The 53351-nt window shown below is 41.1% G+C and carries 34 protein-coding genes, 4 tRNA genes and 4 pseudogenes; 12 read left to right on the top strand and 30 right to left on the bottom strand.

Going from position 1 to position 53351, the window contains the following annotated elements; genetic code table 11:
- From GCWU000325_RS12095 to GCWU000325_RS10555, 12 genes and pseudogenes are all read right to left on the bottom strand, one after another.
- A pseudogene (locus GCWU000325_RS12095) lies at positions 1 to 116 on the bottom strand (IS5/IS1182 family transposase); the annotation flags it as partial.
- The gene (locus GCWU000325_RS10605) at positions 80 to 1039 is read right to left on the bottom strand and encodes an IS982 family transposase (RefSeq protein WP_244832922.1); all 960 of its coding nucleotides are present in this window, start codon (positions 1037 to 1039) and stop codon (positions 80 to 82) included. The pseudogene GCWU000325_RS12095 and the gene GCWU000325_RS10605, both read right to left, overlap by 37 nt.
- Positions 1040 to 1235: 196 nt before the next feature.
- Entirely contained in the window at positions 1236 to 2963 is a 1728-nt protein-coding gene (locus GCWU000325_RS10600) for an ABC transporter ATP-binding protein (protein WP_006256642.1), read from the bottom strand.
- A 25-nt stretch (positions 2964 to 2988) separates the two neighbouring features.
- Positions 2989 to 4743: an ABC transporter ATP-binding protein gene (locus tag GCWU000325_RS10595; RefSeq protein WP_006256641.1), complete on the bottom strand. Its 1755-nt coding sequence runs from the start codon at positions 4741 to 4743 to the stop codon at positions 2989 to 2991.
- 32 nt (positions 4744 to 4775) lie between these two features.
- Entirely contained in the window at positions 4776 to 5390 is a 615-nt protein-coding gene (locus tag GCWU000325_RS10590) for a TetR/AcrR family transcriptional regulator (RefSeq protein WP_006256640.1), read from the bottom strand.
- A gap of 312 nt (positions 5391 to 5702) precedes the next feature.
- Positions 5703 to 5994, bottom strand: a pseudogene (locus GCWU000325_RS10585) (helix-turn-helix domain-containing protein).
- Positions 5995 to 6026: 32 nt separating this feature from the next.
- Positions 6027 to 6932: an IS982 family transposase gene (locus GCWU000325_RS10580; RefSeq protein ID WP_083788018.1), complete on the bottom strand. Its 906-nt coding sequence runs from the start codon at positions 6930 to 6932 to the stop codon at positions 6027 to 6029.
- Positions 6933 to 7144: 212 nt separating this feature from the next.
- Positions 7145 to 8807: pseudogene (locus tag GCWU000325_RS10575) on the bottom strand (MFS transporter).
- 40 nt (positions 8808 to 8847) lie between these two features.
- Entirely contained in the window at positions 8848 to 10992 is a 2145-nt protein-coding gene (locus GCWU000325_RS10570; protein WP_006256635.1) for a S9 family peptidase, read from the bottom strand.
- Positions 10993 to 11019: 27 nt separating this feature from the next.
- Positions 11020 to 12900, bottom strand: a complete 1881-nt coding sequence (yidC, locus tag GCWU000325_RS10565) for a membrane protein insertase YidC (RefSeq protein ID WP_006256634.1) — start codon at positions 12898 to 12900, stop codon at positions 11020 to 11022.
- 21 nt (positions 12901 to 12921) lie between these two features.
- Complete coding sequence (locus tag GCWU000325_RS10560; protein WP_006256632.1) at positions 12922 to 14532, bottom strand: CTP synthase; 1611 nt, start codon at positions 14530 to 14532, stop codon at positions 12922 to 12924.
- A gap of 66 nt (positions 14533 to 14598) precedes the next feature.
- On the bottom strand, positions 14599 to 15792 hold the full coding sequence (locus GCWU000325_RS10555; protein ID WP_169303837.1) for a DUF3078 domain-containing protein: 1194 nt from the start codon (positions 15790 to 15792) through the stop codon (positions 14599 to 14601).
- A gap of 627 nt (positions 15793 to 16419) precedes the next feature.
- On the opposite strand from GCWU000325_RS10555, the gene GCWU000325_RS10550 reads away from it, so the two are divergent.
- The 3 genes from GCWU000325_RS10550 to GCWU000325_RS10540 are packed head-to-tail and all read left to right on the top strand — an operon-like array spanning position 16420 to position 18439.
- Positions 16420 to 17232: a glycoside hydrolase family 25 protein gene (locus GCWU000325_RS10550; protein ID WP_006256630.1), complete on the top strand. Its 813-nt coding sequence runs from the start codon at positions 16420 to 16422 to the stop codon at positions 17230 to 17232.
- A 56-nt stretch (positions 17233 to 17288) separates the two neighbouring features.
- A complete protein-coding gene (locus tag GCWU000325_RS10545) occupies positions 17289 to 17765 on the top strand; it encodes a DUF4494 domain-containing protein (RefSeq protein WP_040599857.1) in 477 nt (158 codons plus the stop codon).
- A 2-nt stretch (positions 17766 to 17767) separates the two neighbouring features.
- Positions 17768 to 18439 (top strand): YggS family pyridoxal phosphate-dependent enzyme, encoded by a 672-nt coding sequence (locus GCWU000325_RS10540; RefSeq protein ID WP_006256628.1) that lies wholly within the window; start codon positions 17768 to 17770, stop codon positions 18437 to 18439.
- Positions 18440 to 18747: 308 nt separating this feature from the next.
- On the opposite strand, the gene GCWU000325_RS10535 is transcribed toward GCWU000325_RS10540, so the two are convergent.
- From GCWU000325_RS10535 to GCWU000325_RS10505, 7 genes are all read right to left on the bottom strand, one after another.
- Positions 18748 to 19917 carry an OmpA family protein gene (locus tag GCWU000325_RS10535; protein WP_006256627.1) on the bottom strand — a complete coding sequence of 390 codons (1170 nt, stop codon included), beginning with the start codon at positions 19915 to 19917 and terminating at the stop codon, positions 18748 to 18750.
- Positions 19918 to 20103: 186 nt separating this feature from the next.
- On the bottom strand, positions 20104 to 21942 hold the full coding sequence (mutL, locus tag GCWU000325_RS10530) for a DNA mismatch repair endonuclease MutL (RefSeq protein ID WP_006256626.1): 1839 nt from the start codon (positions 21940 to 21942) through the stop codon (positions 20104 to 20106).
- 7 nt (positions 21943 to 21949) lie between these two features.
- Positions 21950 to 23575 (bottom strand): OstA-like protein, encoded by a 1626-nt coding sequence (locus GCWU000325_RS10525; protein ID WP_154646669.1) that lies wholly within the window; start codon positions 23573 to 23575, stop codon positions 21950 to 21952.
- Between the two features lies 1 nt (position 23576).
- Positions 23577 to 24935 carry a peptidylprolyl isomerase gene (locus tag GCWU000325_RS10520; protein ID WP_006256623.1) on the bottom strand — a complete coding sequence of 453 codons (1359 nt, stop codon included), beginning with the start codon at positions 24933 to 24935 and terminating at the stop codon, positions 23577 to 23579.
- Positions 24936 to 24955: 20 nt separating this feature from the next.
- On the bottom strand, positions 24956 to 26401 hold the full coding sequence (locus GCWU000325_RS10515) for a peptidylprolyl isomerase (RefSeq protein ID WP_169303836.1): 1446 nt from the start codon (positions 26399 to 26401) through the stop codon (positions 24956 to 24958).
- 73 nt (positions 26402 to 26474) lie between these two features.
- Positions 26475 to 27956, bottom strand: coding sequence for an IMP dehydrogenase (guaB, locus tag GCWU000325_RS10510; protein WP_006256621.1), 1482 nt, complete (start codon positions 27954 to 27956; stop codon positions 26475 to 26477).
- Between the two features lie 699 nt (positions 27957 to 28655).
- Positions 28656 to 29822, bottom strand: coding sequence for an iron-containing alcohol dehydrogenase (locus GCWU000325_RS10505; protein ID WP_006256619.1), 1167 nt, complete (start codon positions 29820 to 29822; stop codon positions 28656 to 28658).
- Positions 29823 to 30139: 317 nt separating this feature from the next.
- On the opposite strand from GCWU000325_RS10505, the gene GCWU000325_RS10500 reads away from it, so the two are divergent.
- Entirely contained in the window at positions 30140 to 30610 is a 471-nt protein-coding gene (locus GCWU000325_RS10500) for an outer membrane beta-barrel protein (protein ID WP_006256618.1), read from the top strand.
- A gap of 9 nt (positions 30611 to 30619) precedes the next feature.
- Entirely contained in the window at positions 30620 to 31657 is a 1038-nt protein-coding gene (gene thiL / locus GCWU000325_RS10495) for a thiamine-phosphate kinase (protein WP_006256617.1), read from the top strand.
- A 133-nt stretch (positions 31658 to 31790) separates the two neighbouring features.
- Here thiL and GCWU000325_RS12675 read toward each other — a convergent pair.
- From GCWU000325_RS12675 to GCWU000325_RS10480, 3 genes and pseudogenes are all read right to left on the bottom strand, one after another.
- Positions 31791 to 32068: pseudogene (locus GCWU000325_RS12675) on the bottom strand (IS982 family transposase); the annotation flags it as partial.
- Between the two features lie 283 nt (positions 32069 to 32351).
- Positions 32352 to 35912: a pyruvate:ferredoxin (flavodoxin) oxidoreductase gene (gene nifJ, locus GCWU000325_RS10485; RefSeq protein ID WP_006256615.1), complete on the bottom strand. Its 3561-nt coding sequence runs from the start codon at positions 35910 to 35912 to the stop codon at positions 32352 to 32354.
- A 43-nt stretch (positions 35913 to 35955) separates the two neighbouring features.
- Positions 35956 to 37143, bottom strand: a complete 1188-nt coding sequence (locus tag GCWU000325_RS10480) for an AAA family ATPase (protein WP_006256614.1) — start codon at positions 37141 to 37143, stop codon at positions 35956 to 35958.
- 489 nt (positions 37144 to 37632) lie between these two features.
- Between GCWU000325_RS10480 and GCWU000325_RS10475 the strand changes: the two genes are divergently transcribed.
- Positions 37633 to 37854 (top strand): hypothetical protein, encoded by a 222-nt coding sequence (locus GCWU000325_RS10475; RefSeq protein WP_006256612.1) that lies wholly within the window; start codon positions 37633 to 37635, stop codon positions 37852 to 37854.
- A 92-nt stretch (positions 37855 to 37946) separates the two neighbouring features.
- Here the strand turns inward: GCWU000325_RS10475 and GCWU000325_RS10470 are convergent, their stop codons facing one another.
- From GCWU000325_RS10470 to GCWU000325_RS10460, 3 genes are read right to left on the bottom strand one after another with little or no spacing between them, the layout of a single operon-like run.
- On the bottom strand, positions 37947 to 38984 hold the full coding sequence (locus GCWU000325_RS10470) for a FecCD family ABC transporter permease (RefSeq protein ID WP_006256611.1): 1038 nt from the start codon (positions 38982 to 38984) through the stop codon (positions 37947 to 37949).
- Between the two features lie 22 nt (positions 38985 to 39006).
- Complete coding sequence (locus GCWU000325_RS10465) at positions 39007 to 40131, bottom strand: ABC transporter substrate-binding protein (protein ID WP_006256610.1); 1125 nt, start codon at positions 40129 to 40131, stop codon at positions 39007 to 39009.
- Between the two features lie 45 nt (positions 40132 to 40176).
- On the bottom strand, positions 40177 to 41220 hold the full coding sequence (locus tag GCWU000325_RS10460; protein ID WP_006256609.1) for an asparaginase: 1044 nt from the start codon (positions 41218 to 41220) through the stop codon (positions 40177 to 40179).
- Positions 41221 to 41379: 159 nt separating this feature from the next.
- Between GCWU000325_RS10460 and GCWU000325_RS10455 the strand changes: the two genes are divergently transcribed.
- From GCWU000325_RS10455 to GCWU000325_RS10430, 6 genes are all read left to right on the top strand, one after another.
- Entirely contained in the window at positions 41380 to 43827 is a 2448-nt protein-coding gene (locus tag GCWU000325_RS10455; protein ID WP_006256608.1) for a polysaccharide biosynthesis tyrosine autokinase, read from the top strand.
- Positions 43828 to 44702: 875 nt separating this feature from the next.
- A complete protein-coding gene (locus GCWU000325_RS10450; protein ID WP_040599870.1) occupies positions 44703 to 47231 on the top strand; it encodes an ATP-dependent Clp protease ATP-binding subunit in 2529 nt (842 codons plus the stop codon).
- A gap of 54 nt (positions 47232 to 47285) precedes the next feature.
- Positions 47286 to 47843 carry a dTDP-4-dehydrorhamnose 3,5-epimerase gene (gene rfbC, locus GCWU000325_RS10445; protein ID WP_006256606.1) on the top strand — a complete coding sequence of 186 codons (558 nt, stop codon included), beginning with the start codon at positions 47286 to 47288 and terminating at the stop codon, positions 47841 to 47843.
- 22 nt (positions 47844 to 47865) lie between these two features.
- Entirely contained in the window at positions 47866 to 49647 is a 1782-nt protein-coding gene (lepA, locus tag GCWU000325_RS10440) for a translation elongation factor 4 (protein WP_006256605.1), read from the top strand.
- 63 nt (positions 49648 to 49710) lie between these two features.
- The gene (locus GCWU000325_RS10435; RefSeq protein WP_006256604.1) at positions 49711 to 50460 is read left to right on the top strand and encodes a cell division ATP-binding protein FtsE; all 750 of its coding nucleotides are present in this window, start codon (positions 49711 to 49713) and stop codon (positions 50458 to 50460) included.
- Between the two features lie 19 nt (positions 50461 to 50479).
- A complete protein-coding gene (locus GCWU000325_RS10430) occupies positions 50480 to 51865 on the top strand; it encodes an aspartate kinase (protein WP_006256603.1) in 1386 nt (461 codons plus the stop codon).
- 78 nt (positions 51866 to 51943) lie between these two features.
- Here the strand turns inward: GCWU000325_RS10430 and GCWU000325_RS10425 are convergent, their stop codons facing one another.
- From GCWU000325_RS10425 to GCWU000325_RS10405, 5 genes are all read right to left on the bottom strand, one after another.
- Positions 51944 to 52510, bottom strand: coding sequence for a hypothetical protein (locus GCWU000325_RS10425; protein ID WP_006256602.1), 567 nt, complete (start codon positions 52508 to 52510; stop codon positions 51944 to 51946).
- Positions 52511 to 52625: 115 nt separating this feature from the next.
- Positions 52626 to 52698 (bottom strand) — tRNA-Gly (locus tag GCWU000325_RS10420).
- A 10-nt stretch (positions 52699 to 52708) separates the two neighbouring features.
- Positions 52709 to 52792: transfer RNA gene (locus GCWU000325_RS10415), tRNA-Leu, on the bottom strand.
- A gap of 25 nt (positions 52793 to 52817) precedes the next feature.
- Positions 52818 to 52900, bottom strand: a tRNA-Leu gene (locus tag GCWU000325_RS10410).
- A 27-nt stretch (positions 52901 to 52927) separates the two neighbouring features.
- Positions 52928 to 53000, bottom strand: a tRNA-Gly gene (locus tag GCWU000325_RS10405).
- Between the last annotated feature and the right edge of the window lie 351 nt (positions 53001 to 53351).

The following is a 53351-nucleotide window of genomic DNA, read 5'->3' as shown; positions in this document are numbered from 1 at the left end:
TCGATAAGCGTGTCAACCTGATTGAGGAAGTCGTTTTGTGCTTTGCGATAACGCTTTGAAAGGAGTGCGTCTGCAAATGTTACATGCTCATCGGTATTCTTGGATTGGTATGCCATGGGAGGAGTATTATGCTGTTTTTAATGCTCAAATATACGAAATAACTTCCTATTATACAATGAATTAACAAACAAAATACACACCAATCGCTGTGCAAAGGTCTCAATAAGTTGACGATGAAATTGTCAAAGCATCTATGCCTGGAGTGCTCTACCTGTGCGATGTTTTTAAGTTCATCATTCACAGTCTCTATAATGGCTCTTTTTCTGAGTAAAAGTCTGTCTGAAACACTCATTAATGCTCCTTTCATGTTACTTTTCAATTTGGTAATAAGTTGTATTCCATCAACGAAAAGCCTTTGAAAGAGGTTCTTGCCGATGTACCCCTTGTCACCGAACAGCCTACCTTGTATGAACTCTATAAAAGCTTTGTACTCCAAAGGCTTACAGTCATCTACATCTCCCGGAGTTATCATAAAGTTGAGAAGTTCTCCTTTCTCATTGCAAATCAAATGCAATTTGAAACCGAAGAACCAACCCATAGAGCATTTTCCTCTTTGGGCTATGCCTTTGAAAACTTTGTGAATATGTATTCTCTGGTTTTTGCAGACACGCAATGGTGTACTGTCAACAAAGCTTATGCCCGTGCATTTGCCCAAGAGGACCTTCTTGATAAATAAGGTTAAGGGTACGGCTACCTCCTTTTCCAATTCTACTAAACGGTTATAAGAAACAACCTTGGGAAACAGATGGCGAAGATGCCTGCATACTTTTTCAAGATAGAAATGTTTAAAGCAGCGATAACCGGAGTCGTGGAAAAGAATCATTATCAGCATGACTTCTGCCTTTGACATCGTGGAACTTCGATGATATTTTCTTTTTCCGGTAGGTTTTAGCGCATATTTTGCCGTCATAGCATCAAAAAACTTGCAGAAGTCGTCTGCCATACAAAATATTTCAGAAACTTTGGCTTCGGTGATCATAGCGATTTTTGTTTGTAATTCTATGTATATCAACACTTTAAAATTACAACAAATTTCGCTAATCACCAAATCTATAGACACTTATAATTCATCGAACTCACGTTAACTTATACTGATTTTATATTAATCTAAATCTGACTTTTAACAAAACACTGCTGTTTGCCATAATCCTTTGCGAGCGATTGGTGTAGAGGTATTATTGCCGTTTTTCCTGTTGCAGACGAACCATTCGGGCGAACTCGCCGTTGCGGGTCAGCAGTTCGTCGGGCGTTCCCTGTTCGCTCACCGTACCGCCACTAAGCACCACGATGTGTTCGGCATTGCGGACGGTGCGCATACGGTGTGCGATGATGATAACGGTCTTGTTGCGCACCAGTTCGGAAATACCCGCTTGTATTTTCGTCTCGTTCTCAGCGTCAAGGCTTGCGGTGGCTTCGTCGAGAAGTATGATTGGGGCATTCTTCAGCAGGGCACGGGCAATGGAGATGCGCTGCCGCTCGCCACCCGAAAGGGTTTCGCCGTTTTCGCCGATAACGGTATCGTAACCTTGCGGCATTCGGCTGATGAAGTCGTCGCACTGCGCCAGTCGGGCGACGTGGCGCACTTCCTCGTCGGTAGCGTCGCGCTTGCCGATGCGGATATTGTCGGCAATAGAGGCATTGAACAGCAATACGTCCTGAAAGACGATGGAATAGTGTTTCAGCAGCGTTTCGGGGTCAATCTTCGAGATGTCGTTTCCACCCACAAGAATTTGTCCGTCGGCGATGTCCCAAAAGCGTGCGGCGAGCTTGGCAGTAGTGCTTTTGCCCCCACCCGACGGCCCCACGAGGGCGGTAACGGTGCCTTGGCGTGCCGTGAACGAAACATTGTGCAGCACTTGCTTCTCGGTTTCGTAGGCAAAACTTACGTTGCGGAACTCGATGTCGTAGTCTTCGAGTTGTACGACTGCACTTCCCTCCTGCGTAGGCATGTTTTCTATTTCCTTCATACGGTTGATGCGCACGTCGAGGAAGGAGAGAAGGGCAAGGTAGTTGCACACTTCGATAATGGGATTGTAGACCATTGCCGATGCCAAGAGGTAAGCCAAGTAGGTAAATACCGACACTTCGCCCTGCTGCAACAGCCACGCTCCCACCAATATAACGGTGGGCATGCCGAGTTTGAGCAACATTCCGGCGAGGTTGAGGAAGGCACCTGCCACGAGTTCGCCGCGCACAAGCTCGCGTTCGTAGCTCTTCAGCCGCTTGTCGAAGCTGCGGCAGTATGCCTGTTCGCCACTGTACGACCTTATTTCCTGCATACATTCAAGCCCTTCCTGTATCTGTTCGGTTACGCCACGCTTCACTTTATAGTGTTGGACGAAGGCTTTGTGGAGCTGACGGCGCGACAGCAACAGTACGGTTACGGCGAGCGGAACGACCCAAAAGAGGGCTAAAGCCAAGTGCCAATTGTAGGAGAACATACCCACGGCGATGATGACGACGCTCAGAGCCGACGCAAACAGCTGGGGAACAGCGTGCGAGAAGGTTTGCTCGAGCATCGTGCAGTCTTCCATCACGGTAGAGGTGAGGTCGGAAAGGTTGCGCTCGCCGAAGAAAGCGAGGGGCAGTCGGCGCAGCTTTTCTGCCACTCCGATGCGGCGTTGCGCACTCTCGTTGTAGACGGTGGTATAGGTGCTGTCGTACTGTCGGAGGGCTATGAAGAACATAAGCACTGCCAAGAGCAAAGCCACAAGCACATAGAACCACAGCGTGTGCGGCTCGGTGGGCGTCTCGGAGTCGATGTACTCCATGAGGAAGAAGAACAAATAGGTGGGCGGCAGCATCAATGCGAGGTTCATCAATGTAGAGAAGACGATGCCTTTCCGCAAGTCTTTCGCTCCTTTTTCGGTGAGGGCGAACCGTTGTTGAAGATATTTTATCATTGTCTTGTGTCCTTTCTGTTTAGGTTTATAGTTTCCATGCCACCGACTTTTGGTATTCGTTCCACATCTTATAATATAATGTGGCTTGCTCCATGAGCTGTTGGTGGGTGCCCTGTTCGGCTATTCTGCCCTTGTCCACCACGACAATGTTGTCGGCATCTTGCACGGTGGTCAGTCGGTGGGCTATCATGAGCACGGTTTTTCCGCGAGTCAGATGGGCAAATGCCTGCCTGATAAGGTGCTCGTTTTCGGGGTCGGCAAAGGCAGTAGCTTCGTCGAGCACCACGATGGGCGCATCTTTCAGAATGGCACGGGCAAGCACTATGCGCTGCTGTTCGCCACCAGAGAGGTATGTTCCCTCCGCTCCTATCACGGTATTCAGCCCCTGTGGCAGCCGCTCGATGATTTCCCGACTCTGCGAAAGGTCTACGGCGCGGTTCACCTGCTCGATGGTTGCATCGGGATTGCCGTAGCGTATGTTCTCCAAAATGGAGGTCTTGAACAGTCGGGTGTTCTGAAACACGAACGACACGTTGCGCATCAGCGTTGCCTTATCCAGGTGCCGAACGTCCACACCGCCTATTTTCAAACTGCCTTCGCGCACGTCCCAGAAGCGTGGAATGAGCCTTGCGATGGTTGTCTTGCCGCTTCCGGACGCTCCCACAAGCGCGACGGTCTTGCCTTGCGGTATGTCGAGGTCGATGTGGCTTACGGCATCGCGCTCCGCCGCTTCGTATCGGAACGACACATTGCGCAGGCTGACGTCGAAGGCTGCCGCTTTCTCGGGTTCGGAACTTTCAGGAAGCGGCGGCGTGGCGGTGAGTTTCTCCAATCGGTCTACCGCTTCGTTTGCCAGAAAGAGGTTCTGACTGAGGTGCATGGCTTTCATTACGTTTGCTGCAATGATGGGTGCGATGAGCACATACAGCACCATATCGGAAACGATGATGGCAGTTTCGCCGCCGTGCCCTATCAGTATGATGCCCGTAGGCACAAGCAGAAAGGCGAAAGCATTGATGGCTATGGTGTAAGCAGACATGGGCGTGCGCCACAGAAGGGTGTATCTGATGACGAGGTCGCGGTAGTTGATGATGCTGTCATGAAAGCGTTTGAACGAGAATACCGTCTGTTGGAAAACCTTCACGACGGGTATTCCGCGCACGTATTCCACGGCTTCGGCACTCATTTTCTCCTGTGCATCGAGGTACATACGCTGGAAATCGTTGTTCTTAGGGTTCATCATGTAGCCCATGATGCCGAAGGCGCACACTATCGGTACCATTGCAGCAATGCCCAACTGCCAGTCTACGGCAAGCAGAAGTACTATAATGCCTATCGGAGCCACCACGCTGCCTGCCACATCGGGCAGTATGTGTGCCACGAAAGTGTGGGTCTGGCTCGAATCTTCGTCTATTATCTTGCGCATGCGCCCCGTGTTCTGCGTGTCGAAAAATCCCAACGGAACACACATCAGCCGTTCCATGGCAGTGCGCCGCATATTGGTTTCGATGCGGAAAGCGGAAAGATGCGAGAGCATGAGGGCGGCAAAATAGAGCAAAACATTTGCCACCGACACCACGAAAGCCGCAATGGCATAGTCCCATACGGGCGTATCGGCAAGGTTTCCGTCGGAAGTGAGCAGCGTGCGCACCACCAACCACAGGAAAATAAAGGGTACGAGCGACAGCAGTCCGTTCACTGCCGACAGCACAACCGAGCAGGGCAGCAACGTCTTGCGCCCTCCCATGTAATGTCCTAAGCGTTTCAGTATTCTTATCATCTTCTTCTATATATGTTAAAAGGTTATTGTTTCTACGGTTTCATCAGTTCTCTCCACCCTGCCATACTGTAAACGGCATACTGCTCGAGCGCACGGTTCACCTCGCTTTCGTCGTAGTCTTCGTGCTCCACAAGCTCGCAGAAGATGTTCACCCACATAGAACTCGCAATGTGCAGGAAGAAAGGCGATATGTCGATGTTGATGTGCGGATAGCGCGCTTTCATCAGTCGTAAGTATTCCTTGCCTGCTTTCAGCTGGTGCTCAACTATTCTCTCCTTGTACCCCGCAAGCGATGTGCCTTCGGCATTGAACAGCAACAGCCGAAGCTCGGGGCGGTAAAGCCTCACCATTCGCTTCATTGCGCCGATGTATTCGTTCTGAAAATCGAGTGCGTCGAACACCTCTATGCTGAGGTGCCGCTCCTCGTTGTGCGACAGAATGTAGCGGTTCAGTTCGTTGAGCAGCGGCCGCAATACCTCGCAAAACAGCTCGTCCTTGCTACGGAAGTAGTTGTACACGTTACCCGCAGCAATGCCTGCACGCCGCGCCACCGTGCGGATAGACGTGCTGCGTGCGCCGTGAGCGATGAATTCCTCGCGCGCTACGGCAACGATACGCTGCCGAATATCGTCCTTCAGTTTCTGCATACGCCCATGAAAACTTTAAATAATGAACTAAGTTCTATTTTGTTCATAAAAAAATCGCACCGTTCGATTATAAAACGGTGCGATAGATTGAACGAGCCTATTTGCGCTTTTACTATATAAATAGTGTGTATTCGCATAGTTGCAATGTTTATTTTGCAAAAGTAGTAAAGATATAAAAACACCGCAATACCCAAAAATAAGTATTTTGCAATAAACACTTATGTGTGTTGAATGTCTAAATTTATTTTATAAGTCAAACAGCATATTGTGAAATAGAATATGAAGATTTTCAGTTATATAAAATCAATCCCCTCACTTATAATTCTCCTCCAACATCTTCTCCAAATCCGAAGCCTTGTAGGGTATCTTCCATGCAAAACTGCGTGTAGGGGATAATCTTCCTGTCGCGGTAGTCCTGTAAAGTACGAGGACCGATATGCAGTCGTTCGCACACTTCCTTACTCGTGAGGAAAAGTTCTCCTGCAAAGAGTGGCTTGTGCGTCTGTGCCACTTCCACTATTCGTTTCTCCACACCTCTCAATGCCGAGACGACCAGCTGCATCTCGTCTGTCCCCATGTTCAAATCTCTTGCTGTTTCCATCATATCTATCTGTTTTTAACGTGAGTTCGACGAATTCAGAACAAAGCAAGCTGTGTGTCAAAGGTTCTTTGTACATTGATGCACGGCTTCTTTGGAAACAGGCAATAGGCAGCAATTGCCCCTAATAAGTTGACGATGAAATTATCAAAGCATCTATGCCTGGAGTGCTCCACTTGTGCAATGTTCTTAAGTTCATCATTCACCGTTTCTATAATGGCTCTTTTTCTGAGTAAAAGTCTGTCTGAAACACTCATTAAGGCTCCTTTCATGTTACTTTTCAATTTGGTAATAAGTTGTATTCCGTCAACGAAAAGCCTTTGGAAGAGGTTCTTGCTGATGTAGCCCCTGTCACCGAACAGCTTACCTTGTATGAACTCTATAAAAGCTTTGTACTCCAAAGGCTTACGGTCATCAATATCTCCCGGCGTTATCATAAAGTTGAGAAGTTCTCCTTTCTCATTGCAGATTAGATGCAGCTTGAAACCGAAGAACCAACCCATAGAGCATTTTCCTCTTTGGGCTATGCCTTTGAAAACTTTGTGAATATGTATTCTCTGGTTTTTGCAGACACGCAATGGTGTGCTGTCAACAAAGCTTATGCCCGTGCATTTGCCCAAGAGGACCTTCTTGATAAATAAGGTTAAGGGTACGGCTACCTCCTTTTCCAATTCTACTAAACGGTTATAAGAAACAACCTTGGGAAACAGATGGCGAAGATGCCTGCATACTTTTTCAAGATAGAAATGTTTAAAGCAGCGATAACCGGAGTCGTGGAAAAGAATCATTATCAGCATGACTTCTGCCTTTGACATCGTGGAACTTCGATGATATTTTCTTTTTCCGGCAGGTTTTAGCGCATATTTTGCCGTCATTGCATCAAAAAACTTGCAGAAGTCGTCTGCCATACAAAATATTTCAGTAACTTTGGCTTCGGTGATCATAGCGATTTTTGTTTGTAATTCTATGTATATCAGCACCTTAAAATTACAACAAATTTCGCTAATCACCAAATCTATAGACACTTATAATTCGTCGAACTCACGTTAGATTAACTAATCCATCCGTCATAACCCTCGTAAGTACAAAATGTATAAGTTAGATGCGAGCCTATCTTTCACAAAGATAGGCTCGCAATATGTTTATATTGATAGAATCAAGCTTTAATATTTGGTTCTTCCAAACCTAAATGCTTTTTCTTGTCGACTGCTTTTAATAAGATTCCTAATACAAGAGCTGCTGCACCTAAAAGAGCTAACATGAGTAACGGATTTGTATAATCATATGAAATAGCTGCTTTTTCAGGTGTCATCATACCATTTTTAATCGCCTCTTCAATTTCAGGATTTGAGGCTTTCAAAATCTTTCCAATCAATAGTGGAAATAACCAGAGACCAATATTTTGTATCCAAAAAATCAAAGCATACGCTGACCCAATTACTTTACTATCAACCAACTTTGGTACACTGGGCCACAACGAGGCAGGAACTAAGGAGAAAGAAGCTCCTAATACTAATATAGTGGAGAATGCAAGTACTACCCCCCCCCAGAGGAGAGCTCTTAAATTGGGGTAATACAAAAGCAAACGTAAGATGACAAACGATCAAGAGAATAGAGCCAAGCATCAACATTGATGCTGCTTTACCTTTATTGTCAACATATTTTCCTAGAATTGGTGTTATACCTACGGCTAGCAATGGGAACACTGCAAAAATAGACTCTGCAGATTGACGACGATATGACATATAGCAGAAAACAAGTAAGGACACAACAGAAAGAAGCATCAATACTGTTTTCTTTATTCCCTTCGAGAAGTTACTCGTAAATGCCGTTATAGCTATAAGCAGCATAACAACATATTGCACTAATGCGACATTATTAGAAGCCCAAAAAGCCCCTTCAGGTACTGCTTCAAAAGAAATATTGCATTGCAACATATTTACGGCATACTTTTGGAATGGGAAGATAGCTGAATAATAAAGTACGCATAACAAAGCAACAAGCCAAAAGCCCCCACTTGAAAGAACCTTACCAAGATCTGAAATTTTGAAAGGTTCTTCAGCTTCTTCTTCTTCACCAGTTTCTGCATCCAATTTTCGATCCATAAAGAAGTAAACTACAAACATAATCAAGGCGATGCAAAGGAGTAACACGCCAAAAGCAACAGAGCGTGAAACGTCTATACGCCCAAACATTTTCGCAATGACAGGAGAAAAAATCATACAGGTTGCAACACCTAAACGTGCCAAAGCCATTTCAGAGCCCATTGCAAGAGCCATCTCTTTTCCTTTAAACCATTTTACAATACCGCGTGATACCGTAATTCCGGCCATTTCCACACCGCAGCCAAAAATCATAAAGCCTACAGAGGAAAACTTGGCTGATGCCGGCATTCCTTCATAAAAAGGAGAAACGCCTAATTCATCAAGACCAGGTATATAGTTGAGATTAACGGTAAACCAGTGGTCAAGACTTGAGCCGGCAAACGTCTCTGTCACAGCGTACCAGTTAATACCGGCACCTATGAGCATAACTACTCCAGAAAGAATCGCAGTAAAACGTACTCCCATCTTATCGAGGATAATACCTGCAATAATCAAGAAGAAAATAAATACGTTCAAAAACGTTTCAGAGCCTGCATAGGTACCAAAGGCTGTTGAATCCCATCCTCTTGTAGACTGCAATAAGTCTTTTAACGGAGAAAGGATATCCATAAAAATGTAAGAAAAGAACATCGCAGAGGCCAGCAAAATAAGGGCTATCCAGCGAGCTTTCGGAGACTCCCGCAAGGAAGTCTGTACTTGTTGTGTTGTAGACATAGAAGTAAGATTTATAATTCTTCAATAGTAAATATGATCTTTAGTTTTTCAGCCATTTATCCAACCAACGGAAGAATGTGCGCTGCCAAAGAATACCATTTTGAGGCTTCAAGACCCAGTGGTTTTCATCTGGTAACAGTAACATTTGGGCAGGAATACCGCGCAATTTTGCCGCAGCAAAGGCACTTTCAGCTTGCGTATATTCAATGCGAAAGTCACGTTGCCCATGTATACAAAGAATAGGAGCAGTCCATTTATCTACAAAGAGATGAGGGCTTTGTGCAAAAGCTTTCTTCATTTGGTTATTATCTTTTACCCAAGGAGCTGACCCCAAATCCCAATTAGCGAACCACATTTCTTCTGTTTCGAGATATTGTTGCTGCGTATTAAAGATTCCATCATGAGCAATCAAAGCCTTAAAGCGTCCCTCATGATGACCAGCTAGCCAATAAACACTAAAGCCGCCAAAACTAGCTCCAACGGCTCCCAAATGATCCTTGTCAACATAAGACTCTTTAGCAATATCATCTATAGCAGATAAATAGTCTTGCATACATAAACCTGTATAGTCACCACTAATCTCTTCAAGCCATTCCATTCCATAACCTGGAAGTCCACGACGATTAGGCGCTATCACAATATAACCATGAGCTGCCATAATCTGGAAATTCCAACGATAACTCCAGAACTGACTAATTGGACTTTGAGGTCCTCCCTCACAATATAATAATGTAGGATATTTTTGGGACGGATCAAAGTGAGGAGGATAAATCACCCAACACTGCTCTTCTTTGCCATCAATTGTCTTTACCCAACGCTCTTTTACTTCTCCAAAAGTTAATTGATCATAGAAAGCCTTATTCTCAAATGTCAACTGACTAACTTTACCATTAAAGCCAACTTCATATAGCTCATCTGCTTGAGACATGCTATGCTTCTTTGCTATCAATCCTTTATTAGAGGGTGATAAGGAGACTAAAGAATAATCTGCAATATCATTTATCAGCTTTTTTACGCTACCCTTTAGATTAGTAGCATAAATATTTGCAACCCCATGCCATACTCCCGTAAAATAAATGTCTTTACTATTTGATGACCAAAGGAAGTCATTAACAGAACTTTCAAAAGACTCTGTTACATATTGTTTCTTACCCGTAGAAAGTTCATATACGCAAAGCCTTGAACGATCACTCTCATAACCATCACGTGCCATACTAAGCCAAGCAACATAACGACCATCTGGCGAGAATTGAGGATTTTGATCATATCCAACGTTAAAATCGCTCTGCTGATGATTCACAGCCTGAGCTTGTAGGCTTTGTGTAGGTGTTGACTCCGGTTCTTTATAATCTGACGGCTTGCAAAGATTTACAGTTTTTCTACTCGTAAGATCATATAAGTAAATATCGCTATCAGTAGAAATGGCATACTTTAATCCAACCTTTTTCCGAGACGTATAAACAATCTGTTTACTATCAGGACTCCAGGCTAACTGCTCTGCTCCTCCAAATGGCTCCATTGGGCATTCATATGGTTCGCCAGCAAGTAAGTCTATAGGATTAGTAATACCTAATGCATTCAAATCTGCCACATATGGGTGTGGAGCAGTCGTTACATAATGATCCCAATGTTTGTACATTAAATCATTAATAACCATGCCGGAAGCTTTCGGCAAATCTTTGTCGTTCTCTTGTATGGAATGATGCTGTGGAACATCCATAATCATAATGATTTTCTTGTTGTCTGGAGAGACTAAGAAATCATTTACATCTGTCTTTTCATGAGAGATTTGCTGTCGATTACTTCCATCAGCATTCATCATCCAAAGTTGCGAAGAACCAGAGGCATTACTCAAAAAGATAATTGACTTTCCTTGATTAACAAAGACTCCTCCGCGTTCATTATAGCTACTTGCTGTAAGCAACTTGGACGCCTTATTACTCAAAGCCATTGCGTAAAGCACACTATGACTTTTATTTTGTTCTTTACTGAAGTAGCTTACCGTATAAACGGCTTTATTGTCATTTGGAGAGACATTAACACTACCTATCCTTCCGAAAGACCACAAGACTTCTGGAGTTAATAAGTCTGATCCTAGTTTCGGAGAAACTTTTCCTATAACCTGTTGTGCGACTGCTGGAGTTGCTATAAGAGCGGTGGCGAGTGCCAGTGTTTTGATACTCATATGTTTTATTCTTTCACAGTAGATAATTTACTTCGATGGACCTTTTCCCAAATTTTGTTGCCGTTTTTTTATTTCCTCTTGCTGCTCCTGCAGAGCTTGTAATCTCGCAGCAAGGCCAGAGGGTTTTCTGTTGGGATTATCTTTGTTTGCTCTAAAATTAGCTTCCAACTTTTCTAGAAGCTTTTTATCATCTGTAGAGCGCCGTAGGTACCACATTGTTAATGCACTTGTCAAGAGCGACACAAAATAATAATAATTGAGTCCACTAGAGTACTTGTTAAACATAAAGAAGAAGAAAATGGGCATCAAGAAAGTCATCCATTGCATAATCTTCATTTGTTGAGCTTGCTCCCCACTCATAGAGTCTTGCTGTTGCTTCATCGTAAGCCAAGAGTAAAGCAAGTTCGTACAGCAAAACAACACACAGAAGAGGCTCAAGTGAGTACCTATTCCCCAGATCGGAGTATTCCAAGAAATAATATCATCATAAGTGGATAAATCATCCGCCCATAAGAATGCTTGTTGACGAAGTTCAAAAGCATTAGGAACAAAGTTAAACATTGCAATCCAAATAGGCATTTGGATAAACATAGGCAAGCATCCACCCATCGGACTTACTCCATATTGACTATACAATTGCATTGTCTCTTGTTGACGCTTCATTGCATCTTCTTTATTAGGATATTTCTTTGCAAGTTCATCCACCTTTGGTCTTAGTACGCGCATTTTAGCTGTACTCAAGAAGCTTTTCTTTGTTGCCGGATAAACTATAGCCCGCATAAGCAAAGTAATCAACAAAAGAACAATTCCCATATTCAGCCCAAATCCAGATAGGAAATCAAAGACATAAATAGTAAAGAATCTATTGATCCAGCGGAACAAAGGCCAACCTAAATAAACAAGATCTTGTAAATCTAAGTCTTTATTGCCCAACTTATATTTTTCCAATCCTTTTAGGTAGAGATACTTATTAGGTCCGAAATAAAATTGAACCTGAGTTACATTCTTTCCTGTAGGGTCGAAGGCAACTTCTGCTGTTGCTATATAATCTTTCACATAACCAGAACCTTCACTACACGTATCACTCTTTAAAAAGGTATTTGTAAAAGAATTTTTCCCTGCGATAAGCACGGCACTAAAATACTGATCTTTGAAAGCGATCCAGTCTATGTTTCCCTCCGGCTTAAGTTCGTCAGATTTTTGTTCACTAAGTTTATCTGTTCCTTCATTCTCCTTTTTGTAAGTTAAAGTAGAATAGAGATTTTCAAAATAAAAACCTTTTTCTTGTTGGCGAATCTTATTCTTCCAATCAATGCCTAAGGTTTTACCTGCAAAAGAGCGACCTTTAATTCTAATTGTCGTATTAACAAAATACGACCCTTTGATCAACTTGTAATCTATATATAATGTATCTCCTTTTGATGACCCTAAAGCCATTGTAAGAGTAGAATCTGTTTTAGCAAGTGGCTGGAAATAATAATCTTCTGTACTATATAAACCTTCTATCGTCTCAAAACGAAAATTCAACTTGTGCGTTTTTTCTTCAATCAGAGAAAGTTGAGCTTCCTTATTATTTTGGAAGTCCGAATAAGATTTAAACTCACAAAGTCTTACATTTGAAATTGCGCCGCCTTTAGGCGAGATCGTCACTGCGACATGTTCATTCTTAAGACTTATTGGTGTATTTTCTCCTTCGCGGCTACCATTAAAAATATCTGTAGAATCAGCTATGTGCTGTTGCTTATTAGCTGTAGTTGAAACTTTTGTTGAATCAGTCGCAGGCTTAGCTGCTGGTTGAGCTGTTTGCTCTGCAACTTGTGTTTCTTCTGTTTGAGTTGTCGTATAATAACTAAATCCTATTAGCAATAAGGCTATAAGAAATAGCCCTGTCAATGTATTTTTGTCCATTCTATTTTTTCTAATTAAGGCTTAATGCTTAGCTTTTTTATTTTCGATTGCTGCTTGTACAAAGCTCAAGAATAAAGGGTGAGGATTAAGTACGGTAGAACTATATTCAGGGTGGAATTGCGTCCCTATGTACCAACGATTTTTCGGAATTTCCACGACTTCAACCAAATCGCTTTCAGGATTTATGCCCACACATTGCATTCCTTTTCCTTCAAATTCTTCTTTATAAGTATTATTAAACTCATAACGGTGGCGATGACGCTCACGTATTTCTTCTTTACCATAGATTTCTCTAACTTTACTGCCTTCACGCAGCAAACAAGCATAGCCTCCCAAACGCATTGTGCCACCCAAGTTGGTAATATTCTTCTGCTCTTCCATAATGTCAATCACGTTATGATGTGTCTTGGGATCCATTTCTATGGAATCAGCATCATTATACTGCAACACGTTGCGAGCAAATTCAATGACCATCATTTGCATGCCCAAACAGATTCCAAAAGTCGGAATATCATGTTCACGACAATATTGCGTCGCCATCAATTTTCCATCAATACCTCTTTGTCCAAATCCAGGACAAATGACAATACCATCCATTGAGGCCAACATTTCAGCAACAGTATCTTTAGAGATTTTCTCAGAGTTGATAAATGTTGTTTTAACCTTATAGTCATTATACGTGCCGGCTTGCGACAAACTTTCTAAGATACTTTTATAGGCATCTTGCAAGTCATATTTACCAACAAGACCTATATTAACGATTTCTTTGGCCTTATGTCGGCGATCCAGGAATGAACGCCAAGGTCCTAAGCTTGGCACTTCTCCAGGTGTAATGCCCATTTTGCGAAGTATCGTTTCGTCTAATCCTTGCTCCTGCATTCGAAGTGGCACTTCATATATTGTAGGTTGGTCCAGACTTTGCACTACAGCCTCAGGTGCAACATTGCAGAAGTTAGCAACCTTTTTACGTATAGAAGCATTTAGATCTTTTTCGGTTCTTAGCACCAAGATGTCTGGTTGAATCCCAATACTTTGGAGTTCTTTGACTGAATGTTGTGTAGGCTTAGTCTTTAGTTCTTTTGCAGCTGCTAAGAATGGAACATAAGTAAGATGTATGCACAAGGCATTTTGTCCCAATTCCCACTTCAATTGGCGAATAGACTCAAGAAAAGGAAGGCTTTCTATATCTCCTACAGTCCCGCCTACTTCAGTAATCACAAAGTCGTAATGATACTTTTTCCCATTGAAAAGCATCGCTCGCTTAATCTCATCCGTGATGTGCGGGATTACCTGCACCGTTTTGCCCAAATAATCTCCACGACGTTCTTTATCTATCACATTTTGATAAATACGCCCGGTCGTAATATTGTTATTTTTCGATGTTCGAATGCCAGTAAATCTTTCATAATGTCCTAAATCGAGATCGGTTTCTTTTCCGTCATCGGTTACATAGCATTCACCATGCTCATAGGGGTTAAGTGTACCCGGATCTATATTAATATACGGGTCAAACTTCTGAATCGTAATGTTATAACCTCTGGCTTGTAGCAACTTACCAACTGACGCTGCAATGATACCTTTGCCTAATGAGGACGCAACACCTCCTGTAACAAAAATATATTTTGTATCCATGCTATGTATGACTTCCTTTTTATTTCCTTGCAAATGTACGAATTATACTGAAGAAAGGAGCTTGTTTCACAAATTTATGTTCAAGCCTATTGATAAATACTCTTTGAATTGAAAGTATGAACCACCGGCAGACGGAACTACGCTATCGTCGAAACGAGGATAGAGAAAAAACTGAGATGACAAGTATTTGTTGATAATAAAATTAAACGTGTTTTCCCATTCTACTTGTGTACGGTGATAGTTGGTGTAATAATATAACCGGCCGCTCCAATTGACATTCTTCACAATTGTCCAAGCGTGGTTCATCGTAATGTTTGCACCATATTCTATCTTAGAATGACGCCCTGAAGCTAAGCCAAAGGACGGAGAAAGTGAAAGTCGATCAACATAACGATAGTCCCAAGCAACAGGAGAGATAACTATGTCAAACTTAAACTTTGGTTTAGTCACAGCATACTTCATACCGACAGAAAGCAAAGACTCGAATGGAGACATAAAATCAGAATATATGGTGCGATCATTCTTTTTATAGGACTTACAAAACTGGGTCCAACTTTGTAGCATAACTGAATAAGACCAATGTTTGGAAGCTTTTAGCCCCAACTCATTGGTAAGACGAAGCAGGTCGCTATTCGTTAGATATTTATGATACGTATCACCACGCGTGCTCTGAAAGCCTAAACGCATTTCAAGTTTATTATTGAAGGTCAATCTAGTCTTATTGTCATAATTAACCTGAAATAAGAGCGACGATAGCATTGAATGATTACTCTCACCTCCTTTATACCAATTATCGGATACGTAATTTTGCATTAATTGAAAGGCAAAATTCGTCTTAAACTCCCAAAAGTTAGGCTTACGTACGTGAATGCCCCAATTTGTTTCCGGAACATCTATTCCTGGCTCTGGATCTTTATGCACGATCGTGGGTTTGGGCTTCACTTCGCCAGGTATCAGGGGCTTTAAAGTGTCGGGTCTTGAATCACTGATATGTTGTATCAGCTCAGGATGTTTGGCATAAGCACTAAGCAGTATATGGGAAATACGATCCAATGCCGCCAGTTGTCTCGATTTGTTATGATCTGTAAGAGAGAAGAATCGGCGTGGGACATCATCATAATAAGTGTTGGCTGTAAACAATGGGAAATAGTAGGGATTACTAAGCGTATCTACCTTATCATAATGCCATTTTGCAAACTTATCACTCAAGCGTCGCAGCGAATCGGCATAAGCCGAAACCACTCCTTCAATTCTTGACACACTGCGTCTTGCGGTTTGTGCCCCAAGAGTAAGGCAGATGAATAAGCCACATAAAATTAGGCTCAATTTTCTTTTCAAATACAGCATAGCAGGAGCAAAATTACAGAAATTATATCAGATAACATGTATTTTTAAGTGGCCTGAAGAAGATCGAGGCTCAAATTTGGGTCTTTCTTATCTAATGTAAGAAACTATTAGATCAATAAAAATCAGGTGTTTACTCGTTTTTTCAGAGAAATAGATATAACATATTGAATTTTCTTGTGTGAAAGAAAATTTGTCCCTCCACTTGAGTACAAACGTACTACTATGAGAGCACAAATCTACCATCACGATGGTACATAGTAAAAGTCAGAATAAGTGGTGCTAACCTCTGCTCAAGTGTAAAATATAATGGCCCCGCAAACATCAACAACAGTTTAGCTAAATCTATTCCTTAAATATAAGACACGCAGATCTTTATTATTCATCCTATTTATGAGTCTTAAGTAACTCAAGCTGTATTTTAATTGGCCATTAATCAGAAATAACACTTCATATGCAAAAGAGTTTACATAAAAAAGCACTTATCTCTTTGTTATAAAAGGAGATAAATGTATCTTTGCCAGTCGAAATTGCACGTATAAAATGACTTCAGTACGACATACTCTACTCGCATTATTATTAAGTTGTTTCTTTGCAGCGCCATTAAAAGCCCGTGATAAGATTCACCGCATACCTCCAACTTCGGCAGGCAAGTCTAAAATTATAGAACCGGACCATCTTTCACTTAAGGCGAAAGCTGAACGCCAAGTAATGCCACAAACTGAAGGCGTTATCAAGCGTACGATAGCTAACATGAACCTGAAATATAAGGAGGGTATAGACGTATCTCACTACCAAGGGGAGATTGATTGGGAAGAAGTTGTGCGCAGTTCGCAGATTTCCTATGTGTACATTAAAGCAACAGAAGGGGCATCTTTAGTTGACGAATATTATCAACAAAACCTTGAGGGGGCACGAAAAGTAGGACTAACTGTTGGTAGCTATCACTTTTATCGTCCTACGATAGATTGGCGTGTGCAGTTTGATAATATGACTTCAACAATTCAAAAAGAGTCGCAAGATCTCGTCCCTATCATCGATATCGAGCATGCGAGCGGTAGTGAGGAAGAATTTATTGATAATCTTCGCCAATTTATACAGAAGGTGACTCAACATTATGGAAAGAAGCCATTGCTTTATACTTTCCATAATTTCTATAATCGACACTTCGTAGGTCTTTTCCCAGATTATCACTGGATGATTGCCCGCTATCGCAACGATGAGCCGACTCTAAACGATGGAAAACAATATATCATCTGGCAATATACGCAAAATGGTCGCCTCAGCGGCATTCGTGGAAAAGTAGACTGCAGCCAACTTATGAGCAACTTCAGCCTAAGGCAGTTGCAGATGTGATTTAAGGAGGGTAACATACTACCCTCCTCTATTCTTTCAATCAACAATTAAACAAGATCATTATGAATGAATGGTTTCAATGCACCATCAAATACGAAAAGACGCTTGAAAACGGCTTAGTTAAGAAGGTATCTGAACCTTACTTGGTGGATGCGATCAGCTTTACCGAGGCAGAAAAAAGAATCATAGAGGAAATCAAACCTTTTATGACCGGCATCTTTGAAGTAGCTGACATTAAGCGTGCACATTATGCAGAACTGTTTGAATCTACGGATGAAAGCGCTGATCGCTTTTTTAAAGCCAAGCTACAATTTATTACGCTAGATGAGAAAAGCGGGAAGGAAAAGAAAACTTCACAGAATGTACTTGTACAAGCAGCAGACTTGCGTGATAGCATTCAGCGATTGGATGAGGGAATGAAAACATCTACGATTGATTATACGATTGCCTCTGTTCAGGAAACACCTATTATGGACATCTATCATTATAAAGAGATGGCACCGGACAACTTTCGTAAAGTAGATGAGGCTTAAATATGAGTGCCATACAAACACGCTTGGAATGTGTTCGTGCTACAATCCCTCATGAGGTAGACTTGGTAGCGGTTTCTAAATTTCATCCAATTGCAGAAATTAGAGATTGCTATGAGCTCGGACAACGCTGTTTTGGTGAAAGCCACGAGCAGGAGTTACGCATAAAACAGGAGGAGCTACCTAAAGACATTGCTTGGCATTTTATTGGCCATTTACAAGCAAATAAAGTAAAGTATATAGCGCCTTACATATTTATGATAGAAGCCGTAGATACATTTAGGCTGCTTAAAGAAATCAACAAGCATGCGGCTAAACACAATCGCATAATTGATTGTTTGCTTGAAGTACACATTGCTCAAGAAGAGACAAAATATGGTTTTACACCGGAAGCTTGTCGACAGTTGTTAGCTGATGGAGAATGGAAAGCATTGAAACATATTCGCCTGCGTGGCTTAATGTGTATGGCGACAAATACTGACGATACATCACAAATTCGCAGAGAATTCCAACTTGCACTGCAGCTTTTTGAAGAACTTAAAAGCACTTATTTCTCCGACAAAGATTACTTTAATGTAAAATCGTGGGGAATGACTCACGATTACAAGCTTGCTATCGAAGAAGGTAGCAATCACATCAGAGTTGGTACCGCAATATTTGGACCTCGTACTTATTAAAGCCACATTCAACAAAGCTATAAACACAACAGGAGGCAACCTCAACAATCTAAAGGTTGCCTCTTGTTGTGTTTATATACATTCCTTATTTTTACCACTTTCTAAATAAATAATCCGAGAAGTGACACCATATAAACAGAGCTAACGCTTCTAAAGCATACAATGGTCAATCAATCTTCAATTAGATGAACCAAACAAGTATTGCGTTGTATTGCACAGCTTCCCTATATATCTATACTTATATCTATCTATACAATAAAAGGGAACTCACATAGAGCTCCCTTTTACCTTCTTATTGAGAACAACTATTATTCAACTGCAATTTTAACCGTAGCACGGCGGTTGTAAGAGAACGGAGATAATGTGTCTACACCACCCTTAGCCTCAGTGATGATGTTATCTCTACTTACACCCATCTTAACGAGTTCGTTTGCAACAGCTGCAGCACGTGCCTCAGAAAGACGACGGTTAATAGAGGCAGAACCCGTCTTGCTATCAGCGTAACCCGTAACGCGGATCTTCGTGTTATTAGCCTTAGCATATTCTGCAACCTCTTTCACGTTAACCAAATCTTTGCGGCTTGCAATCTTAGAAGAGTTCAAGTTAAAGAATACAGAAGTCGTTGTAACAACATATTCTGTAGTAACTTTCTCAATAGTTTCTGCAGGCTTTTGATTAGCCAACATCTCACGCAAGCGTGCATTTTCATCTTGCTGATCCTTCAACGCAGCATTAAGAGCGTCCATTTGCTCTTTGTTCATTGCCATCAAAGCATCTACATCAGGCACCTGATCCCAATCAGTCTTATTAAAGTTATAAGTAAGACCAATAGCAGTACCAATCATCTTGTCCCAGTGACGAGACCTAGACTTCTTATAGCCAGACCATCCATCCGGATATCTGAAATCCGTGATGTCTTGCGTGCCTTCAATTGCATTTGCATAAACATCAACAAACAGTGTAAAATGTTTGCTCAAGCGGAAGTTGTTCAACAAACCAGCTTGGTAAGAGATATCATAAGTATTTGCTGACATATTGCGAGCGACACCAACACCGGCATAAGGAATAAAGTTCCAAACGCGCTTCTCGTTATAACCGCAAAGCATATTAGATAAGTTGAACATTACATCCTCGTGAATGTTCCAATAGTGATAGGTGTGGTGATCATTCTCTGTATTCACCTGCTTACCCCATACGCCTTCAAATTTCGTGCGAAGACCGATACTCGGGGTAAACCACTTACCAATGGCAGCGTTAAAACCAAAAACACCACGTGTTGTCGTGAACGGATTACCAGATAATCCGTGTACTTCCTGTGAAGAGTAGGCAGCATTATACTGACCACCAACACTAAAAAACCAATTTGACCAAAATGAATTTGTTGCTACGCTATACTTTTTAGTCGGAATGACTGTTCCTTGAGCCATTGCAGACGACCCTAAAGCAAGAGCAGCTAATGTAATCATGATCTTTTTCATAACTTACATATTTTAGTGAGACAATATATTTCTAATTAGGGAACTCACAGAGAAGACCTCTATCTCCCAATTTTTACGCAAATATAGAGAAATCATATTCAAACAATCAAAACTAAGATACAAAAAAACATATAATCATTAGTTATACGGTTTTTTTTGGCACTTCTACAACAATAGCAAGGTCCTTTAACTAAATATACTCAATATTTTTTCGCTTTGAATAATTGCAAGAATAGTAGCTCCATCGGGTCCATAATTAGGACATTCGCAGGCAAACAATCGTTGCATTAAATTACCCATCTCTTCGTTAGATAACGCTTCACCTATAGGAATAGCAGACTTTGAAGCTAAAGTTAAAGCGACATGATGATGAATTTCATTAATAGCTTCTATATTTCCCTGCTTCAACTCTTGAACTATATTCAATAGAAGATCTGAGATATCTAATCCTTCTGTGCCTGATGGAATACCTCTTACTTCATACTCGCCATTCGTCTGCTGCGTAAGATCAAAACCGATATCAGTGAGTGGTAGTAAAATCTTTTCTAAATAGACCTTTTCCGTTGGAGAAAAATGAATCGTTTGAGGAAATAATATACCTTGAGATGGACCTGCTTGATTTTTAATCTGACGCAAATAGTAATCATACAAAATGCGCACATCAGCTCGATGCTGTTCAACAAGCATAAGACCAGACTTTACAGGTAAAAGAATAAACCGTCCTAACAATTGCATATACTTATCAGAAAGATCATCTACATCAAACCCCTCTAAACTTGGAGATTTTGCAAGTAACGTTGATTGTTCTTCAGTCAAAGCAGACAACTCGGAACGTCGGGATTGAAAAAGTCTATCTAGATCTCTTTCCCAATTACTTTCGACTTGTCGAGTATTTTGATGAGAACGTTCTTTATTAAAAGGATTAAAGTTTTGGTTTATATGAACTTGAGGTGGACTAAGCACCTGCGCCTTATCTATTGGTTCAAAAACAGGCATAACAGGCTTATTATTTGTGTCAAACTCTATCAAAGGTACAGCTGCATATTTTCCTAATGCCTCTCGAACACAAGCCAAAACTACTTGCCAAATTGCACCCTCATCTTGAAACTTTATTTCAGTCTTTGTCGGATGAATATTCACATCTATTCTTGAAGGATCTACTTCCAAAGCAACAAAGTAGGGAATCTGTTCATTCTCTGGAATAAGCCTTTCAAAAGCTGTCTGTATAGCCTTTGCAAAATAATTATGCCTCATATAGCGCCCATTTACAAAGAAAAATTGGTGACACTTCTTCTTTGAGCTATTCGGACTCCCAACGAAGCCTTTAATAGAAACCAGCTCTGTCTTAACTTCAATAGACATAAGCTGTTCATCTAACTTTGAACCAAACAATGCTTTTATACGCTGACGAAAGTTTCCAGCTGGCAAATCAATTAATAGGGAATTGTTATTATAGAGCTTAAATGCAACAGAAGGGTTGGCTAAAGCAAGGCGCTCAAACTCTGACATAATGCTCCCCATTTCCGTCTGGTTAGATTTCAAAAATTTACGACGAGCTGGTATGTTAAAAAAGATATTACGTACAGAAAAATTCGCTCCAACTGGGCAAGCTACAACACTTTGACTCTTTATTCTACCTCCTTCAACATCTACACAGATACCTAGTTCTTCTTCTTCTGTTCTTGTCTTAAGCTCTACCTGTGCGACGGCGGCTATAGAAGCCAAAGCCTCTCCACGAAATCCCATTGTCTTCAACGCAAATAGATCTGAAGGGGTGCTTATCTTAGATGTCGCATGACGTTCGAAAGACAAGCGAGCATCCATTTCGCTCATACCTTTTCCATTATCGACTATTTGAACACACGACTTACCGGCATCAGTAATAAAAACTTGAATTAAAGAAGACTCCGCATCTATAGAGTTCTCTATTAGTTCTTTCACGATTGAAGAAGGACGCTGAATAACCTCTCCTGCTGCAATTTGATTTGCAACAGAATCTGGTAAAAGATGAATAATATCTGACACTTGAAACCTACTTTACATTTTGTACTGGAGCTTCTCGCCGAGGAAGTGGCTTCATTTCACTACCTTGCTTCTTCGATCTCCACTCAAAGAGATCATCTTTACTTAGTGGACGAATATAATCGAACCAAGCAAAAGAAGGTAAGAAAGTTCTCTCTCTTGGTGCCAACGCCAATGGATATACAGTTCCTATCGGCGATGGGAACCCCAGTAGTTTACTCATCTGCTTTTGGACAAAACATGAACGCAAATTCGTAGCCTCAGTATAAACTTGATAAAGAATTGTACTATCCTTTTCTAGGGGAAAGTATATTAATGTTCCATTACCATCTACATTACTTTCTCGAACCTGTCCTTGCTCATCAAAATAACTTCTCATCAATAGCCCCGCAACTTGATTGTAATGAGTAGAATCAACCTTTTCGATTAGTAAAGCTTGTCGGCGCACATAAATACTATCAATGATAGAATCATTCATAAAAGCATTTATTTCCTCCCCGACAATTTGTTTTTGATCACTCCAAACTATGGGATCTTTATATAATAACATTTGTTTTCTCTTTGTATCATAAACAAGAGAGTCACAGACCGCTTGCACATCTGTCCGAAATGCACGCACGTGAGGAGAGCCATGCAGAACGCGATAAACGGAATCTGTCTTCATATTATAAGAATATAGCCGCAAGGTATCTGCATGTACATAAAGCGTATCTTTGCCATTGGTATAATTCTTAGCTAATGCTTTGCCTGTTGCAAGCGCTTCTCCAGTCAATTCATTGTACTGCCCATAATCCCCCATCATTTTTATTTTATTCTTCTTATCCTCATAGGAGATATGATGTCTGACCGTAATCACACCTATGTGCTTGTTATATAATAATGTATCTCCAACAAGTCTTGAACCTTGATTAAATAAGACAGGCCGATCATAAAGCCTTACTTGTTCCGTTGTTGTATTATAATAACCACGTTCTGTATAAATATGATTATTGCCACTAATGATATTAGAAGGCCCTTGAACTTCCGCCCATTTAGAAATAACATCATAATGAAGCGTGTCAGATGTAAGCATAAATTGCGGGTTCTTCAGCTTTACACTATAATTGAATTTTGCCTTGCGCGTTTTTGTATCGTATTCTCCCCAATCAGACGTCAACCTATTTTTTGCATCAATAAGCTCTCCTCCTGCAAAAAAATATCCAATACCATACAAGCGATCATAATTCAAACTGTCAGTCAAGAGAGTTTGTGTACGATGTTTCATTACTACATTCTTTCTCATTTGTGCCAATTGGGCTCCTCCATCATAAAAGAGATACTCACCTTTTAGAGACAGTGTATCTCCCTGCAATATCTTAACATGCCCAAAAGCTTCAAACGAATTTGTTGCTTGGAAAAGAATCGCACTATCACAAGACATGGTCATACCGCTATGTAATAAGACGACATTACCATTCAGAAACTGCGCGTCAGGTTGTCTAAATTGATCATAAGACCACCGATCAGCATGTTTCAACACAATTTTTTCGTTCGACTTTTTTCTTGGCCTTACTGCAAAAACGGTCACAAAGCAAAACAGCCCTAATAGTAATATTAGAGCTATTCGTGTTTTTCTATAAATAGGTAAGTGTTTCAATTTACTCCTTTATCCAACCTTTATATTTAAAGGTACAGTTCTTAAAATCTGGATTTATGCGCACATAAGTTGTCTTTATCTTATTTGCAATCCATTCATCCAATTTTTCATTACAGCGTTTCTCATAAACAACATCGCGTAATTTTTGAAAATCCTCTTTTGGGTTTGCACGATGCGCATCAATACGAGCCTTAAGTTTTACAACCGCACAAACGTCCTGCCCTTTTGCATTAGTCATTGTGATTGCCTTTGAAACCTCACCTACTTTCATCGTGTCTATCACCTGTGCGATACTCTGGTTCAAATCCTTTAACTGAAATCGCGCCGTCAGCATGCCATCCTCAGGATTTACATAAGACATCAAACCTTTATTATTTCGAGTGTCTTTATCATCAGAATAAATGGCTGCAGCATCCTCAAAAGAAAGTTTATGTTCTCTGATTAGAGTTGCAATTGAGTCCAACTTTGCCTCTTGGCGTGCAAATTCATCTGATGAAATATCTGGCTTCAGTAATATATGCCTCACTTTCACCTTATCTCCTCTTTTATCGACTAGCTGTATAATATGATAGCCAAATTCAGTCTTAACAATTTTAGAAACCTTTTTGGGATCACTCAAACTAAAAGCTACGTTTGCAAACTCAGGTACTAGTTGCCCTCTTCCCATATAATCCATTTCTCCTCCATTTCGAGAAGAACCAGGATCTTGCGAATAAAAACGCGCCAAAGTCGAAAACTCAGTTTCTCCTGAGTTTACACGATCTGCAAAGCTTCTTAGTTTATTTTCTATACGCTCGACTTCTGCACGTGTTGGTTGAGGTTGCGCAGTTATTATCTCAACCTCGACCTGTGTAGGTATGAGAGGTAGACTATCAGCAGGGAGATTCTTAAAATACTCTCTTACTTCTGCAGGGGTTATAGCAACCTTTTCCGTTATACGTTGCTGTTCGCGTTGTATGCGCATACGATCTCGCTGACTACGTTTAAAATCTTCGCGTAGTTGCGATATGCTTTTATGCATTACAGCTTCTACTCCCTCTTTAGAGCCTATATTTTGAATGTATCTATTTATGATTTCGTCTGCAGCACGTATGATATCTCCTTCGCTGACCGTAATACTGTCAATTTCTGCTTGATGCAAATACAATTTTTGTATGGCTATCTGCTCCGGTATTATGCAATATGGGTTCTCCAGAGCTTGTCCTTCTGATTCTGCATACAATCTGGCTTGCTCCACATCCGAAAGATAGATAGGATCATCTCCTACTACCCAAATAACCTCATCAACAACATTTCTCGGGCGTTGAGCTTGGCTACAAAGTGCCCAGCAACCAAAGAGGATTAAAATGACTTTTCTCATCTGACGCTAAGTCTTTTATATTAGTTGTGTTTATTTACCGTCTTTAAAACGTCTTTGTCAACCGAATAAGGGATCGTTTTACGCAACTCTCCTATCCATTGTCTCTCTAAGATATCTTGCCAGTCACTAATCACCATAGAGCGCACATCTTGATAAGACTTTGGCTGATTCAAAATCTTTCCAAACACATCTGTATAAACGAATTTCGGATAAGTTTTTGCGCTGCCCTTAATTCCAAAAGCAAACTCATCAACATAAGGGTTTTCTCCTTTTTTGCAGATATTTGGCCCAGCAACAACGACTGTCACAGAGTCCTTATTAAACTCATTCGTAATAGCAGACTGCCAATCGCCATTCTCGCTCTTTTTCAATACTTTCTTAACTAACTTAACCTGCTCAGGCTTACTGCAATGTATTACAAAGCCTTTAAAGCGCGGCTCTATCCAAGAATATTGTCGTTTATTCTGCTTAAACAAAGCATTGAGTGCTTTATCATTTTGGTTTGCCTCATCCCAAACCTTATCCTTACTAATTTGGAAAAGTAAAAGGCCATCGTGATATTCTTGAATCAAATATTTAAGGTTTAAGTCTGCATCGTGAGCTCTAAGCAAACTATCCATTACAGCTTCACGTGTTAAGCGCCCTTTTGATTCTGCAATGATTCGACTAATCTTTTCATTTGCAGAGATTTCATCTACCCCTTGCTGTTTTAAAGAATAGAGAATTTGATCGCGCAACTCTGCATAGGGCTCCAATTGTTTACGCTCTTGCATCTTAATAATATGATACCCGAAAGGAGTAAGGACAGGCTGAGAAACTTCTCCGACTTTTAGCTTATAAGCAGCCTCTTCAAACTCTTTTACTGTAGCACCCGGACCTATCCAAGAAATTTCTCCACCACGAAGAGCAGATCCCAAATCTCCCGAATATTCCTTAGCCAAAGCTGCAAAATTTCCGCCATTCATAATTACCTGATAAACGGAGTCTGCTCGCATTTTGGCCGTTTCTTTTTCAGCGGCTGTAGCGTTTTGTTTTACGGAAAATAATATGTGAGCAGGGCGCAACAAGTCTTTACCACCCAAGCGCGTCTTCATATTATCATACAAAGCAATAGCAGTTGAATCAATGAAAGCCTGATCCACCATAAAGGGTGTCAATTGCAGATCGCGATATGTGCGAAATTCATCTTTAAAAGCTTTTGTCGTATCTATGCGAGCTCGCTCAGCAGCAGCCACCTTCAACTTATAATTAAGAAACATCTCAGCATATTCATCAACGCTCTTTTTTTCTACGACAGCAGCTTCTTTACCATTCTTGTTATAGCTATATTCAAACTCAGAGCGTAAGATCGGTCGACCATTTATGGTCATAATAACAGGATCATTAGCTGACTGTGCTTGTAGTTGTTCGATATTGATAGCAAACAAGCTTAGCAATATTAAGCCGAAAGATAATTTCAGTTTCATATATGGGCTTTTAAGCATTAAGAGAGGTAATCTATCTCTCCAAAATGTTATTTTTTTTAGATGAATAATATCTTTATTCTGGTCTGGAATAATTTGGAGCTTCAGAAGTTATGGATATATCGTGCGGGTGACTTTCCAATACACCAGCATTAGTAATCCTTGTAAACTTCGCTTTGTGCAAGTCTTCGATTGTTGCAGCTCCACAATAGCCCATACCGCTACGTAAACCACCACACAATTGGAAGAGCACCTCTTGTACCGTACCTTTATACGGAACCCGACCGGCAATACCCTCGGGAACAAGTTTCTTAACCTCTTTCACGCCACCTTGGAAATAGCGATCTTTTGAGCCATTCTCCATAGCCTCTAAGCTTCCCATGCCGCGGTAAGCTTTAAATTTACGGCCATTGAAGATAATAGTTTCACCCGGACTTTCTTCTGTTCCGGCTACCAAAGATCCAATCATAACGCTAAAGCCTCCGGCTGCAATGGCTTTTACCACATCTCCTGAATAACGCAAACCGCCATCGGCAATCAAGGGCACATTAAATGGTTTCAAAGCACGAGCAACATCGTAGACAGCACTCAACTGCGGTACGCCTACACCAGCCACAACGCGCGTTGTGCAAATAGAACCCGGTCCGATACCCACTTTGACTGCATCAGCTCCCGCCTCTGCCAGCATTCGAGCCGCGTCACCCGTTGCCACATTACCGACAACGATATCTACATCTTTAAAACAGTTCTTTGCCTCCCGCAGCTTGTCAATAACAAAGCGTGAATGGCCGTGCGCCGTGTCTATAATTAAGGCATCCGCCCCTGCTTGTACTAATGCATCCATACGTTGCATTGTATCATCAGTGACGCCCACGCCTGCAGCCACACGCAATCGACCTTTTGCATCTTTGCAAGCCATCGGTTTATCTTTGGCTTTGGTAATATCTTTATACGTAATCAGACCCACCAACTTTCCGTCTTTATCAATCACGGGTAGCTTTTCTATCTTGTTCTCTTTCAAGATACGAGCAGCACCTTGCAGATCTGTCTGTTGAGTAGTCGTAACCAAATGTTCTTTGGTCATAACATCTTCCACCTTTTGATCCAGGTTGTGCTCAAAGCGCAAATCTCTATTGGTGACAATACCCACTAAATGCATATCATCATCCACAACGGGAATACCGCCAATATGATACTCATGCATCAATTGCAAGGCACCTCTCACCGTACTACCTCTATGAATCGTGACAGGGTCATAAATCATTCCGTTCTCAGCACGCTTCACAATAGCAACTTGGCGCGCCTGCTCCTCAATACTCATATTTTTATGGATCACACCGATACCGCCTTCGCGGGCTACAGCTATAGCCATCGGAGCCTCGGTTACAGTATCCATAGCAGCAGTCACAAAAGGAATTTGCAACTCTATATGTCGTGAGAAATTAGTTTTTAGACTTACAGTGCGTGGAAGCACTTCCGAATAGGCGGGGACGAGGAGGACATCATCAAACGTGAGTCCATCCATAACGATTCTGTCAGCAATAAAATCAGCAGTCATGTTTACGTGGTCTTTTATTGCATGCAAAAATACGACAACTAACGATATGAGCAAAGCGATTTTTACTTTTTTACGCCTATTGTACTCCCCCTAAAATCACAGTAAAGATGCCTGATGTACACTTTTTGCGAGCGAAGTCCTGCTTATCTACTTTCCTATACCAACGAACAACTGCGACCTATTTTGTTTTACGAACTCATTATGAAATGTAATGATATACAATCAAAGTCTATCTCTAAATAACAGAAAGTGAACAAATTAAAGAGCATAATTTACAGCATTATATCTCATAATGAAATCAAAATTTCCGGAGTTTTAATTATACCTTCACGATGACAAAAGAATACCACCGTGATAGTACAAATATTCTCTCGTGATGATAGATTTATCCCTCCGTGATGGTACAAAAGCAAGATTGTCTTTTAGAGAATAATTTTCAGTCTTACTGCGTTGAATTTCAAATTAAAAGCACTAAAACAATAGGAGTTAAAAAATTAACTATCAATGATTTTCGTACCACTATAATATGTTGCACACCATCTTTCAGGTTGGCTTACACGGCTTGTTCGATATTGCATATAAATATGCAAGTCTTAGACAAAATAATAAGCTTATACCGCCCTATTTTTTTGTTAATGCAAAAAAGAGGTCAACTCACTAGAAAGCAAATTGACCCATAAACAATGAAAAACTTGAAAATTATAGGCTAGCCTTTAATATCTCAAGCACAAATTCGCGCGTAAGCGGCTTATAGCCGGAACCTATCAAGAAAACTCCATCTGCCGTTTTTTCCAAATTGGCTTCACTCAACCCTAACTCGGCCGCGTGCATTACCAAGCCCAATTCGCGCATCCAGTCTTCTAATCTTTCAAGTCCGATTACAGCTATTTGTTCTTCCGTTCGGCCATCTGTAGCAACGTCCCACACGTTTGTAGCGAAGCGAACAAACTTAGGTAGTCCGGCCTTCATTATTCGGCGATAATAAGGCAGGCTTACGGCAGCTAGAGTCATACCATGCGTAGCGTTCGTTACGCCCCCTATTGCCTGCCCAAGCATATGGACGTTCCAATCTCCATCTTTTCCTTTGCTTATAAGCGTATTCAAAGCCCAAGTAGCAACCCACATAATGTTAGAACGCGCCTCATAATCTTGCGGATTTAGCACAGCAATGCGACTACTGTGAATAAGTGAGCGCATAAGCCCTTCTGCCAAATAATCGCTCGTATTATCATCTGTATTGCTGAAGTATTGTTCCATGATATGCGACATAATGTCAAAGAATCCGGCAACCATATGATACGCAGGAATAGTATAGGTAAACTCAGGATTGAGTATGGCGAATTTAGGGAAGACATTCTCTGCAAAAACGTGGCCTATCTTCAATCCTGTTGCAGAATCTGTAATCACACTTCCGCCATTCATTTCCGACCCAGTACCAACCATGGTTAGAATAGCGCCCACTGGTACGATCTTTCCTTGAGGTTCATTTCTCTCTAAAAAGAAATGTGTCCATGGATCCTTATCGCAATCGACAGCTACGCTGACCGCCTTTGCATAATCTATGGTAGATCCTCCACCTACGGCAAGAATAAGATCGACTTTATTGGCCTTTGCCAGATTTACACCCTCTCTTAATTTCTCGGCCGTTGGATTAGGCATTACGCCCGCGTCTTCTACAATGTGCTTACCGCAAGTCTGCAAAACTTCAATCACAGCATCATAGATACCATTGCGTTTAATACTACCCCCACCATAGCTCAACATAATAGTAGGTCCATATTGCTTCAATTCATCTCGAAGAGCGTTCAACGCATCTTTTCCGAAATAGAGTGTTGTCGGATTAGAATACTTAAAATTACCTAGCATAATCTCTTTCGATTTTGAGTTTGTCGGAGACAAAATTAAAAAATAGACTTCAACAAACAACTTTCTCCATCATTTCTTTATCAAAACATAGCAATAACTAAGGCTTTCACAACAACACAGAGCATTTGTACTTCACGTAGAAAAAGCACGATGCATCCGAACAAACTAAGCATAAGATTCATTCACTATGTTATCCGCACTTTTCCTACAAAAGGAAAAGAAAATAAGAAGTATATAAAAAGAATTAGGAAGAGATAAGATGTAAGTATAATTACGTACCTTTGCGCATAAATAATCAGTAACACAATATTGTAACAATGAAAAAAATCGTCTCTTTATTCTTGCTTCTTTTCTTGGTAACGACAGCCAAAGCTCAATTTAAAGAAGGTACGAAATACGTCGGAACGTCTTTTACCGGCCTCAGTTATAATTCCAATGAGCACCTGCGTTTTGGTGTACAAGCTGACGCAGGCTATTTCTTCGCCGATTCTTGGATGCTACACGCTAATGTTGGCTTTGAACATACACGTAAATATAATGCCCTCAGTTTGGGCGCAAGCTTACGCTATTATATTTTGCAAAATGGTGTGTATTTGAGCGCCGGTGCCGGATTCGAGCACACATCTACAGGCAACAATGACATTGTTGTTCCTTTAGAAGTGGGCTACACATTCTACCTCAATCACTACATAGCCGTTGAGCCTGCTCTCTATTACAAGATAAGTCTCAACGATTTCTCACGAGGCAGTACTATTGGCTTACGCATAGGATTGGGTTATTATTTCTAAGTGTATTCAATGACAGACATTTCGACCTTAGGAGAATTCGGTCTGATTCGCCATTTGACAAAAGACCTTAAGAACACGAATGAGTCTACGCTAAAAGGCGTCGGAGATGATTGTGCGGTACTTTCTTACCCGAATAAGAAGGTGCTTATAACAAGCGATATGCTGATGGAGGGCGTCCATTTTGATTTAGTTTATACGCCCTTAAAGCATTTAGGCTATAAAGCTGCACAGGTAAATTTCTCAGACGTTTATGCAATGAATGGCACGCCACGCCAATTGGTCGTAAACTTGGCCTTAAGCCGACGCTTTTCCATAGAGGCTACTGAAGATTTGTATGCCGGCATACGCTTGGCTTGCGAACGCCACGGAGTTGACCTTGTTGGGGGAGACACTTGTAGTTCGCTAACGGGTTTAGCTATTAGTATAACTTGCATCGGCGAGGCCGATGAGTCTGATATTGTCTATCGCAACGGCGCGCAAGAGAATGATTTAATCTGCGTTAGTGGAAATTTGGGAGCCGCCTATTTAGGCCTTCAACTAATGGAGCGAGAGAAACGCGTTTTTGAGTCGCAGCAAAAAAATGGTGCAGAGGCTGCTCAACCAGACTTTGCCGGACGTGAATACCTGATTGAACGCTTTCTTAAACCAGAAGCTCGTCGTGACATTCCAGAAATACTTCGCAAAGCCCAGATCCACCCTACTGCGATGATGGATGTGAGCGATGGACTTTCTTCTGAACTCTTGCATATTTGCAAACAGAGCAATTGCGGATGTCGCATTTATGAAGACCGCCTCCCATTAGACTACCAGACTGCTGCTGCAGCCGAAGAGTTTAATTTGAACGTCACGACTTGCGCTTTAAATGGCGGCGAAGACTATGAGTTGCTTTTCACTGCTCCATTGAGCGAATATGATAAGCTGAAAGCCATAGATGATATCCGCATTATCGGTGCGATTACAAAGAAAGAAGAGGGTGCACAACTCGTAACCCGCGATGGGCAGGAATTTCCCTTAACTGCGCAAGGCTTTAATGCTTTCCAATCTTAAAGAGAGAAAAGATAAACCCAAACACATCATGGCTTTTCTTACTTTAAACAAAACAACGAAAAGTGATCGGCGGACTAAAGCGTCTAAGATCAAACTAAACAATGCGAGTTTGACGAATTCAGCACAAAGCAAGCTGTGTCTCGATAGTTCTTTGTACATTGATACAAGGCTTCTTTGGAAACAGATAACGAAGATGTTCGCATACTTTTTCAAGATAGAAATGTTTAAAGCAACGACAACAAGATTCGTGGAAAAGAATCATTATTAGCATGACTTCGACCTCTGACATCGTGGAACTACGCTGATATTTTCTCTTACCTGTAGGTTTTAGCATATGTTTTTATTGCATCAAAAACTTACAGAAGTCATCTGCCATAAAAACATTTCTGTAATTTTTGCCTCGGTAATAATAGTGTTTTTGTTTGTATATCAATACATTAAAGCTACAACAAATTTCTCTAGTTCGCCTAATTTATAGACACTTATAATTCATTGAACTCACGTTTTTTAGGAGAAAAACAAGCTTTTCCTATCCAGAATTGGGGTCTATAGAATTGTTTTTCAGATTAATGTGATAATTGGACTTAGTAAATACTCTATGTACAATTTTGAGCAAACTTTTTGGGATGCTATAAAATAAAAGCAGGAAGAAAATGTCCTCTTCCTGCTTTATGAGTGTGTAAAAGGCTATGCTTTATTCAGCATCAAGACTCCAATCTTCTTTTGTCTTACGCACGTAAGCTGCGTATCGACGTTGAGCAGCTTCTTTTGTAGCCTTGTATAGTTCTTCTGCTTCTTTCGGCTGTGCTTTACGTAAAGAGAGGAAGCGAACTTCGTTATCTAAATAGTCTTGGAACTTATCCCAATCAGGTGCCTTAGAATCGAGCGTAAACGGATTCTTACCCTCATCTGCTAAGGCCGGATTGTACCGCCATAAGTGCCAATAGCCGCATTCAACAGCACGAGCCTCTTCTGCTTGGCTGCGCCCCATACCGCCTTTTGCTTTCAGACCGTGGTTGATACACGGAGAGTAAGCGATAACGAGTGAAGGACCAGGATAAGCTTCTGCCTCGCGGATTGCTTTGAGACATTGATTTTGATCTGCACCCATAGCTACTTGTGCTACGTAAACGTAGCCATAAGTAGTTTGCATCAAACCTAAGTCTTTTTTCGTTACACGTTTGCCGGCAGCCGCAAATTGTGCGATTGCGCCGATTGGTGTAGATTTCGAAGCTTGGCCACCTGTATTTGAGTAAACCTCAGTATCAAGCACCAAGATGTTTATGTCTTCTCCGCTAGCCAATACGTGGTCAAGACCGCCGTAACCAATGTCATAAGATGCACCGTCACCACCAATAATCCATTGACTGCGCTTAGTGAGGAAGTGCGTTAACTCTGTTAGTTGCTTACAAATCGGGCATCCTTTCTCTGCGCCGTCTTTGATTTGTGGCTCTAACTTCCCTGCTGCTGCACGACTTGCGACTGCATCATCTTTTCCTGCTAACCATTCTACAGCTGCAGCTTTGAATTCAGCAGGAACGTGGTCACTATCAATAGCATCTTGTAAGAGGGCAGAAATACGTTTACGCATCTTCTTATTAGCTAATAGCATACCGAAGCCAAATTCGCAGAAGTCTTCAAAAAGTGAGTTCGCCCACGCTGGCCCTTGCCCTTTGGCATTAGTGGTATAAGGCGTAGAAGGTATAGAACCAGAGTAGATTGAGGAGCACCCTGTCGCATTGGCAACCATTTCGCGATCGCCAAAGAGCTGGGTGACTAATTTTACGTAAGGTGTCTCACCGCAGCCGCTACAAGCGCCAGAGAATTCAAATAGAGGTTGTGCGAATTGAGAGTTCTTAGGATTAGTTGAAGTATCTACAAGATGCTGTTTGGTCGTAACTTGCTTAACGCAATATTCCCAATTATCGCTCTGGGCGCGTTGCGTCTCAAGCGGCTTCATTATAAGGGCCTTCTCTCCCTTCTTACCTGGACATACATCAGCGCAGTTACCACATCCTAAGCAGTCAAGTACATTTACTTGTTGTACAAAGCGCATGCCTTTCATTGTAGCAGGAGCCTTAATCTCAAGACTTTCACCTTTAAAGCCTACTGTTTCATTTTCATCCATTACAAATGGACGAATTGTGGCGTGAGGACAAACAAACGCACACTTATTACATTGGATACAGTTTTCAGGAATCCATTCTGGAACGAAAGCTGCAACTCCACGCTTTTCATAAGCTGCAGTTCCTTGAGGCCAAGTACCATCGACTGATACTTCATAAGCAGAAACAGGAAGCTTATCGCCTTGTTGGGCGTTGATAGGACGAGTTACTTTTGTGATGAATGAGGGTTCTTCTCTTACAACTTCTGCATCATCAGGTAGATTCTTCCAAGCCGGATCTACAATTAATTCTTTGTATTCGTTACCACGATCCACTGCTTGATAGTTTTTATCAACGACGTCTTGTCCCTTGCGGCTATAAGACTTCACGATAAACTTCTTCATCTGATCAATGGCTAAGTCAACAGGTATTACGTTCGTGATACGGAAGAACGCAGACTGTAGAATTGTATTTGTACGATTGCCTAAGCCAATTTCCTGTGCAATCTTGGTAGCATTAATGTAGTAGACAGTAATATTGTACTCAGCGAAGTAGCGCTTAATATTGTTGGGAAGATTCTTTGCTAACTCTTCGCTGTCCCAAATAGTGTTCAACAAGAATGTCCCATTGTCGCGCAAACCCTCTGTTACATGATACATGCGAAGGTAGGCCTGAACGTGGCAGGCTACAAAGTTCGGCGTCTTAATCTGATAAGTAGAACGGATTGGTGTATCTCCAAAGCGTAGGTGAGAGCAAGTAAAACCTCCTGACTTTTTAGAGTCATAAGAGAAATAAGCTTGGCAATATTTATCTGTGTTATCACCTATAATCTTAATTGAATTCTTATTTGCGCCGACTGTACCATCTGCACCAAGACCAAAGAACTTAGCTTCAAAGATGCTCTTGCCACCTAATGCTTGTTCTTTCTCAAGTGGAAGAGATTCAAACGTAACGTCATCAACAATACCTAATGAAAAATGATTTTTCGGTTCTGGCAAACTTAAGTTGTCGTAAACAGATATAATCATTGTCGGAGTAGTATCAGCTGAGCCTAAGCCATAGCGGCCACCAACGATCAGAGGACGATCTTCGTGATTGTAGAATGCCTCTTTTACATCAAGGTAAAGTGGTTCTCCCTCTGCACCAGGTTCTTTTGTGCGGTCAAGAACAGCAATGCGTTTTACTGTCTTTGGAACAGCTGCCAACAAGTGCTTTGTAGAGAATGGACGGAACAAGTGAACGCTGATCATACCAACCTTGCGTCCTTCTTGCATCAAGTGATCAATTGCTTCACGTGCTGCTTCTGTTACAGAGCCCATACATATAATAAGTTGTTCTGCGTCTTCTGCACCATAGTAGCTAAAGAGGTCGTATTTGCGCCCAGTAATCTTAGATACAGCTTGCATATACCTCTCTACAATACCTGGGATTTCGCGATAGTATTTATTAGAGGCTTCGCGGTGAGCAAAGAATGTTTCAGGGTTTTCAGCCATACCGCGCGCAACTGGTCGTTCGGGACTCATTGCACGTGAGCGGAATTCTGCAAGCGCTTTTTGATCAACCAAAGGACGTAGATCTTCCATATCCATTGCTTCGATCTTTTGGTATTCGTGCGAAGTACGGAAGCCGTCGAAGAAGTTTACAAACGGTACGCGGCTCTCAATTGCTGTCAAATGAGCTACAGCAGCCAAGTCCATTACTTCTTGAACAGATCCTTCACAAAGCATAGCGAAGCCAGTTTGGCGACAAGCCATCACATCGCTATGATCACCGAAGATACAGAGAGAGTGCGTAGCCAAAGTACGTGCAGAGACGTGGAATACGCAAGGAAGAAGCTCTCCGGCAATTTTATACATATTCGGAATCATCAAGAGCAGACCTTGAGAAGCCGTAAATGTCGTGGTCAAAGCGCCGGCTTGTAATGATCCGTGCACAGCACCAGCTGCACCTCCTTCACTTTGCATTTCTTGCACGTGAACTGTATCGCCAAAAAGATTCTTTTGGCCTGCTGCAGCCCATTCATCGATGTGCTCTGCCATCGGAGAAGATGGCGTGATTGGGTAGATAGCAGCCACCTCAGAGAACATATAAGCAATATGCGCTGCTGCTTGGTTACCATCGCAAGTAATGAATTTCTTTTCTTTTGCCATTGTTGCTATAGAAAAAATTAATTGTTATATATCTGATAAAATTTTAATATAAGAAGCCAAATAACCAAATAGGTATTTCATTGTCGCGGCCTATTTCTGTATTGTATTTTGCGTAGTAGAAATTTTCAGAACGTTTGGGCCTGCGTGCCTTCTCACATACACAAATTTCAGTAGTCCCATCTATGGTATAGAAGCCAGGGCGTCTTCCTTTAGAGATCGTATGATGTCTCCATAAAACGTTGACGAAGAATGTCTCCATTACTGTTTGCTCTGTTATTTCTCCGGCCTTTATACCGTAGATTAAATTTGTGTCATGGAGCATTACAGCTGCCGGTTTTTTGGGGAAAGAGTCACCTTCTTTATACACCATATTTATCAAGCGCGCTTCCTCGAGATATTCGAGATAGTTCATTACGGTAGCGCGTGATGTTTGTATTTCTTCTGCCAATCTGCTTACATTTGGTGAGAAATCTTCTCCTGCAGCGGCGAGCAAATATAGCAACTTCTTGATGCGTGACAAATATTTCAGTTCGATTTGTTTGTCAAAGAGAATGTCTACCTCAATCATGTTATTCATAGCTTTCAGAAGTGCCTCCATAAAGTTACGATTCTCTAAAAAGAAAGGATAGTAACCATGGTGCAGATAGTTCTGAAAGTGCTCAAAAGGCTTCACTTTTGGTAGGATAGCCTTTAAGATGCGCTCATGGTCATTTAGAATTTCCGAAAGCGTATAAGTACCCAGCTCGTAACCAGTCTGCTGATTGATATATTCTCGGAATGAAAAGCCATGAAGCACGTAGCTATGCGTGATACGATTTAATTCGTGATCACCATCTTCCTTGTTGTAGCCAACAGAAGTCGTCGTATATACAATACGCAGATAGAGGTATTTACGATAAATCTCTACAAGCTGGTTTTTCCAATCAGGTAGTTTGAATGCTTGGTCAATAAGCAGCACTTGTCCGCCACGAGCCACAAATTCTCCGACAAACTCTACTAAACCGTGACCTTGAAAATAGAAGTTGTTCATATTGACATACAGACACTGATGTAGCTGAATGTCGAAATTTTCTTTGGCATATTCGAGCAAAAATGAGGTCCGGCCTACGCCTCGTGGCCCTCTAATTGCTATCATGCGATAGCTCCAATCGATCGTATCCATTAAAGAGCGGCGCACGGTCGTATGTAGATGCTCTACAAGATAGGCATGGGTTTGGAAAAAAGTCTCCATATATGTTGTTCAATGAGAATGGTTACCCTATGGTCAGAAATATTGTTTCATAAATTTATCTGCAAAGATAAGACAAACAATTCTGATATGCAATATAGACAAAGCATTTTCCACATATTTTGATTCCCTGAAAACACATATGTGGTGATACGAATTAATGCATACCCAATGCTTGCCTTTTATCGCCCCTTATTACCGCAGTATAGAGTCTTAAACAAGGAGATCTTGTCTAAGTTAATACAGCCTGAAAATCGAAAAAAAGTAAGTACTTATACTCTTTATAATATAAAGAATTTTGATAACAACTCACTTGCTATATTGAATTAGGCGGAAAGTAGGTTGAAGATAGACAGAGTTCCTGTTTCTAACAGAAAAATATTGAATGATTTGATCTTTGTTGCTGCCGAACCTTTCCAAAGCTACGATTTATAAGATTTTTTTGTATGCTTGCTATTTTGTCTTAATTTTTCAATCAAAAAAAAGTCGTTTATGAATGCACTATACTTTCATCTTTTAACAAGTCGCCGGCTGCTTTTCTTAGTCCTTTTACCTATCGTTTGGCGGGGACAAACTATCGTTTGGTGGGAGCAAACTATTGTTTGGTGGGAGCAAACCATTGTTTGGTGGGAGCAAACCATTGTTTGGTGGGAGCAAACCATTGTTTGGTGGGAGCAAATCATTCTTAGTCAGAGCTCAAAGGTTTACAAATAAATATATCTTATAGGCTTATGACTCTCTGCTAAGCAGATAGAAGTAATAAGCAGAGGGCGTTTTTTCAATTAACACTATAAACAAGTTAGCTATTACTTTTTGCTCCACCTTAGGAGTAGAAGGATAAGGAAAGGTAAACTCAAGATTGAGCTTGTTGTGTTAATTGGTATAAGTCCGTTGGCTCCGGGTAGTGAGGAGATGAGGTTGCATAAAAGTGCAATACTGCCACCCCAAAGTATAGATAGCGGAAGTAAGCTACGATAATCGCTCGTATGAAACAAAATGCGAGTAAAATGGGGTGTAACTAAACCTATATAAGCTATAGGTCCACAAAATGCGGTGACTGTAGCTGTTAACAGGCCAGCAACTAATAGGGTTATGGCGCGAAAGCTTCTGGCGTGAATGCCTGTATTTCTTGCATAGTCGTCACCCATTCGTAATAGGTTAAGAGGCTTAGTCTGCGTCAGTGCTAACAAGCATCCAGCGAAGCTGAGTAAAGCGAAAATGGGAAGATCAGATAAGGTAAGACTTGAGAAATCACCCATTTGCCAGCTGAAAAACGAGCGAAGATTATCGGCTGAGGCCTGAAAGTTGAGCATTGTCACAATCGCATTGAGTGTGTAGCTCAGCAATACTCCGAAAAGGAGTAAGATAAGTGAGTTTTTAAATAGTTTATTACAGAGGAAAAGGAGTAAGGTAACAATGATAGCACCTATAAATGCAGACAGAATAGTGACAGAAAAGCCTATAGCAGCTTCTGCACTTGAATAATTGATGCCTATTAACAATATACATATGGCTGCTCCAAGACTTGCACCTCCCGAAACACCTAATAAGCCGGGGTCTGCCAAAGGATTATGGAATGAGGCTTGGAGTAAAAGTCCGATAACGGCAAGTGAGCCGCCTGCTAATGTTGCGGTCGCTGCAGCGGGCAGACGCGTTTCAACTACAATAAAGTGGGTGACAACATCAGATGTTCCTTGGTTGAACAGAGCGTCAAAGATCTGAGAGAGCGAAAGCGAAGTGCTTCCTATGACTAAATTGCTAAAGAAGAGTAAGCTAAAGAGAAACAGTGAGCCTCCCCATTTAATCACGTTTTGATTGCCTACATGTATATTATTGTATGGCATATCTTAATCGTAGACAAAAAGTTTATTGCAATGGTTCAAAATAACGTAGTCGATGATCCGGTAAAAGTTGTGGATGAAATAACGCTATGAGGTCCTCCAATAGTCGTTCGGGATGGAAAGGCGTTTCTTCGTAAAAGCGCTTTTGTAGCGTATTGCAGGCATAAACGTTATGTTGGCGAAAGGCTTTGAAGGCGCTATAATGAGTGTAGGAAGCCTTGAGTCGTTGATATGACAAGGGGGTAGTATCTCCATATTTGATCAACCAAAAGTCAGCATTTCGCGCTTTTTTATATATTGTTTCAAACGAAAGCGCGACAGAGCCGCTTTTGTTTAAATAACTGAATAAATAGTTTACACCGGCTGATTGATAAATTTCGCCCATCGTGCTTTTACCCCCTGGAACATACCAAACGCCGCCTTGTTTTGTTTCTACGAGCAAAGATGGGCGTTGACGAAGTGTACGTACTTGACGTGTGAGAGATTGATAGCGGTCTTCTACTTGTCGAAAAATGCTGTCTGCAGCTTGTCCTTTTCCAAATAGAAGTCCAAAAAACTTGATCCATTCTGCACGCCCTAAAGCTGAGGTCTCCAAATAGTCGGCACATTCTATAATTGGAATGCCCGTTTTTCGCAATTCAGGTCGATCTACATCAACAAGTGAAGAAACTAAAAGTGCATCAGCACGCGTCGCAACCAATAATTCAAGATCCGGCCGCAGACTTCCCCCGTAGTTTGTGAGTCGTAGATGCCGAATGAGTGCTTGTAAGTTTTGATCAATGATAAACTGTGTATCACAAACACCTCTAACTTGACGTATGGCGTGTAACTCTTGTAATAAAGCGAGGTGAACGGAAGAAAAAACTGCTGCTCGTTGAAGAGGAATGCGAATGATAGTTGTGGCTTTTGGCAAAGTTTTCGGTGGTGTTACATCCTTTTCTAGCAAGCAATAGCTCTGCAAAATCTTAGTTGTGTCGTATGGATCTTTAATCGTGGCAATAGTAAAAGAGTCGGCAGCCGTCAGTTGAAGTAAGGTGGCGTATTGTAGTGGTATCTCCTTCCTTGTTGACAACACTTCAGGCTTATTATGGCAGGTAGAGAATAATAAGCTGAATAATAGCAACAAAGAGGGTGCTACGAGGGTTTTCATAAAGATGGTTTGCAGCGGACTGCTTCGCGTTGTTGACTTAGATAACTATTGTATTGAAATCTCTCCGGCTATGTCGGTGTTCATCCATCGTACAATCTCTTTTCGGCTAAAACCTTCACCTATAAGATACATTAACTTGGTAATTGTACACTCCAAAGTCGCGTCATAGCCATTACTTACTCCAACCTGCAGCAGTTGTAATCCGGTCTCGTAGCGTTTCATTTCTACCGCTCCTTTAGGGCATTGGGTAATATTAACGATGATAATGCCATTTTCGCTAAGCTTACGTAGGAGATTAACAAGCCAAGGGCGAAGAGGAGCATTGCCGGATCCGTACGTTTTCAGAACAACTGCTTTTAATCCTTCAAAATCTAAAAGTCGTTCGACATAATCTTGGCGAATTCCTGGGAAAATTGTTAGTACAATGACGTGATCATCCAACTTAAAATGAGGTGTGAATGGCTTTTGCTTGTCTGGTCTTAAGATTAAACGTGTATCATATTTAATGGTGATGCCAGCGTGAGCTAAAGGCGGAAAGTTGTATGAACGAAAAGCGTTAAAACCCTCAGAGTTAATCTTTGTTGTGCGGTTGCCGCGCATTAAAAGGCTATCGAAAAAGATACAAACCTCCGGGACGCAAGGCTCGCCGTCTGCTGTTTTGGCTGCTGCAATTTCTACACTTGTCAGAAAGTTCTCTTTTCCATCAGTGCGTAATTGACCAATAGGAAGTTGGGAGCCTGTGATAATAACAGGCTTTCCAATATTTTCTAACATGAAACTTAATGCAGAAGCGGTATAGGCCATCGTATCTGTACCATGTAGAATAACAAAACCATCATATCGGAGGTAGTTCTTGCTAATGATGTTTGCGATTTCTGTCCAATGTGTCGGATTCATGTCGCTAGAGTCAATAGGCGGTGTAAATGTCAATACATCTATCCGATATTTTAGGTGCTTTAATTCTGGTACAAAACTGCGAAACTTTTCTATTCCGAAATTCTCAAGCGCGCCTGTCTCTGGATTTTCTATCATACCGATAGTGCCTCCGGTATAAATAATCAATATGGAAGATCTTTCTGTGGTTTTCATACTGCAAATCTAATCGTTTTTGACGAAAAGACAAGTATCAAGGAGATATTTTTCGGCATTAGTCCATGTTTTTTCGCATTTTAGCCTAAAAGTATTGCCTTGGAAGTGTTACTTATCGAAATTAATACCTAATTTTGTAGCCAAATAAAGAGCTCTTATATGGAATATTCACAGAAAAACGAGGTACAGAACTCCGAGTTTAAGATTGTCCCTTTCTTGCTTCTTTGCTATCATGTGTTTTTAGCAAAATGGCGTTGGTTTGCTTTCTCTATAATTGTTTGTGTAGCTTGTGGTTGGTATTACCAACAAATACAACCGCGAGTGTATACGCGTCAAGCAACAATGCTTATCGAAGGTGGGAATGGTAGTGGTCGTGGCGGATTTTCAAGTTCAAGGAATCGTGGTAGCGGCTTAAACACGATGATGGACTTTAATGGCGTTACGATTGGTGATAATCTTTCTAATGAACTTTTCATCCTTACTACACGCCGATTGATGCGTAAAGTAGTTGACAGCTTAGGTTTAGACGTAGATTATACGACAAAGAATGCTCTCCATCGTATTGCTTTGTATGACAACCGTCCATTTGATGTTAGTTTTGGAACTAAGACAAGCGTTCCTGCAAATTTCCAAGCAGAGATTATGCCAGGCGGGAAAGTACGCCTGTTTGATTTCAAACTAAATGGGGAGGAATATAGTGATGACATTGAGACTGCTCCAGAGCAAGCTGTCAAGACTCCATTGGGCGTATTGAAGATATCGAAAAATGCTACTTTTGAAGAATTCTCCAAAGGAAAAGTTATAACTGTAGATTATATACCTGCTGATCTAGCTGCACGCCGTTACCAAGGAGAAATATCAGCAACGGTGCAAGATCAAGAAAGCTCTTTGATTGTGCTGACTTGTCAAGATATTAATATAGCTCGAGCAACAGACATTATTAATACGTTGTTCAGTTGTTATAAGCAAGATGTCGTTGATAACAAGAATCGCGTAGGGCAAAACACGGCACATTTTATCGATGAAAGACTCTCTTTAATTGGCTCTGAACTTGCTGGAGTCGAAGGTCGCCTTGCCTCTTTGAAGGAAAGTAATCGCATTGTAGATTTTAAGACTGCTGCAGACCAATACTCGTCAATGAGCGTAACTGCGCGTCAAAGCTCAGTAGATTTGCAATCACAAGTTTCTGTGGCGCGCTACTTGAAAGATTTTATGCAGAATAATAGCAATAAGCATCAGCTTATCCCTGTATTAAATCTTCCGGACGCAACCTTTGCAGGCTTAGTGAATGAGTATAATACAATGATGATAGAGCGAAATAGTACGGAGAAGAATAGTAGCCCGAACTCGCCGCTTGTGAAGGATTTGGATAGCAAGTTGACGACGATGCGTAACACGATTCTTTCTTCTGTTCGCAGCTATGTAAAGACACTTGAGATGCGTGCAAAAAGCGCTCGTTCAAATGAAAGTGTAATTAATGGAGAAGTGAGTCGCGCACCAGGTTTGGAGCGTCGCGCATTAAGTATAGGTCGCCAACAAAATTTGAAAGAGGCCTTGTATACATATTTGATGAATAAACGTGAAGAGGTTGCATTACAGCTTGCTGTGAATGATGCTAACGTTCGTTTAGTTGAAGATCCACTAGGCTCGAATACTCCGATATCTCCAAGTCGATCAACAATTATCTTGATTAGTTTGTTGATTGGACTATTAATTCCTACACTGATACTCACGATACGTAGGTTAATGGATATTACAGTTTCAGGTCGTCACGATGTTGAGGAAGCTACAACAATTCCTTTGGTCGGCGAGCTGCCCACTTGGGAAGAAGGAGGAGATGATGGCTTGATAACTACTTGCTCGTCTGATGCTCCGATTGTGGAGGCCTTTCGTATGTTGCGTTATGGCTTGAACTTTATGCGTCATTCTGCAAAAGTTTGTGTCGTAACTTCTTCAACGCCCGGACAAGGTAAAAGCTTTATATCCCGTAATCTAGCTGCGATTATGGGTATGGCTAATAAGCGTGTATTGCTAGTTGATGCTGATATTAGAAAGCGTACATTAAGTTCGAAGTTTGGGCGTTCTAATGGCTTAACTGGATGGTTAGTTGATGAGGAAGAAAAGCTCTCGTTGGATGAGATTATTATAAAGGATGGTGTTGCCAAGCAAGTGGATTTTCTTCCAGCTGGTATGCTTCCCCCTAACCCATCTGAGTTATTAATGTCTAGTAGACTTGAGGCATTGGTAGAAGAGGCACGCGAGTTGTATGATTTTATTATTATTGATACAACACCTATCTTAGCTGTGTCTGATGCAAGCATTGTTGATAGAGTGGCAGACGTTACCTTGTTCGTCATTCGTGTTGGTGTTCAGGTGCGTGCTTTCTTGCCTGAGCTTGAAAAAATGAATAAAGATAAGAAATATCGTCACCTTTGCATTGCGCTTAATGACGTTGATGTTAAAGCTAAGTATGGCTATGGATACGGCTATGGGTATGGTTACGGATACGGTTATGGCAACTATAGTTATGGCTATGGAGAACAATATAATAATCGGAAAAGTAAAAAGAAATTGTCAGGGCGTCTCTTATCAAAACTAAGAAAATAACGTCTTCTGCTTTTTATTAGTATAAAAGAGGGTTGCATTACTTATTTAAAGCGTGCAACTCTCTTTTATTTTATGTTTGGTTTGTTTTTATAGCTGCATTCTTTTTCCGTATTTTCTTTATAGTCGATTGAATATGCCAGTTCGTGATAAGTTCAATACGAAAATGTTCTAACCACCTTGATTTTTCTACATATACAGACAGTGTCTCAGGCTTATTGTCTATAGTTCTTTGCACATTGATACAAAGCTTGTTTTGTTCTGAATTCGTCGAACTCATGTTAAATACAATTTTAAGCAACACGAATCAAATTTTATCAACGCAGGAAACGTGCGATGTTCACTAGAAGTATGTATCTTCCACAGTCATTTAATTTATCATCACCCCACCCTTCATCTGCATCTTATACATTTACTTTTGACTCGAGCATCTATTAGCTAACCTAAAAGTGTGCATACAATCAATCAGTACATAACGAGTCATTATGAATCAACAATTCGTTTGGCGGCAGCAAACCATAGTTTGTCCCTAGCATACAATTGTTTGGCGACTGCAAACTATGGTTTGCTGCCGCCAAACAAAAATAATAAGTGTCTAACAAGCACATAAATTATAGCAGAGACTACAAATACCATCTTAAAATAGATCAGAAAAAGGAATCGGCACAACATTTGCATATTATTGTCATTCACAGCTTCGACTGGAAGAACAAAAATGCAAGAATTGCAAGTCCGGAAAGCGATTTGACAGACATATGGCCTGATTTATTCACTTGTTGAAAAATATGCAGGGTTAATAACTTGGAATGTGCCTATTTGCGCTTGGTTTTACGCGCGTCAAATGCTATCTTTGCAACGTAAAATATGAGGAAGAATTTATGACTTACGAACTTTCTGCGGCATTGACAAACATTCTAACATATAGCAAAACAGAGGCAATTCGTTTTAAACAACCAATAGTTGACGAATTGTGCCTTTTCCTCGGTTTACTACACAACGGCAATAGTAGAATTGCAGATTTACTGCGTTCTACCGGAGTCTCAATAGAAGCTCTTCGTGATGCAATAGAACATCAATTTACAGTCTCTGTTGAAACATTGGACGCTGTTTCAGATAATATTATTTTAAATGAAACTTGTCGGCGTATTCTTAGACTCTCGGTCTTAGAAGCGCGCCGTGCAGGCAGTAAAATGGCTGATGAAGACCACCTCTTACTGGCTATATTACGAGATAAAGATAATAAATGTCTGCCTATCCTACATCAAAATAATATCACTTATAGCGGTATTGCTTCTTTGCTAAATCCGACATCAGAAGTAAGTGCTGGATTTGGTGTAGCAGATGAGGCACCTGAAGGTTTTCCGGATGAGAAACCACAAGGCGATTACAAACACAGCGAAACAAAAACTCGCGACAAGCAGACAAGCGACACGCCTGTAATAGACAACTTCGGCACAGACCTTACAAAGTTGGCTGCTGATGAAGCTCTAGATCCAGTCATCGGACGCGAGAATGAAATACAACGCATTGCACAGATCCTAAGTCGACGTAAAAAGAACAATCCCATTCTCATTGGAGAACCAGGCGTGGGGAAAAGTGCCGTCGTAGAAGGGCTAGCCAACTTGATTATCTCAGGTAAAGTGCCTCGTATCTTACAGCATAGACGCATTGTATCCTTAGATATGGCAAGCATAGTAGCAGGAACGCAATATCGTGGACAGTTTGAAGATCGTCTGCAACGCTTAATTAAAGAATTGCGCGCACATAGCGAAATAATACTTTTCATCGACGAGATCCATACAATTATAGGTGCAGGTTCGGCTCCCGGAAGTCTTGACGCTGCAAACATTCTAAAGCCGGCTTTAGCACGTGGAGAAATCCAATGCATTGGAGCAACGACGACAGATGAATATCGCAAGACAATTGAGAAAGATGGTGCACTTGAAAGGCGTTTTCAAAAGATTCAATTAGCGCCAACAACCCCAGAACAGACATTGGAGATACTTCGTAACTTGAAAAAGAGATATGAAGAACACCACAATGTGGCCTATACGGACGATGCATTACACGCATGTGTCAACCTTACGACTCGCTATATTAGTGGTCGCGCATTACCAGATAAAGCGATCGATGCCTTGGACGAAGCTGGAAGCCGCGTGCATATTTCCGGTGTGAAAGTGCCAGAGAATATTGAAAAATTAGAGAAATGCATTGCTGATTTAAAGCGACATAAAACAGAAGCAGCGAAGGCTCAAAACTATGAGTTGGCAGCAAACCTGCGTGATGAAGTTGCTCAGTTGACGGATAAATTGGAACACGCCAATAAAGACTGGATTGACTCCCTCAAAGAAGACCGCCCTACGGTAACAGCAGAAGATATTTCTACTATCGTATCTATGATGAGCGGCATCCCTGTACAACGTATGGCGCAAGATGAAAGCATACGCTTAAAAGGTATGAAAGCAGCTTTGCAAGCAAAAGTAATCTCTCAAGACGAGGCTATCAGCCATTTGGTAAGAGCAATCACGCGCAATCGCCTTGGCTTAAAAGGTACAGATAGACCTATTGGTACTTTCTTATTCGTAGGTCCGACAGGTGTGGGTAAAACCTATCTTGTAAAATGTCTCGCAGAGTGGATGTTTGGCAGCAAAGAAGATCTAATTCGCATTGATATGAGCGAATATGGTGAAAAATATAGCACGAGTCGTTTAGTTGGTGCGCCTCCGGGATACGTTGGCTATGATGAGGGAGGTCAGTTGACGGAGAAAGTTCGCCGCCATCCATATTCTGTAATTCTGCTTGACGAGATTGAGAAAGCACATCCAGATGTCTTCAACACCTTGCTTCAGGTAATGGACGAAGGGCGACTAACAGATGGCAACGGAACAACCGTAGATTTTCGCAACACCATTATTATTATGACATCAAATAGCGGCACGCGCCAATTAAAAGACTTTGGTAGAGGCATAGGCTTCAAGGAAGCTGCTACAGATGATGCTGATGGAAAAATGGTAGAACAGATTATCCGCAAAGCCTTACAAAAGCAATTCTCGCCAGAATTTTTGAATCGACTAGATGATATTATCACATTCCATCCTTTAACAGAAGCGGACGCTGGAAAAATTGCAGACCTAGAAATAGGGGCTTTAAAGGAGCGCTTAGAAAAAATGCAGTTATCGCTTGAGCTTACGACTGCGGCTAAAGACTATGTGGTCAAGAAAGGCTTTAATGTACAATATGGTGCCCGCTCACTTAAGCGTTCTATTCAAGCCAACATCGAAGATGCAATTTGCGATCTTATTATGAATGAGACGCAAGATAAAACAGAGCAGCCACAAACAATACGCTTTGACGTAGTAGATGAGAAGTTAGTGGCACAGTTTACCTCCCCCACTTCGATGCCTTAACTTTATAACAAATCAAACGAAGCCGTAAAAGGTTATCTACAAAATTAATTTGGTATGAACTACATTTCAACAGCAATAAACGGAGTATATATCTTGGAACCTCGCGTTTTTGAAGACGCACGAGGATATTTTATGGAAACTTGGCGCAAAGCTGATTTTGACAAGGCTATCGGATATGAAGTCAACTTTATTCAGGATAACCAATCAAAGTCATCTCTTGGCGTACTTAGAGGCTTGCATTATCAAAAAGGAGATACATCTCAAGCAAAGTTGGTACGAGTACTTCAAGGGTGCGTTGTTGACGTAGCAGTAGATCTACGCCGCTCTTCTCCTACATTTGGAAAGTATGTTGCAGTAGAGCTCAGCGATAAGAACCAGCGGCAATTATTTATTCCACGAGGCTTTGCCCACGGTTTTCAAGTAACGAGCGAAACGGCTGTTTTTGCTTATAAAGTAGATAACATATATTCGCCAACAACAGAGGCAAGCATACGCTTTGATGATCCTACTTTAGCTATAGAGTGGCCTATTCAAGACCAAAACATCATTAAGCTTAGCGATAAAGATTTACAGCATTCGGTAAACTTTGAAGCAGCAGAATTATTTGACTAAAGACTTCCTTTATCTCACTTATATGAGGAACATTCGCAACTTTTGCATAATTGCGCACATCGACCACGGTAAAAGCACTTTGGCTGATCGCCTACTAGAGTTCACGCAGACAATAAAAGTCACAGAAGGCCAAATGCTAGACGATATGGATTTAGAAAAAGAGCGCGGCATTACGATCAAAAGTCATGCCATACAAATGGAATATAAACTTGAGGGAGAAACCTATACGCTCAATCTCATAGATACGCCGGGACACGTCGACTTCTCATATGAAGTATCTCGAAGTATTGCAGCTTGCGAAGGATGCCTCTTATTGGTAGACTCCACACAAGGTGTACAGGCTCAGACTATCTCAAATTTATATATGGCCATTGAACATGACTTGATGATTATCCCAGTCCTAAGTAAATGTGATATGGTCAACGCTATGCCAGAACAAGTTGAGGACGAAATTATAGAACTCCTAGGATGTAAGCGAGAAGAAATCATCCACACTTCTGGCCGCACAGGTGAAGGTGTCACAGACATTTTAGAAGCTGTCATTAAGCAGATACCCTCTCCTCAAGGTGATGAAAATAAACCTCTGCAAGCTATGATCTTCGACAGCGTGTTTAATCCTTTCCGTGGAATTATTGCCTACTTTAAGATTATTAATGGAACTATACGCAAAGGAGAAGAGGTCATATTCGTTAATACAAAAGAGAAGTATACTGCGGATGAAATTGGCGTTTTAAAGATGGACCTTGTCCCACGCAACATTTTACATTGCGGTGATGTGGGCTACATTGTGAGTGGTATAAAAACGGCTACAGAAGTTAAAGTCGGAGACACAATTACTTCTATTGGAAATCCTTGTGATAAAGCAATTGAAGGCTTTGAAGAGGTAAAGCCAATGGTCTTTGCCGGTGTCTATCCTGTAGAACCTGAAGATTTTGAAAATCTGAGAACCAGTTTGGAAAAACTACAACTCAACGATGCTTCCCTTTCTTTTTCTCCAGAATCCTCTGTAGCCTTAGGTTTCGGGTTTCGCTGTGGCTTCTTAGGTCTACTTCATATGGAAATCATTCAAGAGCGCTTAGATCGTGAGTTTAATATGAACGTCATTACAACTGTTCCTAATGTAAATTATCACGTATTTGACCGCCACGGGAATATGCTGGAAGTTCATAATCCAGCTGGTATGCCTGACGTCACAGAGATTGAACACATCGAAGAGCCTTACATTCGTGCCTCTATTATTACGAAGACAGACTATATTGGATCTATTATGACCCTATGTTTAGGTAAACGAGGCGAATTGATCAAGCAAGAATATGTTTCCGGAGATCGTGTTGAACTCTATTATGATATGCCTTTAGCAGAAATTGTCATTGACTTCTATGATAAACTAAAGTCAATCTCTAAGGGCTATGCATCTTTTGACTACCACCCTATAGAATTTAGACAATCCAAATTAGTAAAGTTAGACATCTTGCTTAACAGCGAACCGGTCGATGCGCTTTCTACGTTAACTCACGCTGATAATTCGGTTAATTTTGGACGAAGAATGTGCGAAAAATTAAAAGAATTATTGCCTCGCCAACAGTTTGACATTGCTATTCAAGCAGCTATCGGCGCCAAGATTATAGCAAGAGAAACTGTAAAACAATTGCGAAAAGACGTTACGGCCAAATGTTATGGTGGCGACATCAGTCGCAAGCGAAAACTTTTAGAAAAACAAAAACGAGGTAAGAAGAGAATGAAGCAAATAGGCAACGTTCAAGTGCCACAGAAAGCATTCTTGGCTGTTCTGAAATTGGATTAAAAGTTTCTCTACTACACATTATTTATAAGCACATACGATATTACTCCTAAAATAAAGTCTGTTATGGAAGATCTACAAAGTACGCATATAGAAGAATGCTCAATGATCAAGCCTCTCATTGAGCTAGAAAATGTCTCAATTTTCCTAGATGACAAGGAAATCTTGAAGGAAGTAAACTTCAAGGCCAATACAGGAGATTTCATCTATATAATAGGTAATGTTGGATCTGGCAAAAGCTCTTTATTGAAGACTCTATATGGTGAACTTCCTATTACAGAAGGGTCAATCTCAGTATTGGAACAAGACTTATGCAAACTTAAGTCAAAACACCTGCCAGTTCTTCGGCAACGTTTAGGTATTGTTTTCCAAGACTTCCGACTACTTGCACAACAGACTGTACACGATAATTTGGATGTTGTTTTACGCTCTACTGGGAAAAAGAAAAAAGCTGACCGTGAACAACGTATCGGAGAAGTTTTATCACTTGTCGGCTTAACAGATAAAGCCAGCAATTTCCCACACGAATTATCTGGTGGAGAACAACAACGCATCTCCATTGCTCGTGCTCTACTGAATAATCCAAAAATAATCCTAGCAGACGAACCAACAGGTAATCTTGATCGTCAAGCAGGAGATCACATCATAGAGTTGCTACGTTCGGTTTCAGACCAAGGTACAGCGGTCATAATGGTTACACATAATCTGACTGCTCTGGAGCGCTATCCAGGAATTGTATATCGCTGCGAAAATAATCGTCTATACGAAGTGGGTGAAAATTACAACACCCCGAAGACATCTGACAACGAGAAATAATAAGACAAGGCTACAGGACATGAAAGTTTTAAAATTTGGAGGGACTTCTGTTGGGACACCAGCACGAATGAAAAATGTTTGCCAGCTAATCGCAAAAGAGAAGAAGAACATTGTTGTACTTTCAGCAATGTCGGGAACGACTAATTCGCTCATTGAAATTTCCAACTATTTCGAAAAGAATAACCCTGAAGCTGCTCATATTGCCATTGACCAATTACGCAAAAAATATAATGCTCACGTAACGACCTTATATGAAAGTGCAGAAATAACAGAGAAAACTATAAAATTCTTAGACGAAGAATTCACCTATCTCCACACCTTCGCTGGTGTAGAATATAGTGAGACGGTTTACCGCACGATCGTAGCGCAAGGAGAAATAATCAGCACTAACATGCTGGCCAATTATTTGCAAGAGAAAGGCGTTAATGTAGCCCTTATCTCTGCATTAGACTTTATGCGGCTAGCTGAAAATGGAGAACCAGACCAAAATTATATTCGTACGCACCTTTTAGAGGTGTTGGAAAAAAACAACGATTGTGATCTTTATTTGACGCAAGGCTTTATTGCGTGTGATGCATCCGGTAAAATTGCCAATCTACAACGTGGAGGTTCTGACTATACAGCATCTTTGATTGGTGCAGCCTTAAAAGCTGATGAAATACAGATATGGACTGATATAGATGGTATGCACAACAACGATCCGCGCTTGGTTGAAGGAACTGTTGCAGTTCGCCACCTCAACTTTGAGGAAGCTGCAGAGTTAGCCTATTTCGGCGCAAAGATTTTACACCCCACCTGTATCCAACCAGCACGCTATGCTGGTGTACCCGTTAGGCTGCTCAACACAATGGCTCCAACGGCAAAAGGCACAATTATCGACAATGAACTAATCCCTCACGTTATAAAATCTATCGCAGCTAAGGACGACATTACGGCAGTAAAGATTGTATCAAGCCGAATGCTCCTTGCTACGGGTTTCTTGCGCAAAGTTTTTGAAATCTTCGAGACATTTAATACCAGCATTGATATGGTAACGACTTCTGAGGTCGGCGTATCGTTGAGTATCGACAACAAAATGCACTTGACGCAAATTGTTGAAGAGCTGAAAAAATATGGAACGGTAGTTGTTGAAGAAAACATGTGCATTATTTGCGTTGTGGGAGATTTAAGATGGATGAATGTGGGCTGCGAATCTTGCATCACTGCCGCACTTCATGATATTCCTATACGTATGATTAGCTTTGGCGGTTCCGATCACAACATTAGCTTCCTTGTACGCGAAGAAGACAAAAAAGAAGCATTACAGGCCTTAAGCTATCATCTATTCTCACCAAAGTGCGATGGCAGTAAGGCTTTTGAAAAATCAAAAAGCTGTAAACAAAGTTGCCTAAAGAGCAAACTTTAAGCCTAAAGCATTCATAAGAAATAAGGGAAACATAGTTGGTCTACGTTCCCCTTTAATATAAAATTGCCAATTAGATTTTTAACCCAAAGGATTCTCACCTACATATTCGAAGTCAAAATTCGAACCTTTACAAGAAGGGAATTGACTTCTAGGATCAACATCATTTCTATTCTTTAAGTGGGCTAAAATTGCATCATAGCATTCTTTGCCACTCATCGTCTCCACCAAAGCTTCAAATACGGTATCTTGATATTGAAATTTGTTCGTACCAGGAATTAACACTACTCGTTTAAAAGTCAATGAACCTCTGTACCAACCGAAGTTTTCTTCTTGCAACATTGATACTTTTATTTCTTTCCGAGAAGAAAGATCCAGCCCTTGAGGCTTTAATGCATTAAAAGAATCTTTTCTATTGGCTTTAAACTCTTCCATAGAAGATGCAGTCGTTTTAATAAGAATAAAGTAAATATGGGGACGTATCTTTAAACGCTTAGGATATGTCGTTTCACTATTAATGTAGTCTTTTATTTCATCAACAATTTCGTCCGTCAACTCAACATCTGGAATAGCTTGAAGAAACTGAATTACTCCATCTTCATCACTCACCAGCGTATCAAAGTCAAAAAAGCGTACGTAAATATTCATTACCTAAGAATTAAATTAAGTCGCATCTATTTATTATTAAACACAATAAATACGTCTCTATTAATAATAAAACAGATAAGTTGGTCCTAAAAGAACAAATTGAGTGTTTTTATTGAGCGGCAAACGGGATTCGGACCCGCGACCTCAACCTTGGCAAGGTTGCGCTCTACCAACTGAGCTATTGCCGCAATAAAAGAGTGAAGAGGAGGAGACTCGAACTCCCACGACACAATTGTCACTACCCCCTCAAAGTAGCGCGTCTACCAATTCCGCCACCTCTCCATTTCTTTTTCTAAAGTCATAGTAGTGCCCAGAACAGGACTCGAACCTGCACAACATTGCTGTCACTAGTACCTGAAACTAGCGCGTCTACCATTCCGCCACCTGGGCTTTCAAGACTTTTGTTTCAATAAAAAGAGCGGCAAACGGGATTCGGACCCGCGACCTCAACCTTGGCAAGGTTGCGCTCTACCAACTGAGCTATTGCCGCATTATTTGCGTTTTCTCTCAAACGCGGTGCAAAGGTACAACATTTTTTGAAAGGACAAAGTATTGCCACGAAAAAAATGCTTTTCTGATATTATTTTCTCCGGCATAAGGCCCAACTATAAGCAGAAAGGTCTTTTGTCTCTTAATTATTGCTGTCCGATAAACGTCAAAAAGAGTAGGAAAGACCGCCTCAATCGCTGAAACAATGCGGTTGAGGTTCTCTTTTTGGCATTCCAAGCCCCCCCCCTAATCAAAAAGCGAAGGCATTTGAGGGCTTTCGGCCGCTTCTTTCAGGCATGCTTCCCAATCTTTTTCGGGATGATTAAAGAGGCTGTAGAAATCCACATAGTAC

This window comes from Alloprevotella tannerae ATCC 51259, assembly GCF_000159995.1.
Lineage (GTDB): Bacteria > Bacteroidota > Bacteroidia > Bacteroidales > Bacteroidaceae > Alloprevotella > Alloprevotella tannerae.
Note: the sequence above shows the minus strand (reverse complement) of the source record. Positions and strands in the feature narration are given on the sequence as shown.

Bases quoted from the DNA above. Each gene is read 5' to 3' on its own strand.
- GCWU000325_RS10605 (WP_244832922.1), bottom strand. From the start codon at position 1,039: ATGATCACCGAAGCCAAAGTTTCTGAAATATTTTGTATGGCAGACGAC.
- GCWU000325_RS10600 (WP_006256642.1), bottom strand. From the start codon at position 2,963: ATGATAAAATATCTTCAACAACGGTTCGCCCTCACCGAAAAAGGAGCG.
- GCWU000325_RS10595 (WP_006256641.1), bottom strand. From the start codon at position 4,743: ATGATAAGAATACTGAAACGCTTAGGACATTACATGGGAGGGCGCAAG.
- GCWU000325_RS10590 (WP_006256640.1), bottom strand. From the start codon at position 5,390: ATGCAGAAACTGAAGGACGATATTCGGCAGCGTATCGTTGCCGTAGCG.
- GCWU000325_RS10580 (WP_083788018.1), bottom strand. From the start codon at position 6,932: ATGATCACCGAAGCCAAAGTTACTGAAATATTTTGTATGGCAGACGAC.
- GCWU000325_RS10570 (WP_006256635.1), bottom strand. From the start codon at position 10,992: ATGAGTATCAAAACACTGGCACTCGCCACCGCTCTTATAGCAACTCCA.
- yidC (WP_006256634.1), bottom strand. From the start codon at position 12,900: ATGGACAAAAATACATTGACAGGGCTATTTCTTATAGCCTTATTGCTA.
- GCWU000325_RS10560 (WP_006256632.1), bottom strand. From the start codon at position 14,532: ATGGATACAAAATATATTTTTGTTACAGGAGGTGTTGCGTCCTCATTA.
- GCWU000325_RS10550 (WP_006256630.1), top strand. From the start codon at position 16,420: ATGACTTCAGTACGACATACTCTACTCGCATTATTATTAAGTTGTTTC.
- GCWU000325_RS10540 (WP_006256628.1), top strand. From the start codon at position 17,768: ATGAGTGCCATACAAACACGCTTGGAATGTGTTCGTGCTACAATCCCT.
- GCWU000325_RS10535 (WP_006256627.1), bottom strand. From the start codon at position 19,917: ATGAAAAAGATCATGATTACATTAGCTGCTCTTGCTTTAGGGTCGTCT.
- GCWU000325_RS10520 (WP_006256623.1), bottom strand. From the start codon at position 24,935: ATGAGAAAAGTCATTTTAATCCTCTTTGGTTGCTGGGCACTTTGTAGC.
- GCWU000325_RS10515 (WP_169303836.1), bottom strand. From the start codon at position 26,401: ATGAAACTGAAATTATCTTTCGGCTTAATATTGCTAAGCTTGTTTGCT.
- guaB (WP_006256621.1), bottom strand. From the start codon at position 27,956: ATGACTGCTGATTTTATTGCTGACAGAATCGTTATGGATGGACTCACG.
- GCWU000325_RS10505 (WP_006256619.1), bottom strand. From the start codon at position 29,822: ATGCTAGGTAATTTTAAGTATTCTAATCCGACAACACTCTATTTCGGA.
- GCWU000325_RS10500 (WP_006256618.1), top strand. From the start codon at position 30,140: ATGAAAAAAATCGTCTCTTTATTCTTGCTTCTTTTCTTGGTAACGACA.
- thiL (WP_006256617.1), top strand. From the start codon at position 30,620: ATGACAGACATTTCGACCTTAGGAGAATTCGGTCTGATTCGCCATTTG.
- nifJ (WP_006256615.1), bottom strand. From the start codon at position 35,912: ATGGCAAAAGAAAAGAAATTCATTACTTGCGATGGTAACCAAGCAGCA.
- GCWU000325_RS10480 (WP_006256614.1), bottom strand. From the start codon at position 37,143: ATGGAGACTTTTTTCCAAACCCATGCCTATCTTGTAGAGCATCTACAT.
- GCWU000325_RS10475 (WP_006256612.1), top strand. From the start codon at position 37,633: ATGAATGCACTATACTTTCATCTTTTAACAAGTCGCCGGCTGCTTTTC.
- GCWU000325_RS10470 (WP_006256611.1), bottom strand. From the start codon at position 38,984: ATGCCATACAATAATATACATGTAGGCAATCAAAACGTGATTAAATGG.
- GCWU000325_RS10465 (WP_006256610.1), bottom strand. From the start codon at position 40,131: ATGAAAACCCTCGTAGCACCCTCTTTGTTGCTATTATTCAGCTTATTA.
- GCWU000325_RS10460 (WP_006256609.1), bottom strand. From the start codon at position 41,220: ATGAAAACCACAGAAAGATCTTCCATATTGATTATTTATACCGGAGGC.
- GCWU000325_RS10455 (WP_006256608.1), top strand. From the start codon at position 41,380: ATGGAATATTCACAGAAAAACGAGGTACAGAACTCCGAGTTTAAGATT.
- GCWU000325_RS10450 (WP_040599870.1), top strand. From the start codon at position 44,703: ATGACTTACGAACTTTCTGCGGCATTGACAAACATTCTAACATATAGC.
- rfbC (WP_006256606.1), top strand. From the start codon at position 47,286: ATGAACTACATTTCAACAGCAATAAACGGAGTATATATCTTGGAACCT.
- lepA (WP_006256605.1), top strand. From the start codon at position 47,866: ATGAGGAACATTCGCAACTTTTGCATAATTGCGCACATCGACCACGGT.
- GCWU000325_RS10435 (WP_006256604.1), top strand. From the start codon at position 49,711: ATGGAAGATCTACAAAGTACGCATATAGAAGAATGCTCAATGATCAAG.
- GCWU000325_RS10430 (WP_006256603.1), top strand. From the start codon at position 50,480: ATGAAAGTTTTAAAATTTGGAGGGACTTCTGTTGGGACACCAGCACGA.
- GCWU000325_RS10425 (WP_006256602.1), bottom strand. From the start codon at position 52,510: ATGAATATTTACGTACGCTTTTTTGACTTTGATACGCTGGTGAGTGAT.